58 protein-coding genes (2 of these 58 running past the window's edge) are annotated in these 56,667 nt (G+C 56.2%); 27 read left to right on the forward strand and 31 right to left on the reverse strand.

What is annotated here, in order from left to right; all coding sequences use genetic code 11:
- On the reverse strand, positions 1-62 hold the 5' end (the start) of the coding sequence (locus LA5095_RS12140) for a Crp/Fnr family transcriptional regulator (RefSeq protein WP_035898027.1). Its footprint begins 448 nt before the window's first position; 62 of the gene's 510 nt are visible here — the first part of the coding sequence; the start codon lies at positions 60-62; its stop codon lies off the left edge, out of view.
- A 25-nt stretch (positions 63-87) separates the two neighbouring features.
- A complete protein-coding gene (locus LA5095_RS12145) occupies positions 88-771 on the reverse strand; it encodes a response regulator transcription factor (protein ID WP_029060743.1) in 684 nt (227 codons plus the stop codon).
- A 193-nt stretch (positions 772-964) separates the two neighbouring features.
- Here LA5095_RS12145 and LA5095_RS12150 point away from each other — a divergent pair, with 193 nt between their 5' ends.
- A complete protein-coding gene (locus LA5095_RS12150; protein WP_055115196.1) occupies positions 965-1,504 on the forward strand; it encodes a L,D-transpeptidase family protein in 540 nt (179 codons plus the stop codon).
- A 32-nt stretch (positions 1,505-1,536) separates the two neighbouring features.
- Here the strand turns inward: LA5095_RS12150 and LA5095_RS12155 are convergent, their stop codons facing one another.
- Positions 1,537-2,016, reverse strand: coding sequence for a hypothetical protein (locus LA5095_RS12155; protein ID WP_055115198.1), 480 nt, complete (start codon positions 2,014-2,016; stop codon positions 1,537-1,539).
- Positions 2,017-2,183: 167 nt separating this feature from the next.
- Between LA5095_RS12155 and ypfJ the strand changes: the two genes are divergently transcribed.
- The 4 genes from ypfJ (at position 2,184) to ftsY (ending at position 6,924) form a co-directional block, all read left to right on the forward strand.
- Positions 2,184-3,077, forward strand: a complete 894-nt coding sequence (gene ypfJ, locus LA5095_RS12160; protein ID WP_055115199.1) for a KPN_02809 family neutral zinc metallopeptidase — start codon at positions 2,184-2,186, stop codon at positions 3,075-3,077.
- Positions 3,078-3,238: 161 nt separating this feature from the next.
- A complete protein-coding gene (gene dapF / locus LA5095_RS12165) occupies positions 3,239-4,147 on the forward strand; it encodes a diaminopimelate epimerase (RefSeq protein ID WP_055115201.1) in 909 nt (302 codons plus the stop codon).
- Positions 4,144-5,412: a tRNA (N(6)-L-threonylcarbamoyladenosine(37)-C(2))-methylthiotransferase MtaB gene (gene mtaB / locus LA5095_RS12170; protein WP_055115203.1), complete on the forward strand. Its 1,269-nt coding sequence runs from the start codon at positions 4,144-4,146 to the stop codon at positions 5,410-5,412. The genes dapF and mtaB overlap by 4 nt, the downstream gene beginning before the upstream one ends.
- 183 nt (positions 5,413-5,595) lie before the next feature.
- Positions 5,596-6,924: a signal recognition particle-docking protein FtsY gene (gene ftsY / locus LA5095_RS12175; protein WP_055115206.1), complete on the forward strand. Its 1,329-nt coding sequence runs from the start codon at positions 5,596-5,598 to the stop codon at positions 6,922-6,924.
- A gap of 14 nt (positions 6,925-6,938) precedes the next feature.
- Here ftsY and LA5095_RS12180 read toward each other — a convergent pair whose 3' ends face one another.
- A complete protein-coding gene (locus LA5095_RS12180; protein WP_055115207.1) occupies positions 6,939-7,562 on the reverse strand; it encodes a CGNR zinc finger domain-containing protein in 624 nt (207 codons plus the stop codon).
- A gap of 144 nt (positions 7,563-7,706) precedes the next feature.
- On the opposite strand from LA5095_RS12180, the gene LA5095_RS12185 reads away from it, so the two are divergent.
- The gene (locus tag LA5095_RS12185) at positions 7,707-8,324 is read left to right on the forward strand and encodes an FMN-dependent NADH-azoreductase (RefSeq protein WP_055115209.1); all 618 of its coding nucleotides are present in this window, start codon (positions 7,707-7,709) and stop codon (positions 8,322-8,324) included.
- 177 nt (positions 8,325-8,501) lie between these two features.
- Here the strand turns inward: LA5095_RS12185 and LA5095_RS12190 are convergent, their stop codons facing one another.
- The 3 genes from LA5095_RS12190 to LA5095_RS12200 form a co-directional block, all read right to left on the reverse strand.
- Positions 8,502-9,713, reverse strand: a complete 1,212-nt coding sequence (locus LA5095_RS12190) for a CobW family GTP-binding protein (RefSeq protein WP_055115211.1) — start codon at positions 9,711-9,713, stop codon at positions 8,502-8,504.
- A gap of 144 nt (positions 9,714-9,857) precedes the next feature.
- A complete protein-coding gene (locus tag LA5095_RS12195; RefSeq protein WP_208992648.1) occupies positions 9,858-10,151 on the reverse strand; it encodes a hypothetical protein in 294 nt (97 codons plus the stop codon).
- 193 nt (positions 10,152-10,344) lie between these two features.
- On the reverse strand, positions 10,345-11,736 hold the full coding sequence (locus tag LA5095_RS12200; RefSeq protein WP_208992649.1) for a D-alanyl-D-alanine carboxypeptidase family protein: 1,392 nt from the start codon (positions 11,734-11,736) through the stop codon (positions 10,345-10,347).
- A gap of 371 nt (positions 11,737-12,107) precedes the next feature.
- On the opposite strand from LA5095_RS12200, the gene LA5095_RS12205 reads away from it, so the two are divergent.
- The 12 genes from LA5095_RS12205 (at position 12,108) to acs (ending at position 21,381) form a co-directional block, all read left to right on the forward strand.
- A complete protein-coding gene (locus tag LA5095_RS12205) occupies positions 12,108-12,962 on the forward strand; it encodes an urease accessory protein UreD (RefSeq protein ID WP_055115665.1) in 855 nt (284 codons plus the stop codon).
- Positions 12,963-12,978: 16 nt separating this feature from the next.
- On the forward strand, positions 12,979-13,281 hold the full coding sequence (locus LA5095_RS12210; protein ID WP_055115215.1) for an urease subunit gamma: 303 nt from the start codon (positions 12,979-12,981) through the stop codon (positions 13,279-13,281).
- 28 nt (positions 13,282-13,309) lie between these two features.
- Positions 13,310-13,615 (forward strand): urease subunit beta, encoded by a 306-nt coding sequence (locus tag LA5095_RS12215; protein ID WP_055115216.1) that lies wholly within the window; start codon positions 13,310-13,312, stop codon positions 13,613-13,615.
- The gene (locus tag LA5095_RS12220; protein ID WP_082442511.1) at positions 13,615-14,040 is read left to right on the forward strand and encodes a lysozyme inhibitor LprI family protein; all 426 of its coding nucleotides are present in this window, start codon (positions 13,615-13,617) and stop codon (positions 14,038-14,040) included. The genes LA5095_RS12215 and LA5095_RS12220 overlap by 1 nt, the downstream gene beginning before the upstream one ends.
- Entirely contained in the window at positions 14,040-14,453 is a 414-nt protein-coding gene (locus LA5095_RS12225) for a lysozyme inhibitor LprI family protein (RefSeq protein WP_055115218.1), read from the forward strand. The genes LA5095_RS12220 and LA5095_RS12225 overlap by 1 nt, the downstream gene beginning before the upstream one ends.
- Before the next feature lie 18 nt (positions 14,454-14,471).
- Entirely contained in the window at positions 14,472-16,184 is a 1,713-nt protein-coding gene (gene ureC / locus LA5095_RS12230) for an urease subunit alpha (RefSeq protein ID WP_055115220.1), read from the forward strand.
- A 131-nt stretch (positions 16,185-16,315) separates the two neighbouring features.
- Positions 16,316-16,921: a glutathione S-transferase family protein gene (locus tag LA5095_RS12235; RefSeq protein ID WP_055115222.1), complete on the forward strand. Its 606-nt coding sequence runs from the start codon at positions 16,316-16,318 to the stop codon at positions 16,919-16,921.
- Positions 16,918-17,424, forward strand: coding sequence for an urease accessory protein UreE (locus LA5095_RS12240; RefSeq protein WP_055115224.1), 507 nt, complete (start codon positions 16,918-16,920; stop codon positions 17,422-17,424). The genes LA5095_RS12235 and LA5095_RS12240 overlap by 4 nt, the downstream gene beginning before the upstream one ends.
- A complete protein-coding gene (locus tag LA5095_RS12245) occupies positions 17,345-18,130 on the forward strand; it encodes an urease accessory protein UreF (RefSeq protein ID WP_306360055.1) in 786 nt (261 codons plus the stop codon). The genes LA5095_RS12240 and LA5095_RS12245 overlap by 80 nt, the downstream gene beginning before the upstream one ends.
- Entirely contained in the window at positions 18,127-18,759 is a 633-nt protein-coding gene (gene ureG / locus LA5095_RS12250; RefSeq protein WP_055115228.1) for an urease accessory protein UreG, read from the forward strand. The genes LA5095_RS12245 and ureG overlap by 4 nt, the downstream gene beginning before the upstream one ends.
- 81 nt (positions 18,760-18,840) lie before the next feature.
- Positions 18,841-19,242, forward strand: coding sequence for a DUF1761 domain-containing protein (locus tag LA5095_RS12255; protein WP_055115230.1), 402 nt, complete (start codon positions 18,841-18,843; stop codon positions 19,240-19,242).
- A gap of 201 nt (positions 19,243-19,443) precedes the next feature.
- Complete coding sequence (gene acs / locus LA5095_RS12260; protein ID WP_055115232.1) at positions 19,444-21,381, forward strand: acetate--CoA ligase; 1,938 nt, start codon at positions 19,444-19,446, stop codon at positions 21,379-21,381.
- 64 nt (positions 21,382-21,445) lie between these two features.
- Here acs and LA5095_RS12265 read toward each other — a convergent pair whose 3' ends face one another.
- The 4 genes from LA5095_RS12265 to rplS all read right to left on the reverse strand — a co-directional run bounded on the left by LA5095_RS12265 (position 21,446) and on the right by rplS (position 25,962).
- Positions 21,446-22,807, reverse strand: a complete 1,362-nt coding sequence (locus tag LA5095_RS12265) for a TadE/TadG family type IV pilus assembly protein (protein ID WP_082442512.1) — start codon at positions 22,805-22,807, stop codon at positions 21,446-21,448.
- Positions 22,808-22,973: 166 nt separating this feature from the next.
- Positions 22,974-23,531, reverse strand: a complete 558-nt coding sequence (locus LA5095_RS12270) for an HNH endonuclease (RefSeq protein WP_029060721.1) — start codon at positions 23,529-23,531, stop codon at positions 22,974-22,976.
- 301 nt (positions 23,532-23,832) lie between these two features.
- Positions 23,833-25,245, reverse strand: a complete 1,413-nt coding sequence (gene leuC / locus LA5095_RS12275) for a 3-isopropylmalate dehydratase large subunit (protein ID WP_055115669.1) — start codon at positions 25,243-25,245, stop codon at positions 23,833-23,835.
- A 246-nt stretch (positions 25,246-25,491) separates the two neighbouring features.
- On the reverse strand, positions 25,492-25,962 hold the full coding sequence (gene rplS / locus LA5095_RS12280; RefSeq protein ID WP_055115235.1) for a 50S ribosomal protein L19: 471 nt from the start codon (positions 25,960-25,962) through the stop codon (positions 25,492-25,494).
- Between the two features lie 566 nt (positions 25,963-26,528).
- Between rplS and LA5095_RS12285 the strand changes: the two genes are divergently transcribed.
- Positions 26,529-27,680 (forward strand): helix-turn-helix transcriptional regulator, encoded by a 1,152-nt coding sequence (locus LA5095_RS12285; protein ID WP_144435968.1) that lies wholly within the window; start codon positions 26,529-26,531, stop codon positions 27,678-27,680.
- On the opposite strand, the gene trmD is transcribed toward LA5095_RS12285, so the two are convergent.
- Complete coding sequence (gene trmD, locus LA5095_RS12290; protein WP_055115239.1) at positions 27,677-28,387, reverse strand: tRNA (guanosine(37)-N1)-methyltransferase TrmD; 711 nt, start codon at positions 28,385-28,387, stop codon at positions 27,677-27,679. The two genes, LA5095_RS12285 and trmD, sit on opposite strands and share 4 nt — an antisense overlap.
- A 123-nt stretch (positions 28,388-28,510) precedes the next feature.
- Here trmD and LA5095_RS12295 point away from each other — a divergent pair, with 123 nt between their 5' ends.
- Positions 28,511-29,038: a VanZ family protein gene (locus tag LA5095_RS12295; RefSeq protein ID WP_055115241.1), complete on the forward strand. Its 528-nt coding sequence runs from the start codon at positions 28,511-28,513 to the stop codon at positions 29,036-29,038.
- Here the strand turns inward: LA5095_RS12295 and rimM are convergent.
- The 8 genes from rimM to LA5095_RS12335 form a co-directional block, all read right to left on the reverse strand.
- Complete coding sequence (rimM, locus tag LA5095_RS12300; RefSeq protein WP_055115244.1) at positions 28,984-29,541, reverse strand: ribosome maturation factor RimM; 558 nt, start codon at positions 29,539-29,541, stop codon at positions 28,984-28,986. The genes LA5095_RS12295 and rimM overlap by 55 nt on opposite strands.
- Before the next feature lie 62 nt (positions 29,542-29,603).
- Positions 29,604-30,005 carry a 30S ribosomal protein S16 gene (gene rpsP, locus LA5095_RS12305; protein WP_055115246.1) on the reverse strand — a complete coding sequence of 134 codons (402 nt, stop codon included), beginning with the start codon at positions 30,003-30,005 and terminating at the stop codon, positions 29,604-29,606.
- Between the two features lie 17 nt (positions 30,006-30,022).
- The gene (locus LA5095_RS12310) at positions 30,023-30,346 is read right to left on the reverse strand and encodes a chorismate mutase (RefSeq protein WP_029060714.1); all 324 of its coding nucleotides are present in this window, start codon (positions 30,344-30,346) and stop codon (positions 30,023-30,025) included.
- Positions 30,343-31,893: a signal recognition particle protein gene (gene ffh, locus LA5095_RS12315; protein ID WP_055115248.1), complete on the reverse strand. Its 1,551-nt coding sequence runs from the start codon at positions 31,891-31,893 to the stop codon at positions 30,343-30,345. The genes LA5095_RS12310 and ffh overlap by 4 nt, the downstream gene beginning before the upstream one ends.
- A 271-nt stretch (positions 31,894-32,164) precedes the next feature.
- Positions 32,165-33,037: an isocitrate lyase/PEP mutase family protein gene (locus tag LA5095_RS12320; RefSeq protein ID WP_055115250.1), complete on the reverse strand. Its 873-nt coding sequence runs from the start codon at positions 33,035-33,037 to the stop codon at positions 32,165-32,167.
- A 9-nt stretch (positions 33,038-33,046) separates the two neighbouring features.
- Positions 33,047-34,321 carry a TRAP transporter large permease gene (locus LA5095_RS12325; protein WP_055115252.1) on the reverse strand — a complete coding sequence of 425 codons (1,275 nt, stop codon included), beginning with the start codon at positions 34,319-34,321 and terminating at the stop codon, positions 33,047-33,049.
- Positions 34,318-34,899: a TRAP transporter small permease gene (locus LA5095_RS12330; protein WP_208992651.1), complete on the reverse strand. Its 582-nt coding sequence runs from the start codon at positions 34,897-34,899 to the stop codon at positions 34,318-34,320. Before LA5095_RS12330 ends, LA5095_RS12325 begins: the two co-directional genes overlap by 4 nt.
- A 12-nt stretch (positions 34,900-34,911) precedes the next feature.
- Positions 34,912-35,904: a TRAP transporter substrate-binding protein gene (locus LA5095_RS12335; protein ID WP_055115673.1), complete on the reverse strand. Its 993-nt coding sequence runs from the start codon at positions 35,902-35,904 to the stop codon at positions 34,912-34,914.
- Positions 35,905-36,159: 255 nt separating this feature from the next.
- Between LA5095_RS12335 and LA5095_RS12340 the strand changes: the two genes are divergently transcribed.
- Entirely contained in the window at positions 36,160-37,599 is a 1,440-nt protein-coding gene (locus tag LA5095_RS12340) for a TrkH family potassium uptake protein (RefSeq protein ID WP_055115254.1), read from the forward strand.
- Positions 37,600-37,713: 114 nt separating this feature from the next.
- Here the strand turns inward: LA5095_RS12340 and LA5095_RS12345 are convergent, their stop codons facing one another.
- Together LA5095_RS12345 and LA5095_RS12350 are read right to left on the reverse strand one after the other, a co-directional pair.
- Positions 37,714-37,944: an EF-hand domain-containing protein gene (locus LA5095_RS12345; RefSeq protein ID WP_055115256.1), complete on the reverse strand. Its 231-nt coding sequence runs from the start codon at positions 37,942-37,944 to the stop codon at positions 37,714-37,716.
- A gap of 427 nt (positions 37,945-38,371) precedes the next feature.
- Complete coding sequence (locus tag LA5095_RS12350) at positions 38,372-39,043, reverse strand: YggS family pyridoxal phosphate-dependent enzyme (RefSeq protein ID WP_055115258.1); 672 nt, start codon at positions 39,041-39,043, stop codon at positions 38,372-38,374.
- Positions 39,044-39,413: 370 nt separating this feature from the next.
- Between LA5095_RS12350 and leuS the strand changes: the two genes are divergently transcribed.
- Genes leuS through holA form a run of 3 tightly spaced genes read left to right on the forward strand, consistent with a single transcriptional unit; the run spans position 39,414 to position 43,665 of the window.
- Positions 39,414-42,035: a leucine--tRNA ligase gene (gene leuS / locus LA5095_RS12355; protein ID WP_055115675.1), complete on the forward strand. Its 2,622-nt coding sequence runs from the start codon at positions 39,414-39,416 to the stop codon at positions 42,033-42,035.
- Positions 42,022-42,600, forward strand: a complete 579-nt coding sequence (locus LA5095_RS12360; RefSeq protein ID WP_055115260.1) for a hypothetical protein — start codon at positions 42,022-42,024, stop codon at positions 42,598-42,600. Before leuS ends, LA5095_RS12360 begins: the two co-directional genes overlap by 14 nt.
- 24 nt (positions 42,601-42,624) lie before the next feature.
- Positions 42,625-43,665, forward strand: coding sequence for a DNA polymerase III subunit delta (gene holA / locus LA5095_RS12365; RefSeq protein ID WP_055115262.1), 1,041 nt, complete (start codon positions 42,625-42,627; stop codon positions 43,663-43,665).
- A 119-nt stretch (positions 43,666-43,784) separates the two neighbouring features.
- Here holA and LA5095_RS12370 read toward each other — a convergent pair whose 3' ends face one another.
- The 9 genes from LA5095_RS12370 to hemE form a co-directional block, all read right to left on the reverse strand.
- The gene (locus LA5095_RS12370) at positions 43,785-44,690 is read right to left on the reverse strand and encodes a ParB/RepB/Spo0J family partition protein (RefSeq protein WP_055115264.1); all 906 of its coding nucleotides are present in this window, start codon (positions 44,688-44,690) and stop codon (positions 43,785-43,787) included.
- A 105-nt stretch (positions 44,691-44,795) separates the two neighbouring features.
- The gene (locus LA5095_RS12375; RefSeq protein ID WP_055115265.1) at positions 44,796-45,620 is read right to left on the reverse strand and encodes a ParA family protein; all 825 of its coding nucleotides are present in this window, start codon (positions 45,618-45,620) and stop codon (positions 44,796-44,798) included.
- A gap of 19 nt (positions 45,621-45,639) precedes the next feature.
- A complete protein-coding gene (gene rsmG / locus LA5095_RS12380) occupies positions 45,640-46,296 on the reverse strand; it encodes a 16S rRNA (guanine(527)-N(7))-methyltransferase RsmG (RefSeq protein ID WP_055115267.1) in 657 nt (218 codons plus the stop codon).
- Positions 46,296-48,182, reverse strand: coding sequence for a tRNA uridine-5-carboxymethylaminomethyl(34) synthesis enzyme MnmG (gene mnmG, locus LA5095_RS12385; protein WP_055115677.1), 1,887 nt, complete (start codon positions 48,180-48,182; stop codon positions 46,296-46,298). Before mnmG ends, rsmG begins: the two co-directional genes overlap by 1 nt.
- 285 nt (positions 48,183-48,467) lie before the next feature.
- Entirely contained in the window at positions 48,468-49,817 is a 1,350-nt protein-coding gene (gene mnmE, locus LA5095_RS12390) for a tRNA uridine-5-carboxymethylaminomethyl(34) synthesis GTPase MnmE (protein ID WP_055115269.1), read from the reverse strand.
- A gap of 463 nt (positions 49,818-50,280) precedes the next feature.
- Positions 50,281-50,856: a GNAT family N-acetyltransferase gene (locus LA5095_RS12395; RefSeq protein ID WP_055115271.1), complete on the reverse strand. Its 576-nt coding sequence runs from the start codon at positions 50,854-50,856 to the stop codon at positions 50,281-50,283.
- Positions 50,857-50,970: 114 nt separating this feature from the next.
- Positions 50,971-52,236 (reverse strand): transcription termination factor Rho, encoded by a 1,266-nt coding sequence (gene rho / locus LA5095_RS12400; protein ID WP_055115273.1) that lies wholly within the window; start codon positions 52,234-52,236, stop codon positions 50,971-50,973.
- Between the two features lie 299 nt (positions 52,237-52,535).
- Complete coding sequence (hemJ, locus tag LA5095_RS12405) at positions 52,536-52,964, reverse strand: protoporphyrinogen oxidase HemJ (protein WP_055115275.1); 429 nt, start codon at positions 52,962-52,964, stop codon at positions 52,536-52,538.
- A 3-nt stretch (positions 52,965-52,967) separates the two neighbouring features.
- Positions 52,968-53,996, reverse strand: a complete 1,029-nt coding sequence (gene hemE / locus LA5095_RS12410) for a uroporphyrinogen decarboxylase (protein ID WP_055115679.1) — start codon at positions 53,994-53,996, stop codon at positions 52,968-52,970.
- A gap of 426 nt (positions 53,997-54,422) precedes the next feature.
- Between hemE and LA5095_RS12415 the strand changes: the two genes are divergently transcribed.
- The 3 genes in view from LA5095_RS12415 to LA5095_RS12425 are tightly spaced (at most 34 nt apart) and all read left to right on the forward strand, a layout consistent with a single transcriptional unit that may run on beyond the window.
- On the forward strand, positions 54,423-55,265 hold the full coding sequence (locus LA5095_RS12415; protein ID WP_173937334.1) for a pyruvate, water dikinase regulatory protein: 843 nt from the start codon (positions 54,423-54,425) through the stop codon (positions 55,263-55,265).
- 34 nt (positions 55,266-55,299) lie between these two features.
- Positions 55,300-55,893, forward strand: a complete 594-nt coding sequence (locus LA5095_RS12420) for a Maf-like protein (RefSeq protein ID WP_055115277.1) — start codon at positions 55,300-55,302, stop codon at positions 55,891-55,893.
- Positions 55,890-56,667: the 5' portion of a shikimate dehydrogenase gene (locus tag LA5095_RS12425; RefSeq protein ID WP_186009626.1), read on the forward strand. The gene runs 71 nt beyond the window's last position; the window shows 778 of its 849 coding nt (coding positions 1-778); it begins with the start codon at positions 55,890-55,892; the stop codon falls past the right edge of the window. The genes LA5095_RS12420 and LA5095_RS12425 overlap by 4 nt, the downstream gene beginning before the upstream one ends.

Here is a 56,667-nt window from a genome sequence, read left to right on the forward strand (position 1 = left end):
TCCTGAAAGTCCGAGAGCATCGGGATTTGCTTGAGAATCGCAATGTCTTGGGCAAGGCTCATGCCCAAGATTTACGCTGATTACCCGTTAGGGCACAAGCTTATATCCACCGGCTTCTGTGACAAGAAGCTCTGCATTGGACGGATCACGTTCGATTTTTTGTCGCAGGCGGTAAATATGCGTTTCCAGGGTATGGGTGGTGACGCCTGAATTGTATCCCCAGACCTCATGCAGCAGAACGTCACGGGTGACCGGTTTTTCACCTGCACGGTAGAGGAACTTGAGAATGGAGGTTTCCTTTTCCGTGAGCCGTACCTTCGCGCCTCCATCGTCCTGCATCACCTTTGCGGCCGGACGGAAGGAATAGCGGCCGATTGCAAAAGTCGCGTCCTCGCTCTGCTCGTGCTGACGCAGATGCGCGCGTACACGGGCCAGGAGAACGGCAAACTTGAATGGTTTGGTGACATAGTCGTTGGCGCCGGCTTCCAGTCCGAGAATGGTGTCGCTGTCACCATCGTGGCCGGTCAGCATGATGATCGGTGCCTTGAAGCCGTTCTTGCGCAGAAGCTTTACCGCTTCACGCCCGTCAATATCGGGCAGACCGACATCCATCAACAGCAGGTCAACATGTTCGTCCTTGGCAAGGCCGATACCGGATGTGGCTGAATCCGCCTGTATGGTTTCAAACTCGTCATAAAGCGAAAGTTGTTCAACCAGCGCTTCGCGCAGTTCGTTGTCATCATCGACTATCAAGATCGTGCGGGCGGTCATGTGTGCGGTCCTCGCCAAAAGTCTCAAGGTGATCACGCCAACTTGTGCAATCTACACATGCGTGTTTCCTGCCTCTATGTGCGTGGGAAATTCTCGCCGCACAAGCAGTCATTCGTCAATTCTTCTTCACGCGGGGTTTAAGGCTGGTTTATCAAAGTGTTGATTTGGATATTGCAGGGCGAGGCAAGCAGGGATGACAAAGTCCGGCAAACCGGCGGAAACACTGGAGGTACGTGCGCTGCCACGCGACGGGACGAAGGGAATATTGCGTCTTGGACCGATCACGGTTCCGTGTGCCTTGGGGAGATCCGGTATCGTCATGCGTAAAAAAGAAGGCGATGGCGGTACACCAATGGGCTCTTTCGATCTCCTTCACGTCTATTACAGGCCGGACAGGGGACGGCCGCCGCAAACAAATTTGCAGCTTGAGCCGCTCACGCCAAAATCCGGTTGGTGTGATGATCCGGAACACCGGCTCTATAACAGGCCTGTCACACTGCCGTTTCCCGCGAGCCACGAGAAAATGTGGCGCGACGACAGGCTCTACGACATTGTCGTCGTCCTGAACTGCAACATGTTCCCGGCCGTGAGAGGCAAGGGCAGCGCAATCTTCTTTCATATCGCCCGTGAGACCTACACGCCGACGGAAGGTTGTGTGGCGGTTTCGCCAGAGCACATGCGCTTGCTGCTTGCAAAGGCGGGAGCGCATGTGCGTATGGTGATCACGGCCTGACGTGATGTCACGCGATCATGGATTGATCGTGTTTATTCCGATTTTTGCGGGCGATAAATGGTGAAGCGTCCACTGACACGCACGGTCGTGCGTTCTCCCTCGCCACTTTCCAGATCGGCTGTCCTGACATAGAAGCGGTTCCGCTGGACGTTGAAATTTTCATAGACGTTGCATTCCAGGAACGTCGCAATGCCGTTTTCGTCAATGCTTTCCAGGATTGCCGTGTGCCGTGGAGCGCCTCGCGATTCCGTCCGCTCCTCGTAACCCCCGTCATTTTCGACACGGACCGTCACCTCGAAGCGGCTGAATTGAAAAACATCGCCGGGTCGGGCATTCGCCAACTGTTCCACTTCACGGCCCCAGTTGTAGATGGCCGACGGTTTGTGAAAGTCGAGATTTTCAAAGGCATTGTTGACCAGTGTCCAGCATTGGCCGTTGCCTTCCTGGCGTCCGAGCCGCTCTGTTGCAAATGCTATCAATCGCTGGGCTTCTTGTTCTGTTACATCGCGCATTTCAAAAATCCTCAATTTACCGCTCTACTGCGCCTTGTTGTTCCACGGATTGTGACCTCCCGCTGTAATTGCCATCACAATGTTGCGCTCCGGGATGCTCTTTTACGTGCAACTTACCGGCACGGTCTGGTATTCAGGGGCGTCATCGACAGAACGGATACTCAATCATGCGTTGGAAAGGCCGCCGCGGCAGCAGCAATATCGACGACAGACGCGGGTCGCGCCCAAGGCGGCGCATGCGGGTCCCCGCCGGCAGGCGTGTTCGTGCGGGAGGCGGCATCGGTCTCACGGGTCTCGTCGTCATTGCCGGAATCGCGTGGATGATGGGGGTCAATCCGTTGACGCTTCTCAGCCAGCTCGACGCCGGCGGCTCTTATGAACCGGGATATGATACTTCTGCACCGCGTTCTGCCGCCAACGATGAAACGGCACAATTCGTATCCGTGATCCTCGCCGATACGGAAAACACCTGGAGCGAGATCTTTTCCGGGCTTGGCGGCGACTATCCGGAACCCACACTGGTACTTTTCTCCGGGTCGGTTTCTTCAGCTTGTGGCTATGCCAGTGCGGCGACCGGACCGTTTTATTGCGGGGCCGACGACAAGCTTTATATCGACCTTTCCTTCTACCAGCAGCTTGCCAGGCAGCTGAATGCGCCGGGTGATTTCGCTCAGGCCTACGTGCTGGCCCACGAGGTCGGACATCACATCCAAAATGTGCTCGGCATTCTTCCGGAGTTTCACAAGATCCGCCGAACCCTCAGCAAGACGGAAGCAAACGCGCTATCGGTCAGGGTCGAGCTTCAGGCCGACTGTTATGCGGGTATCTGGGCGCACTTCGCGGCGCGGCAACAGGGTTTCGTGGAGGAAGGCGACATTGAGGAGGCGCTGAACGCGGCAAGCCGCATTGGTGACGACACCCTGCAGCGTCAGGCACAGGGATATGTGGTTCCGGAGAGTTTCAATCACGGGACTTCGGCACAACGTGCCAGATGGTTCCGGCGAGGTTTCGACGCCGGTCAGCTTGACGCCTGCGACACCTTCAAGGCGGAAAATCTCTGACCGATCGGCAATAATGCGTGTTCCGCATTGACCTCATGTAGACGCATGCCTGCTCCGAAAGCCCCTCCTACTGGTAATTTCTCGAGTTTTCGGCCATATAGGGTCAAGTGATCGCGACAAACCGATCTCATTCTCAACACCTTGGAAGAAGTACACCCGGCATGGCGTCTGAAACCAGACCCTTTTTGAAGATGAATGGCCTCGGCAACGATTTCGTGGTCTGGGACGCGCGCGAACAGCCGCTGCGCCTTTCTTCGGACGTGATCGCCAGGCTGGGTGACCGGGAAAGCGGTATCGGCTTCGACCAGATGATCACGGTTGAACGCTCTTCGCTCGGCGTTGATGCCTTCATGCGCATCCATAATCAGAATGGCGGCGAGGTCTCCGCGTGCGGCAATGCGACCCGCTGTATCGGACGCCTGCTGATGGAGGAAATCGGCAAGGATCTCGTGACAATCGAAACAGGCGCCGGACTTCTGCATGCATTCGACAGCCCCGGACCGCGAAATGTAACGGTCGATATGGGACCGCCGAGGATTCGATGGGATGAAATTCCACTCGCTGAGGAATTTGCCGATACACGCGCCATCGAACTGCAGATCGGTCCGATCGACGATCCGGTCCTGCACACGCCTGCGGCCGTCAACATGGGTAATCCGCACGCGATCTTCTGGGTCGACGATGTCGAAGGTTACGAACTGGAGCGCTTCGGACCACTGCTGGAACTTCATCCGATATTCCCGGAGGGAGCCAATATTTCGCTCGCCCATGTCTTTGAAGAAGACCAGATCCGGCTGAAGGTCTGGGAGCGGGGCGTGGGCCTGACGCTGGCCTGCGGGACTGCTGCCTGCGCAGTCGGCGTCGCCGCAGCCCGCGACACCAAGACCAGCCGCAGGACAACGGTACATCTGCCTGGCGGTCCCATCGGGATCGAGTGGCGCGAAAGCGACGACCATGTGCTCATGACCGGTCTTACCGAAATCGAGTTCGAAGGAGAGGTCGATCTGGAGTCCCTGGAGTGGCGCAAGACCGGCTCCGGGGATGCTTCGGCGGCGGGAGCTGTCTCATGAGCGTCGATGTCGTCACATTCGGTTGCCGGCTGAACTCCTATGAGTCGGAGGTGATGAAGCGCGAAGCGGAAGCTGCGGGCCTGCAGGACGCGATCCTCATCAACACGTGTGCCGTGACAAACGAAGCCGTGCGCCAGGCACGCCAGGCCGTCCGAAGGGCCAAGCGCGACCACCCGAATGCGCGTGTGATTGTCACGGGCTGCGCCGCCCAGACAGAAACCGAGACCTTTTCCGACATGGAAGAGGTCGATCTTGTCCTCGGCAACACCGAAAAGCTGGAGCGCAAGTCCTATCAGGACGTCGTCGCTTTCGGTATTTCGGAGACCGAGAAGGTTCGCGTCAACGACATCATGAGCGTTGAGGAAACGGCGGGTCACCTGATCGACGGTCTGACCGGGCGCGCACGCGCCTTCGTTCAGGTCCAGAACGGCTGCGATCATCGCTGCACTTTCTGCATCATTCCCTATGGCCGTGGAAATTCCCGCTCCGTTCCGATGGGCGTGGTGATCGACCAGATCAGGCGGCTGGTGGAAAACGGTTACAATGAAATCGTGCTGACAGGCGTGGATATCACTTCGTATGGTGCAGACCTTCCCGGTGCGCCGAAACTCGGCACGCTGACGGCCAAAATCCTTAAGATGGTGCCGGATCTGAAGCGCTTGCGCCTATCTTCCATCGATTCGATCGAAGCCGATGACGATCTCATGCGGGTGATTGCCGAAGACGAACGGCTGATGCCGCATTTTCACCTGTCGCTCCAGGCAGGTGACGACATGATCCTGAAAAGGATGAAACGCCGCCATCTCAGGGCCGACACGATCCGGTTTTGCGAGGATGTTCGGCACCTGCGCCCGGACGTTGTTTTCGGTGCCGACATCATCGCGGGATTTCCGACGGAAACGGAAGCGATGTTCCGGAATTCTCTCGACATCGTCGACGCGTGCGGGCTGACCCATCTGCATGTGTTTCCGTTTTCACCGCGACCAGGGACCCCGGCAGCGCGCATGCCGCAGCTGGAGCGCAGCGTTGTCAAGGAGCGCGGCGCTCGTCTACGGGCAAAGGGCGCAGAAGTGCTGACCAGGCACCTGGCTTGTGAAGTCGGCAAGGATCGGCCGGTCCTGATCGAAAAGGAGGGCCTTGGCCGCACCGAACAGTTCACGCAGGTTGAACTGGCCGGCGGACAGGCCGGAGAGATCGTAGATGTCCGCATTACCGGTCATACCGGTCGGCACCTTCTGGGTGACGCCCTTTCCAAGGCAGCCTGACAGGGTGCCCGAACTCAAGTAATTCAGCAGATTGTCCTTCGGAATGACTCAAGCCGGTTTCACACTGACCAACCAACCTCTTCGCGAGGAAGCGCTTTACGTTGCCTCTCAGGATGAGGCAGGGTTTGTTGGGTGCAGGTTCAGTGGCTCAAGAGTGCGACGGGAAACATTTAAGGCGGTTTCATGAGCGAGAAAAAACGCGGATTCCTGGGGCGGCTTTTCGGCGGCAAGGAAACGCCTGAAGAGCAGACTGAAGACCTGGTTGAAAAGACAGGGGAAGACGCGCAAGCAGCGGAACCTGCCACGAAGGATTTGCCGGATAGCGAGGATGCGCCCGAACTCTCGGTCGAAATGGAAGTCAGACCGGTTGCATCGCTGAACGAGCCTATTGAAACCTTCAGGATCGAAACAGGGCCGGGGATCGTTGAGGAGTTTTCAGCCAAACAAACCCCAATACCGTCAGATGACTTCGTTTCGACTGATGTTGCCCCGGATCTGGAAGCCGGCGAAACATCCGAGGGCGGAGAAACAGTTTCGGAAGACATTCAGCCGGAGGTCACGCCGGCAGAACCGTCTGCCGCATTGGAAGAGCCCAAGACTTCGTGGTTCCAGCGGCTGAAAAAGGGTCTTGCCCGGTCCTCCTCTTCGCTCACGGAGGGCATCACCTCCATCTTCACCAAGCGGAAGCTGGACGCCTCCATGCTGGAGGAACTGGAAGATATCCTGATCCAGGCAGATCTTGGCGTGGACACCGCCATGGCGATCACCGACCGGTTGTCGGACGGGCGCTACAACAAGGAAATCTCGCCGGAAGAAGTCCGGGCGATCCTGTCTGAAGAAGTTGAAAAGGTTCTTGAACCGGTCGCCCATCCACTCAACCTCGACACGGGAAAGAAACCGCACGTGGTGCTGATGGTGGGAGTCAATGGGACCGGCAAGACAACGACAATCGGTAAACTGTCCCAGAAACTGCGTTCTGAGGGCAAGCAGGTAATGCTCGCCGCAGGTGACACGTTCCGTGCTGCGGCCGTCGAACAGCTCAGGATCTGGGGTGAGCGCACCGGCGCCGACGTCATTTCCCGTGACACCGGTGCCGATGCGGCCGGCCTCGCTTTCGACGCCATGAAGGAAGCGCGGGAAAAACAGGTCGACGTTCTTCTGATCGACACGGCCGGCCGCCTTCAGAACAGGGCTGAATTGATGGACGAGCTTGAAAAGGTGATCCGTGTCATCAAGAAGCACGATCCCGACGCCCCGCACTCGGTCATCCTGACGCTTGATGCCACAACCGGTCAAAACGCGCTGAATCAGGTGGAAATCTTCGGCAAGGTCGCCGGCGTCACCGGGCTAGTCATGACCAAACTAGACGGGACCGCCCGCGGCGGTATCCTGGTAGCGATAGCAGCCAAACACGGGTTACCGGTGCATTTCATTGGGGTTGGCGAAGGTGTGGAAGATCTGGAACCGTTTTCGGCGAAGGATTTTGCCAGCGCAATCGCGGGACTTGCCTGAGATTCTTGCGTCCTTCAGACCTCCTTCCTGCGCTCCCGGAAGGCGGCTGACTTGGCGCGATTGCCGCAGACCTTCATGTCGCACCAGCGGCGTTTCCTGTTTTTCGTCAGGTCGTTGAACCAGAATGTACAGTTGGGTCCTGCGCATTGCCTGACGAGCAAGCGATCCATTTCCGTCATCAGGTCTGCAATTGCATGCGCGATTGGAAGCAGCAGGTCTTCCGCTGTGTCGATTTCATACTGTCCGGCAAGCTCAAGTCGCCGTTCTCCCTGTGGGTCGAACTGTAGCCGGAACCTGTGCGCTCCTGCCATGAGAATGCGATTGATGGTTTCGATCTGATCGTCCTCCAACCGCCATTCAAGCTGATTGCCATGCCGGGTGAGAAGATTTCGAAACCATTCTCGTAACTGCCGCGCTCCATCGGCCGCAGCGTCGAGCTCCCTTGCAGGGATCCTTCCGGAGATTTCCGTTGCCCGGGAGACACTCAGAATCCCTGCAGCCGTCATCCAGGACACCAGGCCCCGTCCGCTTTCGAGCCACTCGATTTCTGATCCGTACGGCGCACCCACTGTATTCAGAAAATCGAGAGCCGGATGATCAGCAATCAGGATTGGTGCAGGTTTTGTCGGGTCGGCCAAGTGATTTCCTTGTTTCCTCACGCGGAATTGAAACCTTCAAACGTATATTTTGATGGTTACTCAGATTGTATGTAACCGTCAAACATGTATTTAGATGGTTGTCCGGCTTGAGCCGGGACGATTAATGTCGAGGAGTGTTCAAAGGTGTCAAAAATCCTGCATATCAACGCATCGCCACGCGGCGCCAAATCGCAATCCGCGCTGCTGGCGCGTTCCTATCTTGAAGAACGCAAACAAAAACAGCCTGAAATCCAAATCGAAACCCTGAACCTCTGGAGCGAGAACCTGCCGGAATTCGATGGTGACAAGAACGCCGCCAAACTATCTTTCTTCGGGGTCGGAGAGATGGACGAGGTGGGTAGAAACGCTTGGGAACAGGTAGTCGACATTACCCAAAAGTTTGTTTCAGCGGACGAATATGTCTTCAACGTGCCTATGTGGAACGGTGGCGTTCCGTACAAGCTGAAGCACTATATAGACATCATAACCCAACCGGGTTTGCTATTCGGATTCGAACCGGAACGTGGGTATTTTGGCCTGCTGGAAAACAAGATCGCGCATGTATTCTACAGTTCGGGAGTGTTTGCGCCGGGTGCCGACAGGAAATATGGCGAGGATTTTCATTCGGCCTATATGGATTGGTGGTTCGGTCTCGTCGGAATAGAGCAGGTTGTCACCACGCGGCACCAACCAAGCCTTCTGACGACGGATCCCGAAGGCGATCTCGACAAGGCCCTCGCGCGCGCTAAGGCCGCTGCCTGATCGAGCCTCTTCCGATTAGTGGGCAACAGCAGCCGACACAGGCAGCTGTTGCCAATCTGGATTGTACCGGCTTCAACGGGTGACCAGGGCATCGCCCGAATTCAGTTTCGGACGATTGTCGTTGGAACAGCGCCCACGAAGCATCCGTTCACGTCGCCGGCCCGATGGGCAGACAGCCTAGCGCACCGGACTGGTAAATCCGGAAATTGCAAGCGGATTGTCCGTCATGGACTTCGCGTCGGGCGTGTCTGGAAGCAACGCACCGGAAAACGCCTCGAACATCTTGCGGACAAATCCTTCCGGAAGATCTTTCGTGATGAAGACCATGCGCGTACGTCTGTCGTCATCCGGCCAGTCTTCCAGGGTCGTCGGCGGATGAAACACATGCTGCACACCGTGTATGACCACCGGCCGGTCGGGGTCTTCCGCCAAGTGCACGATGCCTTTCACGCGCAGGAGCTTCGGCCCGTGTGCCGATCGCAGCAAATCAAGAAACATTTCGAGGGCCGATGTGGACACGGGACGATCGGTTGCAAGCGTGAAGGCGCGGATCGCCTCGCTATGCCGGTTCACGTCATGGTCGTGGTCGTGGTCGTGGTGATGCCCGTGATGGTGGCCGTCATGATGATGACCATGAGAAGGGGCATGACCTTGCGTGTTGGCCGCATAGGCCTCTTCGTTCAGCCAGGTTGCCACATCCGGAATTTTGCTGTTCGGGTCATAGAGGCCGGCATCGAAAAGCTTGCTCGGCTGCACCTCATCAGATTGCGCATCCAGCCGCAATGCACCCGGATTCAACGTACCAAGTCGGTGTTTCAGCTTTTCGAATTCCGCTCGTGCAGCCGGTGTTTGCAGCAGGTCCGTCTTGGTGAACACGATCCTGTCGGCAACAGCTGCCTGCTTGCGCGCTTCTTCATGTTCCAGAAGCGTGGAAAATCCGTTGACCGCATCCACCAGCGTGATCACGCTGTCGAGCCGATAGCGCATGACCAGATAGGGATGCAGCATCACCGTATGCAGGATCGGCGCGGGATCCGCGAGTCCGGTGGTTTCGATCAGGACCCTAGTGAGCCGGTCCTTGCGGCCATTGTCCAGATGACGCAACAGATTTTCCAGCGTGGTCACAAGGTCGCCGCGGATCGTGCAGCACAGGCATCCGGATGAAAGCTCGATGATGCCGTCCCCGGTCTGGTCGACGAAGAGGTGATCGAGCCCGATCTCACCGAATTCATTGATGATGACGGCCGTGTCCGCCATGGCCGGATCCTTCAGGATCCGGTTCAGGAGCGTGGTCTTTCCCGATCCGAGAAATCCCGTCAGAACAGACAGGGGAATAGGGGGCTTCGGCCCTTTTCGGCCAGGCTCCCTGCGGGCCTCCTGGGAAACCATGAAACGCGTCTCCAATCGAAACACCGGCCGTTTGATGCGCTGTCAGCACCAGCTGACGCGCACTCCAGGGCCTGGAAGCAGTTCAGGCCGCACCGCTACCATTGTTTCCGTGGGATCGTCAAAGGGAAAGGGTAATATTATTACCTAGCCGGCGTTGAGAACCGGTTCTTCGGCTTCGGTTTCTTCGATCTCTTCGTTGTTTTCCGAACGCTCAACGGCAAGGTCCATCGGAGTGAGATCCTGAACGAGATCAATGTCCTCGAATTCCGCGTCGTCAGCTTCATCTGTATCAATGACGTGACGGACTGCTTCAGCTGCCTTGCGAAGCGTCGCAATGACTTCTTCGATCGAGGCACCTTCCTCAAGCTGATCAGCGGACAGCTCCGCGAGGCTGGCCAGAGCGCGGATGGTGGCAGTGGATCTCGGTTCAATCATCATGTGATCTCTTGATCTGAATTGCGTCGGCTCGCTCCAGGAACAATGTACCCCCACGGGTGCCACTGAAAATCCCGCAGCCGATCGCCACTGTCGGACTAATTCTTACCTCAGTGTTAAGCAGTAGCGTAAATAAACGGTTAATCGTTGATCCGACAACCACCCGGTTTCAGCAGGAAGTTTCCTGAAAGAGTGTCTACTTGCGCGGACTGGGTGCCGGAACTGGAACCGTAAAATCCAGTCCCTTGCGGAAAATCGAACCCGGCGCCGCCGCCTGAGCCTTCTGTTCCACCGGTTGCACAGCAACGGCAGCCTGTGAAATCGCGCCGGAAGAGCCGACTTCCGCCGTTTTTTGCATCTTCGCTCGAATTTCCATCTGGGCCCTGCGAACGGGGTTCGCTACCGGCGTCGGAACATCACTTGCCGGAATTTGTGTCCCGCCGGCAGATGCGGACGCTTTTGGAGATCCGGTCGGTTTTCCGAGCCCGACCTGCAGCGGACGGTAAGCTATCTTGCGCGGACCGAGCGTCCGGTCCAGGATTTTCGCCCAGTCCGGCTTTCCATTCGCCAGCGTGAATCCGCTTTCATCGACTTTCTTCAGCTGCTTGTCATCCGCGCTCCGGAAAAACAGGAAGCCCCCGGAAGGCTCGTTCTTCATGTCGAATCGGGCCATGTAGGCCTTTGCTCCCGGGCTCCGGTTCCGCCGGCAATATCCGTTGGCCGGAGGATTTCCGGACGAACCGGTCAGGCTGGCCACCGTCTTGCCGCCGCGGCGCTTCTTGAAACCCTTGTCGAAAAGCTGCCGTGCAAAGGCCGTTCTTTCCAGACCGGACCCGGCTCCGAGAATCACGGCGATCAGCGTCCGACCGCGCCGCGTAACGGAAGCGGCAACATTGTATCCGGAATTGCAGATATACCCGGTCTTCATGCCATTCGCGCCCGGCACCCGAAGCAGAAACTCCCTGTTCGCCGAACGCAACGTCTTCTTTCCGAACCGAACGCCGGGATACTTGTAAAAGTCCCTGGATTCCGGAAAGTCGCGCCGAAGGGCCATTGCGAGGATCGCCATATCCCGTGCGGTGGTGATCTGTCCATTGTCCGGCAATCCATGTGGATTGGTGAATCGTGTGTTGCTCATGCCCAGACGCCTGGCTTCGGCATTCATCATCGAAATGAAACCGGATTCAGATCCTGCAATGGCTTCCCCAAGCGCCACTGCAACATCGTTTGCCGACTTGATGAGGATAATCTTCAGCGCCGTGTCGATGGTGAAACGCGTACCGACCTTGAAACCCATCTTGCTTGGCGGTTCGGACAACGAGTTTTTCGACTGGACAACCGCAGAATTAAGCGTCGCACGGCCTTCCCGGATCGCCTTGAACGTCACATAGGCTGTCATCATCTTTGTCAGGGAGGCAGGGTACCACTTCCGCGTCGCGTTCTTCTGTTCCAGAACCTTGCCAGTTTTCGCATCGATAAGAATGAACGCGCCGATATCCGCCCGTGCAGGCTGGCTGGTGAGGCCGGCAACAAAGCCGAACACCACAAGCATTGAAATTATCAGGCGGCCAATTGTGCTTGAAAACACGTGTATCCCTCGCTGGTCACACCGCTTAAGAAAACGCACACAGGTTAAGGACTGCTTGCCTTTTTGCTGTGCCACTAAAAAACCGGAACATTTCGCTGAGGGCAACCCCCTCATGAAGCCGTAAAAATGATGATGATTTGTGCAAGCGCCTTATTTTTAGTCAACCGGATCGGAATGTCCTTTCCGATCAGCGCAAAATCGCGCACTTTCCGCATTGGTCCCGGTATCCGGCAGGAACAAAGATTTTTGGCCCGGCCTTTGCTAGGAGTTTGAAAACACAGCGGGGGAAGCGCCAGGAATTGACCGGCCCTCGGAAAATTCAGTTGGCCGATGGCATATTGCCGGCGAAACGCCAAGGGGACGGAAACGGTATGTATGGTGCTGCCACGGCATCAGATTTGGGTCCGCAGGACACGAGGTTGCAGCGGGTCAATGGCTCTGCGCGCATCCGCTTCACCGGAGCTGGCGGCAGGACCCGGCTTGCTGACCTTTACCAGCAGGGTTCCGCCAAGATCCGCTTGCCAAAGGTTTACGACGGCGCAGACACGGCTGTTTTGATCAACACGGCCGGTGGCCTCACCGGCGGTGATGCCTTGACCTATGACGTTGCAGTGGATGACGCCACACACGCGATTGTGACCAGTCAGACCGCGGAACGCGCCTATCGCAGCAATTCCGGCTCCGCAAAAGTGACAACGTCACTCAAGGTTGGCGATGACGCGACCCTGGAATGGCTGCCGCAGGAAACCATCCTGTTCGACAGATCCAGCCTTTCCCGTTCGATCAGCGCAGACTTGGCACCCGAGGGCAGATTGCTGCTGCTGGAGACCCTCGTGCTGGGGCGGAGAGCCATGCGCGAAACGGTTGAAAAGGTTTGGTTCAGGGACAGGTGGCGGATCAGACGGGGCGGCAAACTGGTGTTTGCAGATGACATCCGCTTCGATGGCGATCCGGGGAAATTTCTGGGCGGTCAGGCAGCCACAGGGGGTGACCGCACGATCGCAACCTTCCTGGACTGCACAACAGACGCTGAAGACAGGCTTTCGCTCGCTCGGTCCTGCCTCGAGGCGTCTGGAAATCACGCAATTCACGCAGCCGCCAGCGCCTGGAACGGCTTGCTGACGGTTCGATTTGTATCCGATGACAGCCGCATCTTACGGAACACGCTGGTGTCCTTCCTGACCGATTACCGCTCGGCCGATCTGCCACGCGTCTGGCATTGCTAATCTGGAGAACTGATCGATGAACCTGACTCCGCGCGAGAAGGACAAGCTGCTCATTTCAATGGCTGCCATGGTTGCCCGGCGGCGCCTGGAGCGAGGCGTCAAACTCAATCATCCCGAAGCGATTGCCTTGATTACGGACTTCGTCGTGGAAGGTGCGCGGGATGGCCGATCCGTTGCCGATCTCATGGCGGCCGGAGCGAAAATCCTGTCCCGCGAACAGGTGATGGAAGGCATTGCCGAAATGATCCATGATGTACAGGTGGAAGCGACGTTTCCAGACGGTACGAAACTCGTCACGGTACACGAACCGATCCGCTGATAGTCATGCTCTATTTTGGGAGTTAGCAATGATACCAGGTGAAGTCTTCCCTGCTGATGGTGAAATCGAGCTGAACGCCGGGCTGGAAACCGTCGAGCTGGACGTTTCCAACACAGGCGACCGGCCGGTTCAGGTCGGCAGTCACTACCATTTTGCAGAAACAAACGAAGGGCTGTCATTCGATCGTGACCTGGCCAGAGGCATGCGTCTCGACATCCCTGCCGGAACGGCCGTCCGCTTCGAACCCGGCCAAACCAGATCCGTCACGCTGGTTCCTTATCGCGGCGAGCGGACGGTGTACGGGTTCAATCAAAAAGTCATGGGCAAGCTCTGATGCGCCAATGCATATCGTTCCGGAGGCTCTTGCTTGGGTTTGTCCTTACGTTTCTCCCCTTTTCGCCGGCAAGTGCGCAGAACACCGTCAATTGCGACAACCCGGTGAGCCAGATGGAAATGACCCTTTGTGCCGAGCGGGATTGGCAAGCGGCAGATGCGGAACTGAACACCGTCTACAAGGTCGCCATGGAAAAAATGCGCGAAATGGACGGTTATCTGCCGGACAGCCTCAAAGGTGCCACCGAGGCCTTGCGGGACGCCCAGCGCGCCTGGGTTCCCTATCGCGACAAGGCTTGCGCCGCTTACGGCTTCCTCGCGCGGGGAGGCACACTTGAACCTCAACTCATTTACGTGTGCCGGGCTCAGCTGACCAGAACGCGCGTGACCGAACTCAACGAACTTGCCGGGGGTCTTGGAAATTGATGCGCTACCTGATTTCAGCCATTTTTGCGACCTCGGTTTTCCTGGCGGCTTCTGGGCTCCGGGCTCAGGAAAACGTCGATTGCGGGTATCCGCTGAACAATAACGAACGCACATATTGTGCGGAAAAAGCCCTGAAGGACGCCAACGCAACCATGGAAGCGGCTTATGAAACGCTCAAAGCCAAGGTTGTTGCGATGGACGACGTATTGCCGGAGCACCTGAAAGGCAGTCCCGCTGCGCTCGAAGAAGCACAAGCGGCCTGGCTCACGTTTCGGGAAAAGGACTGCAGGGCGTACAGCTTTCCCTTCAAGGCCGGAACGCGCGGCAACGATCTATATCGAAACTGCATGATTGTCATGACCATGCATCGCGCCGACGATTTGGCAGCAACTCTCGAAGACTACGGCAACTGATCGCCGACAGGAGCAAACATGGCTTACAGGATGCCGCGCGCCGCGTATGCGGACATGTACGGACCGACAACCGGTGACAGGCTGCGTCTTGCCGATACCGATCTCGTCATCGAAGTCGAAAAGGATTTCACCACCTATGGCGAGGAAGTGAAATTCGGCGGTGGCAAGGTGATCCGTGACGGTATGGGCCAGTCACAGGCACCGCGCAGCGCCGGCGCTGTCGACACGGTGATCACAAACGCGCTGATCGTGGACCACTGGGGTATCGTCAAGGCTGATGTCGGGCTGAAGGATGGCCGCATTGTCGGTATCGGCAAGGCGGGCAACCCGGATGTTCAGCCGGATGTCGACATCGTCGTCGGGCCCGGGACGGAAGCCATAGCCGGGGAGGGCAAGATCCTGACCGCCGGGGCGCTCGACGTTCACATCCATTTCATCTGTCCGCAGCAGATCGAAGAAGCCCTGATGTCAGGTGTGACGACCATGCTGGGGGGCGGTACGGGACCAGCGACCGGCACAAACGCCACAACCTGCACGCCAGGGCCCTGGCATATCACCAGGATGCTGCAATCGGCGGACAGTTTTCCGATGAACCTCGCCTTTGCTGGCAAGGGCAACGCATCCTTGCCCGCGGCACTTGAAGAACAGATCATGGCCGGTGCCGCCGCCTTGAAGCTGCACGAGGACTGGGGCACGACACCGGCTGCCATCGATACCTGTCTTTCGGTCGCGGACGAATATGACGTCCAGGTGATGATCCACACCGACACGCTGAACGAGTCCGGCTTTGTTGAAAACACCACCGCGGCCTTCAGGAACCGCACGATCCATGCCTTCCACACCGAGGGCGCCGGCGGTGGCCACGCTCCGGATATAATCAAGGTCTGCGGCGAGATGAATGTTCTGCCGTCATCGACCAACCCGACCCGGCCCTACACGGTCAACACGCTTGAAGAACATCTCGACATGCTGATGGTCTGTCACCATCTGGACAGTTCGATCCCTGAAGACGTTGCCTTTGCCGAGAGCCGTATCCGCAAGGAAACGATCGCGGCCGAGGACATTCTCCACGACATGGGTGCCTTTTCGATCATTGCTTCGGACAGCCAGGCTATGGGCCGTGTCGGAGAGGTGATTATCCGAACCCTGCAGACCGCGCACAAAATGAAGGTTCAACGGGGCCGTCTGCCGGAAGAGGCCGGCGAAAACGACAATTTCCGCGTCAGGCGCTACATGGCCAAGATGACCATCAATCCCGCGATCGCACATGGTCTTGACCAGCATGTCGGATCGGTCGAGATCGGCAAGCTCGCGGACCTGGTGCTCTGGGATCCGAAATTCTTCGGCGTCAAGCCTGACATGGTTCTGAAACTGGGTACGATCGCAGCCGCACCCATGGGTGATCCGAACGCATCCATTCCGACACCGCAACCGGTGCACTACCGGCCTATGTTCGGCGCTTTCGGCAAGGCAATGACCGAAAGTCGCGTGACATTCGTTTCCCAGGCAGCCTACGACACGGGCGTTGCGGAAAAGGCCGGTCTGGACAGCCTCGTCCTGCCCGTCAAGAACGTGCGCGGCGGTATCAGCAAGAAGTCCATGGTCCTCAACGATGCGACGCCCGATATCGACGTTCATCCCGAAACCTACGAAGTCCGGGCCAACGGCGAATTGCTAACCTGTGAACCTGCAGATGTCCTGCCGATGGCACAGCGCTATTTCCTGTTCTGAACCCGATGCACTGCTGAAGGAGCCAAAATCAGGATTGGCCTGAAATGCACTTAAGCTGAAGAAAACAGGATTAGACCCAAAACACCTTGGTGAAACCAGGGGGCCGGATCGAAAATGGGAGAGGCAAAGGAATGTACAAGATCGTCGGATTTCCGCGCACGCGCGCGATGCGTGTCATGTGGTTGCTGGAGGAGTTGGGCGAAGCCTACGAGGTGGATCCGGCAATGCCGCAATCCGATGCCGCCCGGGCACTCAACCCGAGTGGCAAGGTGCCGATCCTGGTCGACGGCGACAGCGCCATCACCGAATCCGTCGCGATCTGCACCTACCTTGCCGACAAGCACGGCCAGTTTACCTTTCCTCCCGGAACCCTTGAGCGTGCGCGCCAGGATAGCTTCACCCAGTTCGGAGTGGATGTTCTGGAAGGAGCCCTTTGGACGGCCGCAAAAAACACGTTCATCCTGCCGGAGGAAATCCGTGTCCCTGCAGTCAAGGATGTCTGCAGGATGGAATTCCAGCGCGGTCTGGAAGTCCTCGAGCAGCGGCTTGGCGCTGGTCCTTACGTGATGGGCGAGACATTCACGATCGCGGACATCATAATCGGTCATTGTTCGGGTTGGGCGGTTTTCGCCAAATTCGACCTGCCGAAGGAAGGACCGGTTCACGAATACCTGAAGCGCCTCAGGGAGCGCCCTGCCTTCAAGTCAATGATGGCAAAGGTTGAAGCGGCACAATGATCCGGGTTCTGGCTATTCATCGCACCCGGGACTGGCAAGGTGACCCTGTGGACCGGGTCACCCTCGACCTGGATGACAGATACCGCCGGCGGGCGGTTCTGACGGGTGCGGGCGGCCTCACGTTCCTGCTCGACCAGCCCAGCGCGGTTCACCTTCACCACGGTGACGGCCTCGAACTGGAGGACGGGCGGATAGTCGAAGTACTGGCCGAGCCGGAAGACCTTGTCGAAATCGAAGCCGGGGATATTGCCCATCTCGTGAGGATCGCGTGGCATCTCGGCAACCGGCACCTGCCGACCCAGTTGCTTGGCGAAACGCTGCGGATCCGACGAGACCACGTCATTGAGGAAATGGTGTCCAGGCTCGGAGGACGGCTGACACCTGTAAGCGCCGCATTCGACCCGGAAGGGGGCGCCTATGGTCATGGCCGCACCGAAGGCCACGTTCATGGGCACGGTCACGGGCACCATCACCACGGCGGGCAAACATCCGCCCATGAATGACATCGTTTCACCTGCAGCGCTCTACCGTCTGATGACCTTCCTTTCTCCGGCCTTTCCCGTCGGGGCGTTCAGTTACAGCCACGGACTGGAAAAGGTGATCGAACAGGGCGGGGTGAAGGACGCCGCAGAACTCGAAGACTGGCTCTCCGGTATCTTGCGATATGGCGCTGGACGGAACGATGCGATCCTCCTGAAGGAAACGCTCCTGGCCGGCCAGGAGGGGGATGCGTCGTTGGTGATTGAATTGCGGGAACTTGGACTTGCCCTCCAACCCTCCCGTGAAAGGCATCTGGAAACCAGCGCGCAAGGCACGGCCTTCATGCAGACGGTTGCGAAAAGCTGGCCTCCGGACGCCGGTACAACGGCTGGAAAACTGTTTCGGGACCTGGTCGCCGCCGACCATGATCCCTGGCCCTATCCCGTCGCGTTCGGTCTCGTCTGTGCAGCGCACGCCATCCCGGTCAAGGCGGCAGCGACGTCCTTTCTTCAGGCTTTCGTCGCCAATATCGTTTCCGCGGCCATCCGCGCAGTTCCCATCGGGCAGAATGACGGACAAAGAACGATCGCCGGTCTGGAGCCGGTTGTTTTTGAAGTTTCCGAGACCGCACTCCGTTCGGGACTGGACGATCTCGGCAGTTCCGCCTTTTTCGCAGACATCGCCTCCATGGCACATGAAATCCAGTATTCGAGGTTGTTCCGCTCATGAGTTTTCAAAACGGTCCCCTGCGTGTCGGCATTGGTGGCCCGGTCGGCTCCGGCAAAACCACCCTGACCGATCACCTTTGCAAGGCAATGCGCGATGACTATTCGCTCGCCGTCATTACCAACGACATCTACACACGAGAGGATGCCGAAGCCCTGATGCGCTCCCAGGCTCTCACAAGCGACCGGATTCGCGGTGTCGAAACCGGGGGATGCCCACACACCGCCATCCGCGAGGACGCATCGATCAACCTCGCCGCAATTGATGATCTGACCAGGGCGATACCGGACCTTGATCTGGTTCTGATCGAATCCGGCGGCGATAATCTCGCAGCTACCTTCTCCCCGGAACTCGCCGATCTGACGATCTACGTCATCGACGTGGCGGCAGGCGAGGAAATCCCGCGAAAGGGTGGCCCGGGCATTACCAGGTCGGATCTTCTTGTCATCAACAAGACCGACCTTGCACCCCATGTCGGAGCGGATCTTGACGTCATGGACAGGGATGCATCAAGGATGCGCAAGAGCAGGCCATTTGTCTTTGCAAACATGAAGGCCGGTGACGGACTCGCCCCGGTGGTCAGTTTTGTTGTTGAAAGAGGCGGCCTGGAGGCCCGGACAGGCAGAAACTAGTCCGTTCCGGAACAACGCCTTGCTTGATCTTTTTGGCGTTTACGACCAACCTGCCCTCGGAAAAGTACGGAGGGCGGACCCATGATGTTTGACGGCGTGAACCTGATTGCCGTGGCTGCAGCGGCCATTGCATCCTTCATCTTCGGGTCGGTCTGGTACGGCGTGCTTGGCAAGGCCTGGATGAAGGCGGCCAGCCTGACGGAAGAGCAGACGAAACCGGATCCCGTGACACTCGGGCTTACATTTGTCTGTCAGATCGTGATGGCATTCGTCTTTGCGGGAATCGTCTACCACACGGGTGAAACAACAATCCGCGCCGGGATTATTTCCGCACTGATGATCTGGGTTGGCATCATCATGACAACGCAAATCATCAACCATCGGTTCCAGGGAAAGCCGTGGAGCCTGACTTTTATCGATGGCGGGCACTGGCTGGGTGTCATTCTGGTGCAGGGCATTGTAATAGGTTGGTTCGGATCCTGAAGGCCTTGCCGCCGACGGTGCCTGTCGTAATTCACTACGTATTTGAACGCATTAGACCAAGGACTCGGCGACTAAAGGACTAAAGTTTGGTTCTGGACGCCCAAGGGGGCCATACGCATAATGGCACCCGGAAAATAAAGTCGGCTTCTGGGGGGAATAGATCCAAAGCCGGCCAATTTCGGTTTCGGGAGGTTCTCAATAATGTCTGACTCTGTTTTTCCCGTTCCTGCGGAGGTAGCCGCACGGGCGCATGTCGACAATGCCAAGTATCTGGAGATGTATGAGCGCTCCGTGGAAGATCCTGACGGCTTCTGGGGTGAGCACGGCAAACGGGTCGACTGGATCAAGCCTTACTCGAAGGTCAAGAACACCTCGTATGACTATCACAACGTCTCGATCAAATGGTTCGAGGACGGAACGCTCAATGTCGCGGCCAATTGTGTCGACCGGCATCTGGAAAAGCGCGGCGATCAACCGGCGATCATCTGGGAAGGTGATGATCCGGGCGAGCACAAGGTCATCACGTACAACGAACTCTCCCGGGAAGTGAACAGGTTTGCCAACGTCCTGCACGGGCAGGGCGTGAAGAAGGGCGATCGCGTCACCATCTACATGCCGATGATCCCGGAGGCGGCTTACGCGATGCTGGCCTGCGCCCGCATCGGCGCTGTTCATTCCATTGTTTTCGGCGGCTTTTCACCGGACAGTCTCGCCCAGCGCATCGACGGCTGCAAATCGGACTGTATCGTCACCGCTGACGAAGGGCTTCGCGGTGGGCGCAAGGTGCCGTTGAAAGCCAATGTCGACAGGGCGGCCGAGAAGGCTCCCGTCAAGTCCGTGATCGTGGTCAGGCGTACGGGCGGCGACATCTCCATGCAGGACGGACGTGATGTCTGGTACCATGAAGAGGCGGCACGTGTATCCGACCAGTGCGAACCGGTGGAAATGAACGCGGAAGATCCGCTGTTCATCCTCTACACGTCCGGGTCGACCGGCCAGCCGAAAGGTGTACTGCACACGACCGGCGGCTACCTTGTTTACGCCTCCATGACCCATGAATACGTCTTCGACTATCATGAGGGTGATGTCTACTGGTGTACCGCGGATGTGGGCTGGGTGACCGGACACAGTTACATTGTCTACGGTCCGCTGGCCAACGGGGCGACCACACTGATGTTTGAAGGCGTCCCGACCTATCCGGGACCGGGCCGGTTCTGGGAAGTCTGCGACAAGCACAACGTCAATATCTTCTACACGGCTCCGACAGCAATCCGTGCGCTGATGGGTGCGGGCGACGACCATGTCACCAAGACCTCGCGCAAATCATTGCGCCTGCTTGGATCCGTTGGCGAGCCGATCAACCCTGAAGCCTGGACCTGGTACCATAATGTCGTTGGCGAAGGCCGTTGCCCGATCGTCGATACCTGGTGGCAGACGGAGACCGGCGGCATCCTCATCACGCCGCTTCCAGGTGCGACGGCGCTGAAGCCAGGTTCTGCAACAAGGCCTTTCTTCGGGGTTCAGCCTGCCATCGTCGATGCGGAAGGCAAGTTCCAGGAAGGTGCGACGGAAGGCAACCTTGTCATCAAGGATAGCTGGCCAGGTCAGATGCGGACGGTCTATGGCGACCATGAACGCTTCGTCCAGACCTATTTTGCCACTTACAAGGGGCTTTACTTCACCGGCGACGGCTGTCGGCGCGACGACGACGGTTACTACTGGATCACCGGGCGGGTGGACGATGTCATCAACGTTTCCGGTCATCGCATGGGCACAGCGGAAGTCGAAAGCGCGCTTGTCGCACATCCGAAAGTTTCCGAGGCTGCCGTTGTCGGCTATCCGCACGATATCAAGGGGCAGGGCATCTACGCTTATGTCACGCTGATGGAAGGCGAGGAACCGACGGACGAATTGAAAAAGGAACTGGTCAGGCACGTGCGCGCGGAAATCGGACCGATCGCGTCTCCAGACCTGATTCAGTTCTCTCCAGGCCTGCCGAAAACACGTTCAGGCAAGATCATGCGCCGCATTCTGCGCAAGATCGCCGAGGACAGCTTCGACAATCTTGGCGACACATCGACACTGGCCGATCCGGCCGTTGTCGACGATCTGATTGACAATCGTCAGAACCGCGGTTGACCTGACAAATCCCCAACAAAAAAGCCCGCCGATCGGCGGGCTTTTCTCTTGTCCTCACCTATCGTTATTGCGACAGGTAAACCTGCTGGATTTTCTTCGCAATGTTGGAGAAGGCGGCAATCAGATCGTCTGCGGACGTTGCGACATAGTACTTGTCCGGATCGGCGCACTCTCTCATTACCCGGGCCTGACTCGAAGTCGTCGCAGTCCCGAAATAGACCGTATAAATCGTGACACCGGCGTTTTTCATTGCGCTACAAAGAGAAAGGGCCCGCTGTGAGGATTTTCCCGAATAGCCCGAGCTCCGTTTCTCGACCCAGTAATCATTCGTCCCGTCCAGGCAAGTTCCGTCATACCTGACGCCTTTATACTCGTAATTTTGGCATTGAGTCTTCGTCCAGGTTACTTTCTCGTAGCGTGTATTGAAGGCCCCGTCGGTCATGATCAGGGCAAACTTCAACACTTCGGTATTCGAGTATTCGGCTGGCGCTGATTCCGTCGGCCAGAGATCTTTCCAGTTGGGGGAAAGTGTGTACCAGCCGACACCAATGCCAGTATGACCGGCTGTATAGCCGTCCGTTTCGAGATCGCCTATCGCGGTCATTAACGTGGACCGGTCGTCCGTCAGCGGTTGCAGCACGGAATCGGAGCACTCCGCGGCCCGGTAGGTTCCAGACCCGTTCCCGAGCGGTTCAACGGTATAGCTTGCATCTGTGTACTGTTCGCCGCCAGTCCGCTCCGTAGCACATCTTGTACTATACCCATTGGTCGCTGCCGAAGCGTAGCTGTCCATGTTGACACCGACACTGTAAGGCACCAGCGAGATCTTGACCTTGCTTTCGGTCGAACCGTCCGGGATAAGGATATTGACCACCGATTCTGCTGCGTCTTTGAGATCGGAGAGTGCCCAGCCCATGGAACCGGTCACATCAACCACCATTGCCATTTCAATGTCGAACCGGGAAAAGGTTACCTGTGAGTTGGTACCGAACGTGAACGTTTCCGGCCCGAAGGCTTGTTTGCCGTAACCACCGAAATCGATGAACATGTTGTCCATGGTCGCCGCCGATGTGACGGTAACCCGACCGTTTTCGCTGTCGACAACGAAGGACAGGTTATCGATCGCTTCGTCGAGGAAATCGGCGTCTGACATATTTCCCTTGAAGGAATCCGTGATGACTTTCTGGATTTCCGCGTCGGTCAAGGCCTGGGTCGACAATTGCGTCGCGGCGGCAAGCGCCGCAGCGTCGAGCGCGTAGGAAAGTTTTTCGCGCGCGTTCACGACCCGCGATACGTCGACCGCGGCACCGGCCATCACGATGATGATGACCAACATGATCCCGAAGATCGGGATAATCGCTCCCTCCCGTTCGCTGCGCAAACGAACGGCCAGGTTCCGGATAGAAAGAATAGGTTGCTTTAACATGACTGCCTCACAGCTCTCATGAGACAGTTATTACAGAAAAGTACCTAAATTCTTAAATGAACCCTTTAAAACGGGTAAAATAAGTCTTAACGCAACTGAATAAAAAGACAATGTGAATGCGCGGACAAGGCAGATTTGCTTTCCGGTCAACCGAACACAATGCGCTCTACGGTTCGAGTTCTGTATCCCAATACAGGAAATCCATCCAGCTCTCGTGCAGGTAGTTTGGCGGAAAACCCCTGCCATTGTTGTGCAGATCCTGGATGGTCGGCCGAAAGGGCATGTGCATCGGCCACATGTTCAACTGTTCGCAGGACTTGTTGGATTTGCGCAGGTTACAGGGTGAGCAGGCGGTGATCACATTCTCCCAGGTCGTCAGGCCACCTTTTGAACGGGGAATGAGGTGATCGAAGGTCAGTTCGTATTTGGAGCTGCAATACTGGCACTGAAATTTATCGCGGAGAAAGACGTTGAAGCGGGTAAATGCGGGGTAACGGCTTGGTTTCACAAAAGTCTTGAGCGAGACAACGCTAGGCAATCGGAATTCGAAGCTCGGACTTCGGACCGCCGCATCATACTCTGCAACTATGTTGACCCGATCCAGGAACACCGCCTTTATGGTGTCCTGCCACGACCACAAAGACAATGGATAGTAACTCAAAGGCCGGTAGTCCGCATTGAGCACCAACGCCGGATGGGCTCCAGACGAAACCGCTATTGTCACCTTCCGCTCCTCACACCTGCTCGGAATGTCCTGCGCCCGGTCAATCGGACAGCGGAACATGTCCTTTTGTGACAGGAGTATTGTAGTGCCGAGGTGACAGTCTTGTGAAGCCCGTCAAAGTCATTTCTGATTGAGGTTGTTGAAAGGCTTTTTCTGGCAAAGGATTTTTCTTAAATCTATGAATCAGTTGCCTGATATCAATTGCACCTGCGTTATGTCGACAGATTTACGTGCTCCACGAAAAAGGGCGCCCGAAGACGCCCTTTGAATTGCCGGAATTCTTGATTGGCGCGGATACGAATCAATTCACCGTCCAGTTGCGAATATCAACGAAATGACCGGCGATCGCCGCTGCGGCAGCCATAGCCGGTGAAACAAGGTGGGTACGGCCCTTATGTCCTTGCCTGCCCTCGAAATTCCGGTTCGAAGTTGAAGCGCAGCGCTCACCAGGCTTAAGCTTGTCGGCATTCATTGCCAGGCACATGGAGCATCCAGGTTCACGCCAGTCAAATCCGGCTTCCTTGAAGATCACATCAAGGCCTTCTTCCTCAGCCTGTTCCTTCACGAGACCTGAGCCCGGAACCACCATGGCGTCGACATGCGCCGCCACTTTGTGGTTCCCGATGACAGCCGCGGCCGCACGCAGGTCTTCGATTCGACCGTTGGTGCACGAACCGATGAATGCACGATCGATCTTGATGTCGGTGATTTTTGTGCCCGGCTCAAGACCCATGTAGTCCAGTGCGCGCTTCTTGGAGTCGCGTCGGTTTTCATCCTCGATCTGCTCTGGATCCGGCACAACGCCTTCCACTGAAACCACATCTTCCGGAGAGGAGCCCCAGGAAACGATCGGCGGCAGGTTTGCGGCGTCCAGCTCGACAATCTTGTCGAAATAGGCATCCGCGTCCGAATGCAGCGTATGCCAGTAGGCCATCGCCATATCCCAGGCTTCGCCCTTTGGAGCCTTCGGACGGCCCTTGACGTATTCAAAGGTGATCTCGTCCGGAGCGATAAGTCCGGCGCGTGCGCCGGCTTCGATCGACATGTTACAGACGGTCATCCGTCCTTCCATGGACAGCGACCGGATCGCATCACCCGAATATTCGATGACGTAGCCCGTCCCGCCTGCGGTACCGATCTTGCCGATGATTGCCAGAACGATGTCCTTTGCGGTGACACCTTCCGGCACATCACCATTGACCTTGACCAGCATGTTCTTGGCTTTTTTCTGGATCAGGGTCTGGGTCGCAAGGACATGCTCGACCTCGGACGTTCCGATGCCGTGTGCAAGTGATCCGAACGCACCGTGCGTGGACGTGTGGCTGTCGCCGCAGACAATGGTCATTCCAGGCAGCGTAAAGCCCTGTTCCGGACCGACGATATGAACGACACCCTGGCGCATATCCAGTTCGGAATAGTATTCAACTCCGAATTCGGCTGCGTTCTTGGCAAGAGTATCCACCTGCAATGCGGACTCCGGATCGTCGATCCCGTCGCGCCGGTCGGTTGTCGGAACGTTATGGTCGACGACGGCCAGGGTCTTCTGCGGGCTGCGCACCTTGCGGCCATGCATCCGCAGTCCTTCGAAGGCCTGCGGGCTGGTGACTTCATGCACCAGGTGACGGTCTATGTAGAGCAGGCCGGTTCCGTCCGGCTGCATGTCGACCACGTGGTCGTCCCAGATCTTGTCGTAAAGCGTGCGAGCCTTCGCCATGGGTCTCTCCTCATTCACGCCGGTTCCAGTTGCGCCTGCGTCCCGGCACCTGCTTCCGGCATCGTCTTCCTTCGCTGACAGGTGCAGCAAGGATTGTTGCAAAATTCTGGCTAGTGAATGGCGCAGCCACGCCTCAAGGTCAAGTTCTGGCGGGTTGAGCTGAATTCAACTGAGATTGATTGCCATGATTTCATACAAAAAAGGCGGTCGCAGGGACCGCCTTTCAATCGTATTCGCCAACTCGGCTTATTCAGCAGCGCTCTCTGCAGCTTCCTGCTGGGCCTTCTTGGCTTCCGCCTTGGCAACCTTGACAGCGGCAGCTTCCGCGCGCGCTTCCTCGTTGAGGCGCTTGGAGCGAACATTGGTGTTTTCGGTGATCCGGGCGGACTTACCGCGGCGATCACGAAGGTAGTAGAGTTTCGCGCGGCGAACCTTGCCGCGGCGGACAACTTCAACACCCTCGAGCATCGGGGAAAAGATCGGGAAGACTCGTTCAACGCCTTCGCCATAGGAGATCTTGCGAACCGTGAAGCTCTCGTTGATGCCGCCGCCGGAACGGGCAATGCAGACACCTTCATAAGCCTGTGTACGGGTACGGCTACCTTCGGTGACCTTTACGTTAACGCGAACCGTGTCACCTGGTGAAAATTCGGGAAGCTTGCGTTGAGCTTCGATCTTCGCCATTTCCTCAGCATTGAGCTGCTCGATTATGTTCATGGCATATTTCCCTTTTCAATTACAAAGCGGTCAGAGCGTTTTCCGGTAAAGGCCGGAAACGTGTTCACCAGCTTTGGGCCATGTTGCATATCAACCGGGATTAACGGGATTGAACCGAAACCGGTTCCGCCCTGCAGGTCGTTCAACAGAAATTGAACGCGCCATCACCCAGCTTTCGCGGGCGTATATAGCAAAATCCGGAGTTTGTCATGTTGTTTTTGTTCGTCTGAATATACCGGCTTGCAAGCTTCGCATCGAATTTCGGAGAATAAATTCAAGAGCTTTACGCCGACGTGGCTATGAGAGCGCCATTTATACAGACAAATACGAGGCAGCCAATAACAACAAAAGCAGCGGCACAAGTGCCGCTGCTGATGCCTAGCATTGCCTAAAGTAATTCTTTCCCCATTTCACCAGTTCTTCACAACTGACAAAACAATTTTGGTTGCAATAACATTCTTATAGCACATTTGAAAAAAATTGTCACGATGGCATTTACGATATCTATAAAATAACGTTAATTGATATCGGTTAAATCTCAAGTTGCAAGCAACAGGATTCGTCACTTGGTAAACGATCACTCCAGTTTACTGCACAAAATCTACTCGGCTGCTTTGCTCGACGAGGGGCTTACTGGTGTGCTTTCGGATCTTGCAACCACTTATCCGGATCTGCCAATTTCTTATCAGGCCCAATGCGTCTACCGGAACAAGGTTTACGACTGCGCCATGTTCAATCACGGCGAAGACGCCGAGTTCCGGCTAAACCATGCCGTCTCGCCAAATCCGTTTCCACCAATTGCGTTGCAATGCGATCCTTCGGATGTGGTTTTCACGGGGGATTTCATTTCCACCGCCGATGTCGAGAACACCGATTTTTACGATGAATTCCTGAAGGATCACGGCGAAATCAATCGTGCCTTTGGCGTGATACTGCATCGCGAAGGCGAGGATTCCGCGTTCGTGGCCGCCAACCTGCCCAGAAGAATGGGCCGGAAAGAAGAGGAACATGTCCGAAGTCTTTTCGGCTTTCTCAGGCCGCATCTGCAAAATGCCTTCGGGCTGCTCTTGGAACTTGCAAAACGGGACGCTGAACCCGCCAACCCGCAATTCTGGCTGGATCAGATTCCGACGGCCGCTCTGGTTGTTGAACCCGACGGCAGAATTCTGCATTTCAACCGACAGGCCGACAAAGTGCTGACAACCGGCAAAGCGTTGTTTATCGACCGGACTGTCCGTCTGGGCGCGCGCAGGCCTCAAATACAATCCGCTCTTCAGGCGGCTCTCGCAAAAGCGTCAGGATTATCCATGCCAGTCGGGCCAATACCCCTGATGGACAACGGGCACCCAGGTCCCTTCTTTTTCGTCTTGCCTATCCAGCACAAAGACCAGCTTCACCCGGGGCTTGCACCTTTTCTGGCGCCAAGGCTTCCTCTGCTCGTCACGGTGTTCGATCCGGACGATGTCCCCAAATCATCTGAAAAAATACTCTCGACTGCATTCGGTTTGACGGATCGGGAAGCGCTGCTGGTTCAACAGCTGATCCTTGGTGTCTCGCTGAAACAGGCAGCGGAAAACTTGCAGATTTCGTATAATACGGCAAGAAATCATCTGGCGAGCGCGACGTCGAAAACCGGTGCCCATTCACAGGCCGATATCGTCCGGCGCGGCACGCAGCTCCTTGCAAAACTGGGAGACCAGGCTTCGGACAGGACCTAGTCCACGTCGTCTTCGTCCGCCATATAGGATTCCCAGAGATCCGGACGCCGTTCACGGGTCAGGCGCTCGGCCTCTGCCATCCGCCATTCGTGAATTTTCTGGTGGTTACCGGATGTCAGAACATCCGGAATCGGCATGTTCTCGAAGGCGGCCGGACGGGTGTAATGCGGATGTTCCAGCAATCCGGTCTCGAAACTCTCCGTATCCGCACTTTCGATATTGCCCATGACGCCCGGGATAAGCCTGATGATGGCGTCCAGCATCGTGATCGCCGCGACCTCGCCACCTGACAGGATATAGTCGCCGACGGAAACCTCCTCAAGTTCCCGGGAATCGATGACCCGCTGGTCAACACCCTCAAACCTGCCGCAGACAATAATGGCGCCCGGACCGGACGCAAGCTCATGTGCCCGTTCCTGCGTGAACGGGCGACCGCGAGGGCTCATCAAAAGCCGAGGACGCGGATCACCGGCAGGCGCCGCTGCATCGACTGCCATTGCGAGTATGTCTGCCCGCAACACCATCCCGGCGCCGCCACCGGCAGGCGTGTCGTCAACGCTTCGATGCTTGTCCGTGGCAAAATCCCGGATCTGGACCGTCTCGAGAGCCCAAAGCGCCCTGGCGAGCGCCCGCCCCGACAAGCTGTGGCCAAGCGGTCCTGGAAACATGTCCGGATAGAGCGAGAGGATCGTGGCTTTAAAGGGCATCAAGTGACCATTAACCCTGAAATTCGAAAGTTCCGCCTGTCCACCGGACAATAACGGCACGGAAAGATCTGATTAAGGCCCACCGGTCATGCTGGCAAGAGCGTTTCAATCAGGTCCATTGCCGTGTTTCAGTTTCCAGTTTTGCGTTTCAAGCTTCCCGCCGTGATTCAGAGGCGGGTTGAACAGCACTATCTCGACATTTCGCTGAGCCGGATAGTACCGCTGGTTTCGCTGATGACATTCGGCATTCTGGTTGGCATGGTTTTCAAAACAGGCGTTGGTCATCCTTATGACAAGGTGATCCATATTGGTTTCTTCGCCCTGCTGACACTCTCCATTCACGCGCTGTTCTGTTGCCGTCTGCGAATTTCAGCGGTCGTTGCGTTCACGATGGGAATTGCGGGTGAAGTCGTGCAAGGCTTTCTGCCGCATCATGAAATGTCGATAGCTGACACGGTCGCAAACGGCATCGGGGTAGCCTTGATCGTCGCGCTGATCGCATTGTTGCGGTCCGAGGTCAGTCAGGCGGTTGATGACCATGACACCGAGGAAAACCTGAACCTCAACCGCATGGGCCTGGAGCCCGTCCCAGTGCGTTATTTTTCCGGAGAATCCTCGTCAGACGATCCTGGCGCGTCTTCGGAAAAGTAGTCGTCAGGCAAGTCCGCTTTCACAAACCCTTCCGCCATAGCGACCTCAGGCACGAATTCCTTCGTGAACGGGATGTAGAATGTCCTGCCTCGCTTCGGCCTGATCTCCAGAAGATCGCCGGCGCCGAAATCCTGAACCGCAACGATTTTCCCCAGTTGTGCACCGCTCTGGTCGATGACGCTCAGGCCGTTGAGGTCGGAATAGTAGAATTCGTCTTCATCAGGATCGGGAAACCGGTCACGGTCGACATAGAGTTCGACGCCGTTCAGTTCTTCCGCCTGGTTCCGGTCCTTCACCTGCTTGAACTTGGTGATCACGACCGTCTTCTGCACTCGCGCTTTTTCAACCTCGAAGGACCTTGATCCGTCCTTGGAGATCAGCACGCCGTAGTCGGTGAAAGAGAGCGGGTCGTCACCATAAGGCTTGACCCGCACTTCCCCGCGGATGCCGTGAGCGGCACCGATCTTGGCCATCAGGACTTTCTGACTGTCTGTTGAACTCATGTCAGCATGGGCCTTTGATGTATACCGGCGCCGTCTCTTTCAAATATTGGATCGGCAGATGCTTATTCAGCAGCTGCTTCTTCGGAAGCGCCTTCGGTCGCAGCCTCTGCAGTTGCTGCAGCAGCTTCTTCATCAGCAAGTTTCTTGGCTTCCAGGCGTTCCTTGGCCTTGGCTCCGAGTTCTGCCTTCTGCGGGTTGTTGCGCGGCTCGCGCTTCAGCAGGCCGGCGGCATCCAGAAAACGGTGAACACGGTCGGTCGGCTTGGCACCGTTGCCGAGCCAGTACTGAATGCGTTCTACATTCAGCTTGACGCGGTCTTCGGAATCCTTCGGAAGCATCGGATCGTAGGAGCCGACCTTCTCGATGAAACGACCATCGCGCGGTGAGCGGATGTCAGCAATAACGATACGGTAATACGGGCGTTTCTTGGAACCGCCGCGTGCCAGGCGAATTTTCGTAGCCATTTTTTATCTCCAGTTTTTCAGTTGCCGGCTTCAGCGGCAATGGCTTCATGGTGCCGGATCACTTCGCGAACGATGAAGTTCAGGAATTTCTCGGCAAAGTCAGGATCGAGATTGGCATCGGCAGCCAGCCGCCGCAGTCTTTCGATCTGAATCTTCTCCCGCGCCGGATCGGCCGGCGGCAGGTCGTTGGTTGCTTTCAGAACACCCACCTGCTGGGTGCACCTGAAACGTTCGGCGAGCATATGGATGAGCGCGGCATCGATATTGTCGATGGAAGATCTCAGAGCTTTCAGCTCCTGCAGAGCCTCGCTCTCGCCAAGCCGGGTCTCCGCTTCACTCATCGCTTCTTACCCTTCCCCATGCCCGGCAGGCCGGGAAGTTTCGGCCCACCGAGACCTGGAAGACCCGGCATGCCCGGAGGCAATCCGACGCCACCCAATCCACCCGGCATCCCGCCGGGAAGGCCTTTCGGCAGTTCCATTCCATCGGGAAGCTGGCCCGACTTGGCCATTTCTTCCAGTTGTTTCGGATCGACATCCGGCATCCCGCCACCGCCAAGACCGCCCATGAGCTTGCCCAGCATGCCTTTGCCCTTGCCCATCTTCTTCATCATGTCCGCCATCTGGCGATGCATCTTGAGAAGCTTGTTGACTTCGGCAACCTGAACGCCGGACCCGGCTGCGATACGCTTCTTGCGGCTCGCTTTCAGGAGGTCAGGTTTGGATCTTTCGGACGGGGTCATCGACTGAATGATCGCGATCTGGCGCTTGAACATCTTGTCGTCGATGTTTGATGCCTCGATCTGCTTCTTCATCTTGCCGACACCCGGCAGCATGCCCATCATCCCGGACATGCCTCCAAGCTTTTCCATCTGTTTCAGCTGCTCGGCGAGATCTTCCAGGTCGAAATGACCCTTCTGCATCCTCTTCGCCATCTTCGCGGCTTTTTCCGCATCGATGGCCTCGGCAGCCTTTTCGACAAGCGAAACGATATCGCCCATTCCGAGGATACGGTCGGCGATCCGCTTCGGATGGAAGTCTTCCAGCGCATCGGATTTTTCACCGGTACCGATCAGTTTGACGGGTTTGCCGGTGACCGCCTGCATGGAAAGCGCGGCACCGCCGCGTCCGTCACCGTCCATTCGAGTCAGTGCGATACCGGTGATGCCAACACGTTCGTCAAAGCTGCTGGCCAGATTGACCGCATCCTGTCCGGTCAATGAGTCGGCAACCAGCAGAATTTCATGAGGCTGGGCGGCGGCTTTCACATCCGCCATTTCCATCATCAACGGCTCGTCGATATGTATACGGCCCGCCGTATCCAGCATGACGACGTCGTAGCCGCCGAGCTTTGCCGCAGACATCGCCCGGTTGGCAATTTCAACCGGGCCCTGGCCTTCGACAATCGGCAACGTGTCGATCTCGTTCTGCTCACCCAGAATTTTCAACTGTTCCTGAGCGGCCGGACGACGGGTATCAAGCGATGCCATCAGAACCTTGCGCCTGTCGCGCTGGGTCATCCTGCGGGCAATTTTTGCAGTCGTTGTCGTTTTACCGGAACCCTGAAGGCCGACCATCATGATCGCCACGGGTGCAGGCGCATTCAGGTCGATTGGCTGAGCTTCGGCACCAAGCATCTCCACCAACTGGTCATGAACGATCTTCACGACCATCTGGCCCGGCGTAACTGACTTGACGACTTCGGCACCGACAGCACGGCTGCGAACCTTGTCGGTGAAGGAGCGTACGATCGGCAGGGCAACGTCGGCTTCGATAAGCGCGCGCCGGATTTCACGCATCGCTTCGTTGACGTCGTTTTCCGACAGCGCACCACGGCCGGTGAGCTTGTCGAATACTCCGCTTAGTCGATCGGACAGGCTTTCAAACATCAAAGGGTCCTTAAGTCATCTTCTTCGGGAAATCTCCCGAACCATATGGGCAACCGGCGCCTGGATCCAACAGGTTTGCTTGACGCAAAGCAGTTTCGCACCCGAGGGCGCGTCGCGCTGTCGGGTGTGAACCTCCGGGATCTCTTTACACCTTTTCGGGTCCCGGTCGGTGGTACAGGTTGTCAGTCACTCATATGGAGTTCGCGGGTCTATGCCCGACTGCGAACCGAGAGTCAAGCATGGCGCCCCTTTTAAAACCCGGCAGAACAGGTCAATCCCGCCGGGACGTCTCGTAGCGCGAAGAAATCTCGTAGTAGTCGCTGAAGCCGATGCGGGTCCTGATTTCCTTGAAATCCATGAGTTCGGATTGTCGCGGTGCATCGGCTTTCAATTGACCGAGCGTCGTGAGCATGGCCTTCATCGCGCTGGCCATGAGAGTCAGCGGATAGGCCGCGATGGCAAACCCTATCTCTTCCAGTTCCCTGTGTGAAAGCTCCGGCGTTTCACCACCTTCAACGATGTTTGCCATTTTGGGCCCGGGCAGTTCCCGGCAGACTGTCTCCATTTCCGCAACGGTTTTCGGAGCCTCGACAAAGAGAATGTCAGCGCCCAGTTCCTTGAACCGCGCTGCCCGTTCAATCGCTTCACTCAAGCCGTGTTCATGACGTGCGTCGGTTCGTGCAAGGATCAGGATATCCGCGCCGTTCTCCCTGGCATCGTTTGCGGCGCGGATCCGGTCGAAAGCTTCGTCCCGCGAAACAACAGCCTTGCCTGGCGTATGGCCGCATCTCTTCGGCGCGACCTGATCCTCGATCATGACGGCGGCCGCCCCCGCCTTGGCAAAACCGGTGACAGTCCTGCGCACGTTCATGGCGTTGCCGTATCCTGTGTCTCCGTCGGCAATCAGGGGAAAGTCGACGGCATTCGTTATGTTGCCGACCTGATCGAGCACCTCCCCGTAGGACATCAACCCGAGATCAGGTTGCCCGATTCTCGAAGCGGAAGTTGCAAATCCCGACATGAAGGTCAGGTCGAATCCCGACTGCTCGATCAGTTTTGCAGAAAGTGCATCAAAACAGCACGGCATGACGTGCAATTTGTCCGCATCGAGCAGTTTCCTGAGTTTTTCAGCCTGTGACGGCATTCTCACCACCTAGAATTTGAAAGGTATGTATAGGGCCAGGTCGGTCCAGATATACAGGATGGCAACCGACAGCAGCATCAGTGCCAGAAACGGCAGCACCCCGCGCGAAACGTCGGAAAGGCTGGATTTCGCAACCGACTGGATCACATAGAGATTGAGACCGACCGGTGGTGTGATCAGCGCACATTCTACCATCACCACCATATAGACCCCGAACCAGATCGGATCGAAACCGAGCGCCATCGCAGCAGGCAACAACACGGGTGTCATGATCAGGACCATGGACAGCGCTTCGAAAACAAGCCCCATGATCAGCAGCACAACGGACACGACCAGGATGAACGCCAGCGGCGTATCGATATTCTGTCCGATGAACATCGAAATTTCCTGCGGGAGCCGGTAGAGCGTGATTGCCTTGCCGAAAACCTTTGCACCGGCAACGATCAGGAGAATGGCAACAGTCGTGACCATCGAGTCGTAAGCTGCTTCCTTCAACCCCTGCCAGGAAAGTGATCTGAGGACGACGCCCGTGATGACCAGAGCGACCGCGAACCCGATTGCCGCCGCTTCGGTCGGAGTTGCGATGCCTGAATAAATGACACCGATGACAAAAACCGCCAGCACTACGGACGGCAATGCGCGCAGGGAACTCCGCAGACGTTCGTCAACGCTCGCAGCTGGTTCGGACCGATATCCGCCGAACCAGCGCGCATGGATCATCGCGAAAGCGATGAACAACACCACCAGCAGAATACCTGGCCCTATTCCGGCAAGAAACAACGCAATGACGGACTGTTCGGTCACAAAACCATAGACGATCATCGGGATCGACGGAGGAATGAGGATGCCGAGCGTCCCTCCCGCCGCCAGCAGACCATAGACGAAGCGGCGCTCGTAGCCGCGGCTGATCATCTCGGGAATGGCCACCGTACCGATGGTTGCGGCGGTTGCCACCGATGAGCCTGAAATCGCAGCAAAGATCGCACAGGAAAGGATCGTCGCGACGGCCAGACCCCCGGGCCAGTGACCAACCCATGCATGTACGGCTGCAAAAAGATCCTTTCCGACACCACCCTTCAGCAGGATGTTCGACATCAGCAGGAACAGCGGCACGGCAAGCAGGATGAACCCGTCCAGGGTGGAAAGGATGGCCTGTGGCGCCATCAAGGGCGAAAAGCCGCCGAATATCAGCATCGCGAGCCCGATACCGCCAAGCGTGAAGGCGACCGGGACGCGAATAAGCAGGAGCGCGAACAGCGCGGCCAGGATCAGCAGAGTGGTCATGAAGCGGTGCCGCCTTCCAGATCCCGACGCCCGATAGCCGATCCGAGCTCGATGACCGCCTGGACGAACAGCAGTGCAAATCCAACCGGTATCGCAAGCTCGGAAATCCAAGTTGGCAAGTCGAGCATGGATCCCGTGGTGCGCCCACGTTCAAAGGAATCAAGGAATATCTCTCCACCTTTCCAGGTAACGATTGCGCTGAAAAGGGCAATTGCACTCATTGCCAGGACACGGCAGACACGTTGCGCCATGTCCCCTAGCCTGATTGTCAGCGCATCGACGGCTATGTGCTGATTTGCCTTCAGCAGCCAGGGCATCCCGATCATGCTTCCCCAGATGAGGCACAGCTGCGAGAGCTCTGCCGCCCAGATCGTCGGCGCAACGAACAGATAGCGCGCGCTGACCTCGTAGGTCAGCATGCAACCGGCCAGAATGAACAAAAAGGCCGCTGATCCGGCAAGCATCCGAAGCAGCGCATAAAACGCTCTCATGGGTAACCAAGCAGACTTTTGAAGGTGGAATTGTTCGAAACGGATATCAATGCGCTCCGCATCCGGCCGGACGCGAAGCGCTTTCATTCAGTAAGACTTTCAGAGACCCTTCGCCGCGTCCATGACAGATTTGCCGAGATCTCCCGCTTTTTCCGAATAGGTGTCATAAACCGGCTGGCTGACGGCCTTCCAGGCTGCAATTTCATCCGCGTCCGGTCTATAGACGGTCATGCCATTTTCTTCAGCTGCCGCGTAGGCCGCAGCCTCGATTTCCGACATGCGGTTACGCACGTCGTTTTCCGCTTTCACGGCAGCTGCCTGAATGATGGCCTGGTGTTCTTCAGGAAGTCCGTTCCAGAAATCGGTGTTCACGACGACGATGAATTCGATATCCGCGTGATTGGTAACCGTAATGGTATCCATCACTTCCCAGAGTTTCCTGGACTTGACCCCGGACACGCCGGTCATGCCGATATCAACGGTTCCACGTTGATAGGCAAGATACTGCTCGGACCCGGAAATCAGGGTCGGCGCACCGCCGGAAGCGGTCACGAAATCGCCGAGCGTCTTGCCGAACACACGCACTTTCTTGCCTTCCATGTCTTCCGGCGTCTTCAGCGGCCCGTCCTTGGAAAGCATGATCGCGCCACCATAGGCCTGCCACCAGAGCACGGTTGAGCCCGTATCCTTGATCGCCTCATCCAGCGGGCCACGGACCGGCGAACCAGGTGCAACGGCAGCACGGACCTTGTCTTCGGTGTCGAATAAAAACGGTTGGTAGAAAATATCGACGGCCGGAACATCACCGACATAGCGCGTAAGCGATGCCACGCCCATCTCAATCGCACCCGATCCGACCGCCGCCGGAACTTCCTTGTCCTTGTAGAGTTGAGCGGAATCATAGATCTCGACGGCTATGTCGCCACTGGAATTCTTTTCAACTTCTTCCTTGAACAGGAGCAGGTTCTGGCCAAGGTGGCTCTTCAGGGGCAATTGCAACGAGATCCGCAAAGTCGTGTCGGCGGCAAGGGCAACTCCCGACGTAAGTCCGAGTGCGACAACCGCACCCATGGCCCAGGCAAGTGTTTTCATGATTTCCTCCCAAAAATAGGTCGGCAGTCTTGCAAAGGACCAACCCGCGGTCAATGACGTGAAAACCCGGGATGCATGACAAAAACTCATTTTTCACTTGAGCTTAGCAATAATCCGGGTTGTCTCTTGTGCCGGGAAAAGCGCTGGTTCGCCGAAAATCGGCTGCGGTGCTTGCAATTCATCAAACGAGGCGGATAAACCTCGGCCCCGCCTTGAAAGCTTGACAGATCCCTGAGCGCAACGGAATCTCAATCCATGAACTATCGAGCCATTGCGTTGCCGATTGGGCGTTTGCTCATTCTCATTTCGCTCATGATGTTCATTCCGGCGATCGTTGACCTTGTTGCCTCGGACGTCGACTGGCAGGTGTTTCTGGTATCGTCCCTGGCACTGGGAACAACAGGTCTTCTCGTCAATCTGGCGTTTCACGGGCAAAAATTCCCGCACCGCTTCCGGGAATCCATCGTTTTCGTAAATGCCGCCTGGGTTGTTTTTTCCCTGGCCGGCGCCATTCCTTTCTATTTCAGCGATCTGGACATCGGGATTGCAGATGCGGTGTTCGAGACGGCCTCTGGTCTTACTACGACCGGGTCGACCGTATTGACCGGCCTGGACGAGATGCCTCCCGGCATTCTCCTGTGGCGCGCCCTGCTGCAATGGATTGGCGGGATAGGAATTGTCGCCGTCGGCATCTGGCTGTTGCCAGGCCTGAGGATTGGCGGCAGTCAGCTGTTTGTTCTTGAATCATCCGAGCACGCAACAAAACCCTACGGTCGAACATGGCCATTCGTATACCGGCTGCTGGCGCTGTATGGCGGTCTTTCGGCTGCTTGCTTGCTGCTTTACCTGTTCTGCGGCATGACATTGTTCAATGCGGTGGTTCATGCCATGACCACTGTTTCGACAGGCGGGTTCTCGACATCCGATCAATCGTTCGGACAATTTCACGGCATTGCCGTGTACTGGGTTTCGATTGTCTTCATGCTGCTCTCAAGCGTCCCCTTTCTCTATCTGCTCCGCAGCATGGAACGCCGGCGCTTCAAGCGGGATATTCAGATCATCCTGATGCTTTCTATTGTCACTGCCGGCGCGCTCGGAGTTTTTTATTTCGAGCGTTATGCAGCACATGACACACCGTTCCACATGTTCACGCTGGCAGTGTTCAATGTCGTGTCGGTCGTGAGCACGACAGGCTACGCAGCAGACGACTATCTGAAATTCGGCCCCGCGGTGATCACCGTCTTTTTCATCCTGACTTTTTTTGGCGGATGCAGCGGATCGACGTCAGGCGGCTTCAAGATGTTCCGCATCGCCATTGTCTGGAACGTTGTGATCAGCGGAATGCGCCGCCTGGTCCATCCGCACCGCGTCTCGATCCTGAGATTTCAGGGAAACCCGGTGCCGGACAGTGTTGTGGAAGGGGTATTCGTATTCGCCGTGCTTTACGCGGGAACCTATGCGGCCTTTTCGCTTGCCTATCTTTTTCTGGGACTGGATCTGATGACCGCCTTGAGTGCCTCGATCACGGCACTCGCCAATGTCGGGCCAGGGATTGGCGACACGATCGGACCGTCCGGAACATTTCAGATCCTTCCGGATCCGGCGAAATGGCTCCTGGCGATCGAAATGATACTGGGACGACTGGAAATACTCGCGGGGATACTGTTGGTCACGCCGGATTTCTGGCTCGACTGACCGGCTTGTAGAACACGGAAAACCACTGCCGGCGTGACCGTACCGGCAGTGGTCTTAATCAGGCAACCCCGCTGCAATAGCAGCTTACGGGGGGAGGATCGCCCGAAGCTGAGATTATGGCTGAACCGCTGCAAACTCAGCCGGATCGAGCAGGTTGTCCTGATTCGCGTCTGCTGCCTTGAAAACGTCTTCCGACAGATCCGGAACAGCGGTTGTGATTTCTTCGAAGCTCACGAAACCGTCCTGGTTGCTGTCGATCGTCTCAAATGACATGCCCTGTGCAAGCGCTGCTGTGGACGCAGTGAAAGCACCAATGAGAAGAGCAGCGGTAAGACGTTTGGACATGATGTAACCTCCAACTGTTGGTTCTAAGCAGGCTATCCCGACCCTTGCTACGAAGGAATCTGAGTGGGATGCCCACCATGTGTTCCGTCTGTCCGCCAAGCCCCTGCGACCTGCCGAACCGGAACAGGGAGGACTTTGATGCGGGATCGCGACAGGTAAAGGGCTGCTCTTTGGAACCTTCAGGGCATTGTTGTGACTGATTCTCGTATTCAGACACATGCCAGTCATATTCACGTCACTTTTGAAAGTGTTCGGCAAGAAAAAGGCTGATATATATTAATCAGTAAGGGAAAATATATCGAATTTAAAATGAGTTTACTTACATCTGGAAATCAGGATACGGGACTTGCATAATTTCAACCTAATTTTACGCAAAATCCCGATCTTTCATGCCGTTTCCACGTGCCAACGCTACTTTGGCAATTTGTCAGGGATAATCTCGCGCGCCAAAAATCGCAGATCCGACGCGAACATGGGTTGCTCCGAATCCGACAGCGACCTGATAGTCGGATGACATTCCCATGGATAGCTGGTTCAGCCCATTCCGCTTCGCAATTTTCTCCAGCAGCGCAAAATGCTCACCCGGTGCGTCTTCGACCGGTGGAATGCACATGAGGCCCCTGATATCGAGACCGACGATCTCCCGGCACTCCGCAACAAAAGTATCGACATCTTTAGGTGCAATGCCTGCCTTCTGTGGTTCCTCACCGGTGTTCACCTGAACAAAACAAGGTAGACTGCGGCCTTGCTTGTCCATTTCAGTCTTCAGCGCCCTGGCAATTTTAGGCCGGTCAACCGTGTGGATGACATCGAATGTTGCAACCGCCTCCTTGGCCTTGTTGGATTGCAGTGGTCCAATCAGGTGCAATTCGATACCGGAGAACTCCGTACGCAGGTCGGGCCATTTCCCCATCGCCTCCTGGACGCGATTTTCGCCAAATACCCGCTGACCGGCCGTCAGAACCGGACGGATATCATCTGCAAAAAAGGTCTTGGACACCGCGATCAACGTAACTGCACCCTCCCGCCGGCCAAATTCAGCCTCTGCGCGCCGGATATCGTCCTGAACTCCTGAAAGACGGCCTGAGGCGGATGACATCGATATTCCCTTTGCAACGATGGACGAATTTTCTCAACTTCTCTTACGCCTTGTAGGGCAATCTTCTCAAGGCTGTCGCTTCAGTTTGTGCTTGCCGGTCGATTTCCGCGGTCAGAAAAGGCAATCCCGGACACCTTCATGCACTTACCTTGGGGCGAATTCCTTGAAATCTTGGTCCTTCCGACATGCTTTTGCGTCCTGATCCGGCGAACCGAAAGCTTTACGGATGCGGCATTGCGAAATAAACAGTCATCCAAGGGGTCTTTCTATAGTCACATGTTGACCCGCAACCCAATTTCTGGTGACAGTCCGGCAGGAAAACATTCAGGAAATCCGCCGGGTCCGGCGGCAAGAACAAACGGCACAATTGATGGCAACGGAACGGTACAACGCGCGCGAGGTTGAAGCGCGCTGGCAGAAAGTCTGGAACGACAAGGATGTCTTCGTCACACACAATGACGATCCCCGGGACAAGTACTACGTCCTTGAGATGTTCCCCTATCCGTCCGGCCGCATTCACATGGGTCATGTACGCAATTATGCAATGGGCGATGTCGTGGCACGCTACAAGCGTGCCAAGGGTTTAAATGTCCTGCATCCGATGGGTTGGGACGCTTTCGGCATGCCGGCAGAAAATGCGGCAATGCAGAACAATGTGCATCCGAAAGACTGGACCTACGAAAACATCGCCGCCATGCGCGACCAGCTCAAGATCATGGGCCTGTCGCTGGACTGGACCCGGGAATTTGCGACCTGCGACGTCGGTTATTACACCCAGCAGCAGCGCTTGTTCCTGAGGTTTCTGGAAGCCGGACTGGTTTACCGGAAGAATGCCAAGGTGAACTGGGACCCGGTCGACATGACTGTCCTGGCAAATGAACAGGTGATCGACGGCCGTGGCTGGCGCTCTGGCGCTCTGGTTGAGCAGCGCGAACTGACCCAGTGGTTCTTCAGAATTTCTGATTATTCCGAAGATCTGCTGGAAGCGATCGACACGCTCGACCGCTGGCCGGACAAGGTCCGCCTGATGCAGAAGAACTGGATCGGCCGGTCCGAAGGCTTGCGCGTCCGGTTTGAATTCACCGAGGCTGCGCCGACCGGCGACACGACACTGGAAATTTTCACCACGCGCCCGGACACCCTGTTCGGCGCTTCCTTCATGGGCCTGTCACCGGACCATCCGATTTCGGCAAAGCTTGCGGAAGACAATCCGGAGCTGAAGGCCTTCATCGATGAATGCAAGCGTGTCGGCACTTCTGAGGAAGCTATTGAGAAAGCGGACAAAAACGGCGTTGATACCGGATTGAGAGTAAGGCATCCACTCGACAGTTCGCTCGAATTGCCGGTCTATGTCGCCAACTTTATCCTGATGGACTACGGCACCGGTGCCATCTTCGCCTGTCCTGCCCATGACCAGCGCGACCTGGATTTTGCCCGCAAATACGGCTTGCCGGTCAAGCCGGTCGTGCTGCCGAAAGATGCAGACCCGGCAACTTTTGAAATCGGCTCGGAGGCATTTACGGACGACGGAACGATCTTCAATTCCGATTTCATGAATGGCATGTCCATTCCTGATGCGAAGGAAGCAATTGCGCAAAAGCTTGAAGCCGTCAACGTCGACGGTGCACCTCAGGGCGAGCGTCAGGTCAACTATCGTCTGCGCGACTGGGGGATTTCGCGCCAGCGCTACTGGGGCTGTCCGATCCCGGTCATACATTGCGACGATTGCGGTGTTGTTCCGGAAAAGGATGAAAACCTGCCGGTTCAACTGCCGGACGACATCAATTTCGACAAACCCGGGAACCCGCTGGATCGGCACCCGACCTGGCGGGAAACCACCTGTCCGAAATGCGGCAAGGCTGCCAGGCGTGAGAGCGACACCATGGACACGTTCGTGGATTCTTCCTGGTACTTTGCCCGTTTCACGGCGCCGGATTGCGACCAGCCGACGGATCCGGAAGCGGCCAATGGCTGGCTGCCGGTCGATCAGTATATCGGCGGCATCGAACACGCGATCCTGCACCTGCTTTATTCCCGCTTCTTTACCCGGGCGATGCAGAAGGTCGGCGCACTCGATCTGAAGGAACCTTTCAAGGGATTGTTCACCCAGGGAATGGTTACCCATGAGACTTACCGTCTCGGGGAAGGAGCAAACGGATCCTGGATTTCTCCGGCCGAGATCAGGATTGAGGACGTTGACGGAAATCGACGCGCCACATTGCTGGAAACCGGTGAAGACGTCGCCATCGGGTCGATCGAAAAGATGTCGAAGTCGAAAAGGAACACCGTTGATCCGACCGATATCATCGACACATACGGAGCTGACACGGCGCGCTGGTTCATGTTGTCGGACAGCCCTCCCGAACGTGATGTTATCTGGACGGAAGACGGTGTTCAGGGAGCCTGGCGCTTTGTTCAGCGCGTCTGGCGCCTGATCAACGAGATTTCCGAATCAATCGAACCTAGGGCCGGCTCCGCACCGGAAGCCTCCGGCGCGGTTCTTGAGCTGCGGCGTGCGAGCCACAAGACATTGGCAGCTGTTTCCAATGATCTGGAATCGCTCGGGTTCAACAGGGCGGTCGCGCGGCTGTACGAACTTGTCAACACGATCAGCAAGACCGTTGGTAACGATATCGAAGACTCTTCGATGGAATATGCGATCAGGGAGGCTGCCGACTACCTTGTCCAGATGATGGCGCCAATGATGCCGCACCTTGCCGAGGAATGCTGGTCCGCTCTTGGTCACGGCAATCTGATTTCCGAGGCCAAGTGGCCGGTCGCCGACCCGGCCCTGCTGGCCGAGGATTCGGTCACTTACCCAATCCAGATCAACGGCAAGCGCCGCGGTGAACTGGAAATTGCAAAAGAAGCTTCCAAAGAAGAGGTCGAAGCAGCTACCTTGGCTCTGGATTTCGTTCGAAAGGCGCTGCAGGGCAACGCGCCCAGGAAACTCATCGTCGTGCCGCAGAGGATTGTGAATGTCGTTGTTTAGCAACATCTTGAAAAGCGAAAACAACTTGCGGCGTGCCGCCCTCTGCTCCGCCTTCCTGGCGGCCGTCATCTTGAGCGGGTGCCAGATTCGCCCGCTTTACGGCACCAGCACGACCGGTGATTTCGGAGCGCAATCTTCCCCGGTCGCCGCAGATCTTGCGGCAATCGAACTTGAGTCGATCTCGGCCCGGTTCGCCAATGAGGAGTCGGCAAGGGTCCTCAACAACGAGCTTACCTTCCGGCTGGAGCGCGGCGCAAGGTCCGTGGCAAAGAAGTTCCGGCTTGAGATCCTGGTCGATGTGAACAATGCGGCGGTTGGCGTGGAACAGTTCTCTGACGTTCCGTCCGCCTTCACGATCACCATGAACTCGACTTATGTCCTGAGTGATATCGAGACGGACGAAACCCTGACAACCGGCCGGACATTCAGATCGGCATCCTATGACTTCTCCAGCCAGCGCTTTGCCAACCAGCGCGCGCTCCGGGACGCACAGGAGCGGATTGCGAAGGCAGTTGCCGACGATATCGCAACCCGTCTTGCGGGCTATTTTGCCAGTCGATCCTGAGAGCCCGGCGGGAGGTAACGGATTGTGACCGCCCTGAAGGCCGCAGAAATTGACCGGTTCATCGCCAATCCCCCCGACAGCGGTGCTGTGGTTCTGATATTCGGACCTGACACTGGCCTTGTATCGGAACGGGCGACACGGCTCGTGGCCAAGGCCACGGAAGGCGACAGCGACCCCTTCAATCTGATCAAGATCGATGCTTCGGAACTCGCTTCGGATCCGAATCGATTGATTGACGAGGTTCTGACCATTCCACTCTTCGGTGGGCGCCGGATTGTCTGGGTCAAGGATGCCGGCGGCAAGAATCTCAGCCCTGCGCTTGATCCTGTCCTGAAGCTGGACGACTGGCAGACATTTGTCGTGCTGGAAGGCGGAGACATCAAGAAAGGTGTCGGTCTCAGAAAGCTGATCGAGACACACAGGCGCGCCGTCGCACTGCCCTGTTATGCGGACAATGATCGCGGCATCGACCAGCTGATCGACGAGGAAACCAGGGAAGCCGGTCTGTCCATCACCCGTGAGGCCCGTGGTGCCCTGCACAGCCTTCTTGGTGGAGACCGGATGGCCAGCCGTGGAGAGCTCAAGAAGCTCTGCCTTTATGCGCTCGGCAAGGGCCGGATAGACAGCGAAGATATCGAAGCGATCATCGGCGATGCATCATCCTTCGAGATGTCAGAACTTATTGATGCCGCAGCCTCAGGAGACATTGCACTCCTCGACCATGGACTTGAACGGCTTTCCGAAGCCGGATCAAAAGCGTCCGTCATCGCCAACCAGGCCCTGAAGCATTTTCAGCATCTGCACCGAATGCGGATCGATGTCGACAAGGGAAAGAACGCACAAGCGGTTATCGACGGACAGCGTCCCCCTGTTTTCTTCAGCCGCAAGCCCAAACTCGCGCAACAGCTTCGTATCTGGTCGCTCGCCGATCTGGAACGGGCAATGGAAATCCTCGCGGAAGCCACGAAGATTTCTCGCCTCAATGATCCGCTCGGTGTACCGGTTCTCTCCGAGGCACTACTGACACTGGGAAGAGTCGCAAGGGCGCGCGCCCAACGGCGTTGAAATGCGGATCCATGACCGATTCCAAAATCGCGCATCCTCTTCAGTCAAGTCGCACGCAACCAGGCAAAAGGGCACAAACGCAAAGTCAGTTTGATAGAAATATCTATCTTTTCAGACACTTAGCGTGTTTCGACACCAAGTTTCCTGCAGATCTCGTCAAGCTGCTCCAATGAGGTGTACTTGATTTTGAGATCTCCGGATTCTTTTCCGGGTTTGTGTCCAACAACCACCTTCAGGCCCAAGGTGTCGGTCAAGCGTTTTTCCAGCGCCTTGGTGTCCGCATCCTTCTGGGGCTTTTCGCTTTGGACTTTTTCACCCTTCAGCTTCGCAAGGGCTGCCGGGTCCTGTGAAATCTTTTCAGCATCCCGAACAGTCAGGCCCTTCTCAACAATCAGTTCAGCGAGCGCGGCCGGATCATCAACGGTAATCAGCGCACGCGCATGGCCAGCCGTCAGCAGGCCTTCGGCGAGGTAATCCTTGACAGAATTCGGAAGTTTCAGAAGCCGCATCGTGTTGGCGACATGGCTGCGGCTCTTGCCGATAACCTTCGCCAGTTCGCCCTGGCTATACTTGAACTCCGCGGTCAGCTGATCGTAACCCATTGCTTCTTCGATCGGATTGAGGTCAGCACGCTGCACGTTCTCGATAATCGCAAGTTCGAGCGCTTCCTGATCGGTAACGTCGCGAATGATAATCGGGGCTTCATGCAGCCCCGCCCGCTGCGCGGCCCTCCAGCGCCGCTCGCCGGCAATTATCTCGAAGCGGTTGGTTTTTCCTGCTGCCGGGCGCACCAGGATCGGTTGAACGATTCCCTTCGCTTTCAACGATTCCGCGAGGTCGCCAAGATCCTTCTCCGTAAAGGTCTTGCGTGGATTGCGAGGATTCGGCTCAAGGTGTTCGATAGGAACCCTGCGGCTGTCCCGAACGACTTTCTCCGGGGTTGCCACAGCTTCAGGAGCCGAATCTCCGATCAGAGCAGCCAGACCTCTACCCAAACGTTTGTTCTTGACGTCCTTGTCAGCCATAACGCACCATTTTCTTCTTATATTTCAAAAGATTAGCTTGTGACAGCAAGGCCTTTCACGCCGTCACAAACCTGAATTCAATCCGGAAACGCATCACGGCGACAGTCAGGCAGCCACGCGGCGCAATTCACGTTCCCGTTGAATGATTTCGGACGCCAGCCGAAGATAGGCTTGGCTCCCGGCGCATTTCAGATCATAAAGCAACGCCGGTTTGCCATAAGATGGTGCTTCCGAAACACGAACGTTTCGCGGAATGATTGTCTCGTAAACCGCATCGCCCATCGTCTCGCGAACATCGGCAACAACCTGGCTGGAAAGATTGTTGCGGCTGTCATACATGGTGAGCACGATGCCATGAATACTGAGTTCTGAATTCAATGCGTCCCTGACCTGTTCAACCGTGCTGAGCAACTGGCTAAGGCCCTCAAGCGCAAAGAACTCACACTGGAGTGGCACAAGAATAGAATGCGATGCCGAAAGTGCATTGATTGTCAGAAGGTTAAGCGATGGCGGACAATCGACCAGGACATAGGTGAAGCCGACTTCCTGGAACAGACGTGAGCGCGTCAGATTCTCGATCGCGTTGCGAAGGCGGAAAGCGCGGTCACTCGTCGATGCAATCTCAAGCTCAAGGCCAAGCAGGTCCATCGTCGACGGAGCCACCCAAAGCCGTTGCACCGCTGTTTCCCGCACAGCCTCGGCCAGCGAGCAGTCTCCACTCAGGACTTCATAGGTAGACAACCCCCGGTCGCGATGTTCAATGCCCAGACCGGTGGACGCATTGCCCTGGGGATCGAGATCGATGACCAGCACCTTTTCCCCGATTGCCGCCAGCGCTGTGCCGAGGTTGATGGCGGTCGTGGTCTTTCCCACCCCGCCTTTCTGGTTCGCGAGCGCGAGGACGCGAGGTGTTTCGGGAAGCATGCTCATTGCCACGACACTTTCCTGGTTAGTCCGTCCGGGCTGATATATTTGAGAAAACAAGCATCCGGCTCACAGGATCTACAAGACTTACCTTTTCTACCAGATCGAAGTTCCAAGCGTCAGAGGCTTCGTTAACTTCTCTCTGAAAATCCTGACCTTTGTGGAAAACAGCACCCGCTCCCGCCGCTGTAAACGGTTCTGACAGGCTAAAAAGCAGGTCGAGAGAGGCCAGGGCACGAGCCGAAATGGCATCGACCGGGCCATGTCTCCAGTCTTTCGCCACCGATTCGATACGTCCCGGATGGACAGTACCGGTCGAGCCCGTTTCCCGGAGTGCAGTGCGCAGAAACGCAGCCTTGCGCTGATTGCTTTCGATCAGATGCACATGCGCGTCCGGTTCGTCTGCCAGCAGGATCGCGGTGACAATACCCGGAAAACCTCCTCCGCTGCCGATATCCACCCATACACGGGCTGCAGGATCGAGCCACTGGGTCTGCAGACTATCGGCAACATGCCGTGTCCAGATATCCGCAATAGTGGACGGTGCGATAAGGTTTTGCGCGGGCTGCCACTTCAGTACAAGGTCCACATAGATCTGGAGCCTTTCCAAAGTTTCACGTGAAACATCCCCATACTTATGCACAATCTGTCCAGTGTCGTTCAACACCACCGGCCGCGCCATCAGGCGGCTCCCTTGCGGGAACTGCGCTTGAGATGGGACAGGATCAATGTCAGTGCAGCAGGCGTAATGCCGTCCATTCGTGACGCTTGCCCAAGCGTTGCTGGTCCAACATCGATCAGCTTCTGTTTCACCTCGTTGGACAATCCGACAATCGCTTCGTAGTCGAAATCATCGGGGATTCGCAAGGCTTCGTCGCGCTTCAATGCTTCGATATCCGCCATCTGTCTGTCGAGGTATACGGCGTAGAGGGCATCAGTCGCAACTTGCTCCGCTATTCCCCGGTCGACCGCACCAAGCTCCGGCCAGATCGTTGTGAGCATCTCATAGGTCACATTCGGGTAGGACAGCAGATCGAACGCAGACCGGCGAATTCCGTCCTGGTTCACAGGCAATCCCTTTTTCCGTGCTTCCGAAGGCGTCACCGAAAGGGTTTCAAGAAGGTCGCGGGCTTGCTCGATCTTCGCCATCTTGGTGTCAAATGCCAGACGTCTGGTATCGGACACAAAACCCCTTTCCACTCCGAGCGGAGTCAATCGCTGATCCGCATTGTCGGCCCGCAGCGACAAACGGTATTCCGCTCTTGACGTGAACATGCGGTACGGTTCGGTAATACCCCTCGTCACGAGGTCGTCGATCATCACACCGATGTATCCCTGCGACCGGTCTACGACAAAGGGTTCCTTGCCTGCTGTCTGAAACGCGGCATTGACACCGGCAACAAGCCCCTGCGCCCCTGCTTCTTCATACCCTGTCGTTCCATTGATCTGACCTGCGAGATAAAGCCCCGGGCAGCGTTTCGCCTCCAGTGTCGGACGAAGCTCACGCGGATCCACATGATCGTACTCGATCGCGTAACCAGGCTGAATAACCGTCACGTCCTCGAGACCTGGAATGGTTTTCAAAAATGCGAGTTGCGCGTCTTCCGGAAGCGAAGTCGATATGCCGTTGGGATAAACGGTGTGATCATCAAGTCCTTCCGGTTCAAGGAAGATCTGATGCCCGTCTCTTTCGCCGAACCGAACGATCTTGTCCTCGATCGAAGGACAGTATCGCGGCCCCCGTCCTTTTATCTCCCCTGAATACATGGCGGAACGGGAAAGATTGTCCTGAATGATCTTATGGGTCTCAGGAGTGGTTCGGGTGATATGGCACGGAATCTGTGGGGTTTCGATCCTGTAGGTCAATGTTGAAAACGGAACCGGATCGTCATCGCCAGGCTGCTCCTCCAGGCGATCCCAGTGGATTGTTCGACCATCAAGTCGCGCCGGTGTGCCTGTCTTGAGACGCCCGAGTTCAAAGCCGATCTCTTCAAGGGAGGCCGACAGCCCCAGAGCGGGCGCCTCACCTGAACGGCCTGCCGGTATCTTCCTGTCACCAATATGAATTAGCCCGCGCAGGAAGGTACCGCTGGTCAATACGATTGCCTTGCAGGACACAATGCGACCGTCGGCAAGATCAATCCCTGAAACAGCAGAGCTTGGTCCGTCACCTGCAAAGCGGATCTTGTGGGCTTCGCCTTCGACAACCGTCAGACTTTCGATGCCGGCAATCTCGCGCTGCATGGCTTCACGGTAAAGTCTACGGTCTGCCTGCGCACGCGGACCCCGGACGGCCGGACCTTTGCGCCGGTTGAGCATGCGGAACTGAATGCCGCCCTGATCCGCGACCCGGCCCATCAGACCATCAAGTGCATCTATCTCGCGAACCAGATGCCCCTTGCCAAGGCCGCCAATCGCCGGGTTGCAGGACATCACTCCAATCGTTTCGAACTTGTGAGTAACGAGTGCGGTCGATGCACCAGCACGCGCGGACGCTCCCGCTGCTTCACAGCCCGCATGACCGCCGCCAATCACCACAACGTCGAATTTCAGTTTCTGGTCACTCATGGTCTCACCGTCCACACAGGCACTTCAGACAAGCACCCGGTAATATCCAGATCATTTTCAGGGATCGGTCGCCGGCATCATGCCGGACTATCATATGCGGTCTAAACCGGCAGTTCCTGTGCGCCGTTATAATGCGAGACGCCATCTGGGTCAAAGCGGAATTCGATTGGACGAATCCTGGAAATTTCGTCAACTCCTGGATAGCGGATCTTAAGGCTGATGATTCACGTGAAACATGTTCCGGTACAGAATCGATCCTTGGGTAGACTTGATTCACGTGAAACTTCATTTGCCAATACAAAAGTCCCGGAAGATGACATCCAGGAGATCGTCCACGTCAATTCGTCCAGTAATCCGACCGAGTGCATCAGCAGCGCGCCGCAGGTCTTCAGCTCGCAATTCTGTCGGCAGATGGTTGGCATGCACCGCCGTTTTCAAACCCGTCAGGCAATTTGACAGGTAATGCCGGTGCCGTTCACGCGTTGCAAGTGGTGCTTCACCGAGGGAAATCGTTTCTTCGGCAAAACGTGTCAGGGCGCTGATTAGCATCTTGACGCCTTCTTCATTTCTGTCCGAACAGGAGATTTCCTTGATTGTTCCGGAAGAGTCTTGTTCCGGAAGAGTCACAAGATCGCTTTTCGTTCGAACGATCCAGAGTGGGATCTTTTCCCTTAACTCTTCCGGAAGACCGCTGACAGGATCATCATAAGGCACACCATCCAGTTCCATCGCCCAAAGGATCAGATCAGCTTCCTGTCCCCTGGCCTGTGCCCTGCGGATCCCCTCCCTTTCAACAATTCCCCCTGCGTCCCGAAGTCCGGCGGTATCGACCAGCGTAAGCGGATATCCTCCGAGATCGAGATGAACCTCGATGACGTCACGCGTCGTCCCCGCTTCTTCTGTGACAATGGCGACATCCCGACCGGCAATAGCATTCAGCAAACTGGATTTGCCGGCATTCGGCGCACCCATGAGAACGACTTGCAAACCGGAACGCAGGCGTTCTCCGCTTTTCGACTTGTCCAGATGGATTGCAATCTCGCCATGGAGGGCCGCGGCTTCCGACCAGACCTCATCTGCGACGCTGCCGGGCACATCCTCTTCATCGGCAAAGTCAAAATCGGCCTCGATCATCGCACGCATATGGATCAGCCTTGAGCGCCAGCCTTCATAAAGCTCACCGAGCGCACCGCCCATCTGCCGGACAGCCTGTTTCCTCTGGCTTTCCGTTTCCGCCGCAATCAGGTCTGCAAGGCCTTCAACTTCCGTCAGGTCCATCCGACCATGATAAAAAGCCCGTCGCGTGAATTCGCCTGCTTCCGCAGGCCGGCAGTTTTCAAACTTCCCCAACTCACTGAGCACCTTGCCGACGACCGCTCTGCCGCCATGGCAGTGAAGTTCAGCAACGTCTTCGCCGGTAAAGCTCCTCGGACCCTCGAAAAACAACACCAGTGCTTCGTCGAGCACCTCTCCGGTTGCCGGATCTTTCAGCCTGGTAACCGATGCCTTCCGGGCGTCCGGAACCCTTCCGCAGATCTTTTCCAGAACCATTTTGGTTTCACGACCCGAAACACGAATGACAGCCACTCCCGAAGGCACCGCGCCGCTTGAAAGTGCAAAGATCGTTTCTGCCATGGTTTTCTTTCCGGGAGAGTTTTTGGGAAAGTACAAATACTCCCAACTGCAATGTGTGAGTTCGCCTCTTTAGCAAACAGGTGCGAAAACTGAAAGGTTCTCTCAAACGGCGAGGCGGTTCTTCCCTCGAACCGATTGGCCGGTCCGCGGTACCACCCTCTGATCAATGTTCCGCAGACGAATCAAATGCGGATGCTGAGGTGAAAGACGAATGTGAAACGCCTTGGCGAGTGTTTCACGTGAATCAATCAAGTTCGATTGGACTGAAACGAGCGACCCGATAGTCTTGAACAACTGGATCCTTCATAGAATGACAGAAAGCGTCTTGAGAGATGGGAAACACTTCCCGATCTGTCATCCTGTTGGTTCGGACGCGAATCGATATTGATGGGGACGATGCACGTCAACCGGAGATACTGTCTTGTGACCGTATCGTGTTTCACGTGAATCGGAGCGACGAGCCTTATTCACCCTGCTGCGAAATCCAGTCGTGTTTTGACAACCTGTACAAGACATGCGGGGCCACTGGATGATCCGCAGGTAAAGACGGATGTAGAAAGTCTCCATCCGGGTCCCTGCGCATGCCTATTCGGTCCATGACCCGCCTGGAGGGGTTATTGGCAGGAATTGTAAATGCAACGATCTCATCGAGCCCGATGGTTTCAAAACCGAATCGAAGCCAGGCGTTCGCTGCCTCGCTTGCATATCCTTTGCCCCAACAGGATTGTTTAAGCCGCCAGCCAATCTCGACACAGGGTTCAAAAGGCAACGGTGCGGCATAACTCGGTCGGTTCAATCCAACGAATCCGAGAAATTCTCCCGACTCCTTGATCTCGACGGGAGCCATACAGAAACCGTCCCTGTCTTGTTTATCAACACACCTGGAAACCAGAAATTCCGATTTTTCTCGGGTCATGACATCGGGAAAATACCGCATTACCTCCGGATCCGCACAAATCTCCGCGAATGGTTCAATGTCCGTTTCCTCCCAAGCACGAAGCAACAGACGATCGGTCTCAAGGAAAATGTTTCGGGTCATCAGAACGGTTCCGATTCAACAGGTTCAGACGGATTCACGTGAAACAGGACTACCAAAGGTAAAGGCGCAAACCTGCCGGTTCGCGCCTTGCCAAAATGTTTCTTCCAAAAAGTATCAGGTATTCATGCTGTCGAAGAACTCATCGTTGGACTTGGTCTGTTTCAGCTTGTCGAGAAGGAACTCGACCGCATCGACGGTACCCATCGGGTTGAGAATACGACGCAACACGAATGTCTTCTTGAGACGCTCATGGGGAACGAGAAGTTCTTCCTTACGAGTTCCGGAACGTTGAATATCGATCGACGGATAGACGCGTTTGTCGGAAATCTTGCGGTCAAGGATAATTTCAGAGTTACCGGTTCCCTTGAATTCTTCGAAGATGACTTCATCCATGCGGCTGCCTGTATCGATCAGGGCCGTCGCGATGATCGTCAGCGACCCACCCTCTTCGATATTTCGGGCCGCACCGAAGAACCGTTTTGGACGCTGCAGCGCATTTGCATCGACACCACCGGTCAGAACCTTGCCAGACGATGGAACAACAGTGTTGTAGGCGCGTCCGAGACGCGTGATGGAATCAAGCAGGATGACAACGTCCCGACCGTGTTCGGTCAGACGTTTGGCCTTTTCAATCACCATTTCGGCGACCTGCACGTGACGTGACGCCGGTTCGTCGAAGGTTGAGGAAACAACCTCTCCGTTCACCGTACGCTGCATATCGGTGACTTCTTCCGGCCGCTCATCGATCAGAAGAACGATCAGGTAGCACTCCGGATGATTGTTGGTAATGGATTTGGCAATATTCTGCAGAAATACAGTTTTACCCGTCCGTGGAGGCGCCGTGATCAGGGCACGTTGGCCTTTGCCGAGCGGTGCGACCAGATCGATTACCCGCGATGACAGATCCTTGATGGTGGGATCTTCAATCTCCATCCGGAATCGTTCGTCCGGATAGAGCGGCGTAAGGTTATCGAAGTGAACCTTGTGACGGGCTTTTTCGGGATCTTCGAAGTTGATCGTATTGACCTTCAGAAGGGCGAAATACCGCTCTCCTTCCTTCGGGCTGCGAATCTGTCCTTCGACCGTATCGCCTGTCCGCAACGAAAAACGCCTGATCTGCGAGGGAGAGACATAAATGTCATCCGGTCCAGGCAGATAGTTGGCGTCCGGAGATCTCAGGAAGCCAAAACCGTCCTGCAGGACCTCCACAACGCCTTCGCCGATAATTTCGACATCCTGCGCAGCCAGGTTTTTCAGAATAGCGAACATCAGCTCCTGCTTGCGCATGGTGCTCGCGTTTTCGACTTCGAGCTCCTCGGCAGCTTGCAATAGCTCGGTCGGTGTTTTTGCTTTTAGGTCTTTGAGTTTCATTTCCCGCATCGAGTTTGGGTCTGTCTTTTTTTAGGGATGAAATTGGGAGGGTCGTTCCGTGCCGGGGGTGATGGGTCGGCCAGAAGATATCTGAGAGACTTTTAGACGTGTCCAGATTGTTCGGTGAAACGTATCGAATTGAAACCAACACTGCACCGATTTGAAGTGGCGCGAAGATACTTTGTTTTAAAGTGAATCGCAAGCCCACAAATCTGCTGGTTTCCCGGGCTCGCAATTGCTTGCAAATCGGCGAGTTGAAGACAGCCGCGAAACCACAATCCCCACGACATCGCCTGTTTTCAAATCAGTCAGAAAGGTTTGACGATCACCAGTATGACAATGCAGATCATCAGCACGGTCGGGACTTCATTCAGGATCCTGTAAAACCTTGCCGGTTTGGTGTTTTGGTCCGCCGCAAAGTTTTTCACGCATTTGCTGAGATAACCATGAACACCAGACATGATGAGCACCAGCGTCAGTTTTGCATGGAACCATCCGTCTTGCCACGCAGACAGCTCGTAAGCTGCCCACAGCCCGAAAATCCAGGACGCAACCATTGCCGGATTGATGATCGCTTTCAGCAGCCTGCGTTCCATCACCTTGAACGTTTCCGACTTCTCGGAGCCGACCTCGGCCTCGGCGTGGTAGACGAACAGTCGCGGCAGATAAAGCATGCCCGCCATCCAGGCGATTATCGAAATCACATGCAGCGATTTTACCCAAAGGAACAGATCCATTATTCAGCCTCTCCGGACCTGTTCGACCATACGTTTGACATTGTCGGGATCCGCATCCGGTGTAACCCCGTGCCCGAGATTGAAGATCAGGGGTCCCTTGTCAAATGTTTCCAGAATGTGGGCAACTCCATCTTCAAGAGCCTTGCCACCAGCAACCAGCCGCATCGGGTCGAGATTCCCCTGGATCGGAACTTTTTTCTGGATGTCGAGCGCAAGATGATCAGGAGCAGTCCAGTCGAAACCGACGGCATCAACACCAGTTCCCTCGATGAAGGTCTTTATTCTTGCTGAAGACGCCTTTGGAAAACCGATGATCTTCGCGTCCGGCCGGATGGCCCGCACGCCATCAACGATCTTTTTGGTTGGTTCGATCGACCAGCGACGGAACCCGGCATCATCCAGAACTCCGGCCCAGGTGTCGAATATCTGCACCGCATCGGCGCCGGCATCCAGCTGGCGGATCAGGTATCTGATGGACGCGGTGACAAGCTGATCGACAAACCGCTGCATGAGGTCCGGATCACGATAGGCCCCGACACGCGCGGCAACCTGATCCTGCGTCGTGTGTCCGGCAACGGAATAGCAGGCAACCGTCCAGGGAGCTCCACAGAAGCCAAGCAGTGTTGTTTCGTCAGGGAGTTCCCCCCGGAGACGCGAAACTGTCTCCATGACCGGTTTCAGATGATCCTCGGCCCTGTCCTGTTCCAGACGATCAAGAAGGTCTGAAGACAGTGGTTCCAGAACCGGACCACGTCCTTCTTCAAAACGGACAGGGTATCCGATTGCATCGGGGACGACGAAGATATCCGAAAACAGAATACTCGCATCAAAACCATACCGGCGGATCGGCTGCAGTGTGACTTCAGTTGCAAGATCGGGGGAGTAACAGAAGTCCAGGAAGTTGGAAGCGTTCTTCCGGACTTCCCGGTATTCGGGAAGATACCGTCCGGCCTGACGCATCATCCAGATGGGAGGCGGCCAGATCTTTTCTCCTGAGAGAACCCGCATAACGGCTCTATCTTGGGATTTCATGAGGTAGCGCCTTTCCCACATTTCAAACCAAACAAGATTCTTATTTTGAATCTGTTTTTATTTATTGCGCGTGGATTACAGGGATCATTTTCTATCCACAATGCGTTTGCGCAAAATTCCTGGCAGGATAAATCACACACAGACAGCGAAAGAATCCTTCCCCAAGAGTCGATAAACTGATTTATGAATTGAATCCAGCTACTTGGAAGCGTGTTTATCTTTCGTTAAGGAATTGCGAGCAGGTGGAAAATCTGTCGATATGTCACAGCCTGATTGTGAATCCACATCGACGCACAATCGTTTCGGAGTCAGTTTCCGCGCGTTAAAGGATTGTTAACAAATATTGCTGAGCGGGCATAAACTTCGTGCTACGCACTCAATCTGGGACTTAACTCCCAATTCTTCAACAGCCCTGGGGATGACACCGTGAACAAGTCGAGACACTATTTTCATCTGCATCTCGTGTCCGACTCGACCGGTGAAACCCTGATGACGGTCGCCCGTGCCGCGACGGTTCAATATGAAAACGTGCAGGAAATAGAGCATGTTTATCCGCTCGTCCGCTCGTCGAAACAGCTGGACCGGGTCATTTCGGAAATTGAAAACGCGCCTGGTATCGTCCTTTACACGCTCGTGGATGACGAAATCGCCAGTCGGTTGGAAAGGAAATGCCGGGAACTTGGTATTCCCTTCGTCAATATCCTGGATCCGGTCTTCGCCGTGTTCCAATCCTACCTCAACGTGACGCAAACCCATCGTGTCGGCGGGCAACATGAACTCGACGCCGAATATTTTCGGCGAATGGAGGCCCTCAACTACACGATGCTGCATGATGACGGTCAGGTCTGGGACGATCTGGAATCAGCCGATATTGTCCTGATCGGCATTTCCAGAACATCCAAGACACCGACCTGCATCTATCTGGCCAATCGTGGCATCAAGGCAGCAAATGTTCCGCTGGTTCCCGGTATTCCCCTTCCGGATCATGTGAAGGCACTGAAAGGACCGATGATTGTCGGCCTGATCGCATCCGTTGAGCGTATCCAGCAGATCAGGCGTAACAGGGTTCTGTCTTTGAATTCAGAGGGTTACAACGACACCTATGTCGACCGGAAGGAAATTTCGCAGGAAATCAACATGACCCGGCGGCTCTGTTCGGAAAACGGCTGGCCGCTGATTGACGTGACGCGCCGTTCGGTGGAAGAAACGGCTGCTGAAATTCTGACGAAATTCAAGGGCTTCAAGGCAGAAACCGGAGATTCGATCTAGACCGGGTCGACCGAACAGACATCTGAGAGGGAAAATGGCACTCGTTCTGGCGAGCGGCAGCAAAATCCGCGCTGAACTGATGGAAAATGCAGGTCTTGTGATCGAGATCGACCCGGCTGTCGTCGATGAACGGGCGGTAGAGGCGCCGCTTCTCGAGGCGGGCTTCCCACCCGAAGATCTTGCCAGCGTTCTGGCGGAAGCCAAGGCAAATGATGTCAGCGGACGCAGGCAGGCTGATCTCGTCGTCGGAGCGGATCAGATCCTGGCTTTCGAGGGCGAACGCAGGACCAAACCCGACGATATGGAAGCAGCCCGACGGCAGTTGCTCGCATTTTCCGGCAAGACCCATGAATTGCACTCCGCAGTCGTGATTTCGCAAAAGGGTGAAGCGGTCTGGCGCCAGGTTTCAACCGCCCGCTTGACCATGCGTGACCTGACACCCGAATTCATAGGGCACTATCTTGCCGCGGCCGGTGATGACGTGCTTTCAAGCGTCGGCGCTTATCAGCTGGAAGGCCTGGGCGTTCAGCTGTTTGAAAAGATCGAAGGTGACTATTTCACCATTCTGGGCCTGCCAATGCTTCCTTTGCTGGCGGAACTCCGCACGCTCAAGGTTATCGAGACATGAGCGCGGTTGTGAAAAAAGCTGTAGTTACGGGCCACCCGGTTGCCCACTCCAGGTCGCCGCTCATTCACGGATACTGGTTGGAGCAACACGGAATTCTCGGAGAATACGGTCGCATCGATGTCGCCCCGGAAGCTGCAAGTGACTTTTATCGAAATCTGCGGAGCGCCGGCCTGGTGGGTGCCAATGTCACGGTGCCGAACAAGGAAATAGCTGCAAGCGCCTGCGATTGGCTGGATGAAACGGCGCGGACCATGGGTGCTGCGAACACCCTTTGGCTGGACGAAACCGGCCGGCTTTGTGGTGCCAATACCGACGGTATGGGATTTTTGGGCAATCTCGATCAATTGGCGCCGGGCTGGAATCGCTCGCAGGGAACCGCTTTGGTTCTGGGGGCCGGTGGCGCAGCACGTGCGATCGTCTGGGCGCTCCTGTCCCGAGACTTCACAGCTGTGCATGTTGTCAACCGAACCGAAGAAAAAGCGCGAAAAATCTGCGATGAATTTGGTTCCAAAACGTTTGCTCACGGTTGGGAAAGCCTGGGGACCCTGCTTGGAAAAGTGGACCTTTTGGTGAACACGACATCGCTTGGCATGACGGGAAAACAGCCGTTGGAAATAGATCTTTCGAATTTGCCGCGCCATGCGCTCGTCAACGACATCGTCTATTCTCCTCTCGAAACGGAGTTGCTCAAACAGGCAGCGGTGCAGGGAAATCCGACGGTTGATGGAATTGGTATGCTTCTCCATCAGGCGGTTCCCGGATTCGAGCGCTGGT

The sequence above is a fragment of the Roseibium album genome, from assembly GCF_001404515.1.
In the GTDB taxonomy this organism is placed as follows: domain Bacteria; phylum Pseudomonadota; class Alphaproteobacteria; order Rhizobiales; family Stappiaceae; genus Roseibium; species Roseibium album.

Coding starts and splice junctions, on each gene's coding strand:
- LA5095_RS12145 (WP_029060743.1), bottom strand. CDS start 771: ATGACCGCCCGCACGATCTTGATAGTCGATGATGACAACGAACTGCGC.
- LA5095_RS12150 (WP_055115196.1), top strand. CDS start 965: ATGACAAAGTCCGGCAAACCGGCGGAAACACTGGAGGTACGTGCGCTG.
- LA5095_RS12155 (WP_055115198.1), bottom strand. CDS start 2,016: ATGCGCGATGTAACAGAACAAGAAGCCCAGCGATTGATAGCATTTGCA.
- ypfJ (WP_055115199.1), top strand. CDS start 2,184: ATGCGTTGGAAAGGCCGCCGCGGCAGCAGCAATATCGACGACAGACGC.
- dapF (WP_055115201.1), top strand. CDS start 3,239: ATGGCGTCTGAAACCAGACCCTTTTTGAAGATGAATGGCCTCGGCAAC.
- mtaB (WP_055115203.1), top strand. CDS start 4,144: ATGAGCGTCGATGTCGTCACATTCGGTTGCCGGCTGAACTCCTATGAG.
- ftsY (WP_055115206.1), top strand. CDS start 5,596: ATGAGCGAGAAAAAACGCGGATTCCTGGGGCGGCTTTTCGGCGGCAAG.
- LA5095_RS12190 (WP_055115211.1), bottom strand. CDS start 9,713: ATGGTTTCCCAGGAGGCCCGCAGGGAGCCTGGCCGAAAAGGGCCGAAG.
- LA5095_RS12195 (WP_208992648.1), bottom strand. CDS start 10,151: ATGATGATTGAACCGAGATCCACTGCCACCATCCGCGCTCTGGCCAGC.
- LA5095_RS12205 (WP_055115665.1), top strand. CDS start 12,108: ATGTATGGTGCTGCCACGGCATCAGATTTGGGTCCGCAGGACACGAGG.
- LA5095_RS12210 (WP_055115215.1), top strand. CDS start 12,979: ATGAACCTGACTCCGCGCGAGAAGGACAAGCTGCTCATTTCAATGGCT.
- LA5095_RS12215 (WP_055115216.1), top strand. CDS start 13,310: ATGATACCAGGTGAAGTCTTCCCTGCTGATGGTGAAATCGAGCTGAAC.
- LA5095_RS12220 (WP_082442511.1), top strand. CDS start 13,615: ATGCGCCAATGCATATCGTTCCGGAGGCTCTTGCTTGGGTTTGTCCTT.
- LA5095_RS12225 (WP_055115218.1), top strand. CDS start 14,040: ATGCGCTACCTGATTTCAGCCATTTTTGCGACCTCGGTTTTCCTGGCG.
- ureC (WP_055115220.1), top strand. CDS start 14,472: ATGGCTTACAGGATGCCGCGCGCCGCGTATGCGGACATGTACGGACCG.
- LA5095_RS12235 (WP_055115222.1), top strand. CDS start 16,316: ATGTACAAGATCGTCGGATTTCCGCGCACGCGCGCGATGCGTGTCATG.
- LA5095_RS12240 (WP_055115224.1), top strand. CDS start 16,918: ATGATCCGGGTTCTGGCTATTCATCGCACCCGGGACTGGCAAGGTGAC.
- LA5095_RS12245 (WP_306360055.1), top strand. CDS start 17,345: ATGGCCGCACCGAAGGCCACGTTCATGGGCACGGTCACGGGCACCATC.
- ureG (WP_055115228.1), top strand. CDS start 18,127: ATGAGTTTTCAAAACGGTCCCCTGCGTGTCGGCATTGGTGGCCCGGTC.
- LA5095_RS12255 (WP_055115230.1), top strand. CDS start 18,841: ATGATGTTTGACGGCGTGAACCTGATTGCCGTGGCTGCAGCGGCCATT.
- acs (WP_055115232.1), top strand. CDS start 19,444: ATGTCTGACTCTGTTTTTCCCGTTCCTGCGGAGGTAGCCGCACGGGCG.
- LA5095_RS12265 (WP_082442512.1), bottom strand. CDS start 22,807: ATGTTAAAGCAACCTATTCTTTCTATCCGGAACCTGGCCGTTCGTTTG.
- leuC (WP_055115669.1), bottom strand. CDS start 25,245: ATGGCGAAGGCTCGCACGCTTTACGACAAGATCTGGGACGACCACGTG.
- rplS (WP_055115235.1), bottom strand. CDS start 25,962: ATGAACATAATCGAGCAGCTCAATGCTGAGGAAATGGCGAAGATCGAA.
- trmD (WP_055115239.1), bottom strand. CDS start 28,387: ATGCCCTTTAAAGCCACGATCCTCTCGCTCTATCCGGACATGTTTCCA.
- rimM (WP_055115244.1), bottom strand. CDS start 29,541: ATGAGTTCAACAGACAGTCAGAAAGTCCTGATGGCCAAGATCGGTGCC.
- rpsP (WP_055115246.1), bottom strand. CDS start 30,005: ATGGCTACGAAAATTCGCCTGGCACGCGGCGGTTCCAAGAAACGCCCG.
- LA5095_RS12310 (WP_029060714.1), bottom strand. CDS start 30,346: ATGAGTGAAGCGGAGACCCGGCTTGGCGAGAGCGAGGCTCTGCAGGAG.
- ffh (WP_055115248.1), bottom strand. CDS start 31,893: ATGTTTGAAAGCCTGTCCGATCGACTAAGCGGAGTATTCGACAAGCTC.
- LA5095_RS12320 (WP_055115250.1), bottom strand. CDS start 33,037: ATGCCGTCACAGGCTGAAAAACTCAGGAAACTGCTCGATGCGGACAAA.
- LA5095_RS12325 (WP_055115252.1), bottom strand. CDS start 34,321: ATGACCACTCTGCTGATCCTGGCCGCGCTGTTCGCGCTCCTGCTTATT.
- LA5095_RS12330 (WP_208992651.1), bottom strand. CDS start 34,899: ATGAAAGCGCTTCGCGTCCGGCCGGATGCGGAGCGCATTGATATCCGT.
- LA5095_RS12335 (WP_055115673.1), bottom strand. CDS start 35,904: ATGAAAACACTTGCCTGGGCCATGGGTGCGGTTGTCGCACTCGGACTT.
- LA5095_RS12340 (WP_055115254.1), top strand. CDS start 36,160: ATGAACTATCGAGCCATTGCGTTGCCGATTGGGCGTTTGCTCATTCTC.
- LA5095_RS12345 (WP_055115256.1), bottom strand. CDS start 37,944: ATGTCCAAACGTCTTACCGCTGCTCTTCTCATTGGTGCTTTCACTGCG.
- LA5095_RS12350 (WP_055115258.1), bottom strand. CDS start 39,043: ATGTCATCCGCCTCAGGCCGTCTTTCAGGAGTTCAGGACGATATCCGG.
- leuS (WP_055115675.1), top strand. CDS start 39,414: ATGGCAACGGAACGGTACAACGCGCGCGAGGTTGAAGCGCGCTGGCAG.
- LA5095_RS12360 (WP_055115260.1), top strand. CDS start 42,022: ATGTCGTTGTTTAGCAACATCTTGAAAAGCGAAAACAACTTGCGGCGT.
- LA5095_RS12370 (WP_055115264.1), bottom strand. CDS start 44,690: ATGGCTGACAAGGACGTCAAGAACAAACGTTTGGGTAGAGGTCTGGCT.
- LA5095_RS12375 (WP_055115265.1), bottom strand. CDS start 45,620: ATGAGCATGCTTCCCGAAACACCTCGCGTCCTCGCGCTCGCGAACCAG.
- rsmG (WP_055115267.1), bottom strand. CDS start 46,296: ATGGCGCGGCCGGTGGTGTTGAACGACACTGGACAGATTGTGCATAAG.
- mnmG (WP_055115677.1), bottom strand. CDS start 48,182: ATGAGTGACCAGAAACTGAAATTCGACGTTGTGGTGATTGGCGGCGGT.
- mnmE (WP_055115269.1), bottom strand. CDS start 49,817: ATGGCAGAAACGATCTTTGCACTTTCAAGCGGCGCGGTGCCTTCGGGA.
- LA5095_RS12395 (WP_055115271.1), bottom strand. CDS start 50,856: ATGACCCGAAACATTTTCCTTGAGACCGATCGTCTGTTGCTTCGTGCT.
- rho (WP_055115273.1), bottom strand. CDS start 52,236: ATGCGGGAAATGAAACTCAAAGACCTAAAAGCAAAAACACCGACCGAG.
- hemJ (WP_055115275.1), bottom strand. CDS start 52,964: ATGGATCTGTTCCTTTGGGTAAAATCGCTGCATGTGATTTCGATAATC.
- hemE (WP_055115679.1), bottom strand. CDS start 53,996: ATGAAATCCCAAGATAGAGCCGTTATGCGGGTTCTCTCAGGAGAAAAG.
- LA5095_RS12420 (WP_055115277.1), top strand. CDS start 55,300: ATGGCACTCGTTCTGGCGAGCGGCAGCAAAATCCGCGCTGAACTGATG.